At 68.0% G+C, this 57,671-nt stretch carries 50 protein-coding genes and 1 tRNA gene (2 of these 51 running past the window's edge); 21 read left to right on the top strand and 30 right to left on the bottom strand.

From position 1 onward, the window contains the following. The 3 genes in view from RIE32_10990 to RIE32_10980 are tightly spaced (at most 11 nt apart) and all read left to right on the top strand, a layout consistent with a single transcriptional unit that may run on beyond the window. Positions 1-687, top strand: the 3' portion of a protein-coding gene (locus tag RIE32_10990; GenBank protein ID MEQ9096776.1) for a prolyl oligopeptidase family serine peptidase. It extends 555 nt beyond the left edge of the window; 687 of the gene's 1,242 nt are visible here — the last part of the coding sequence; the start codon falls outside the window, past its left edge; it ends in the stop codon at positions 685-687. Positions 688-698: 11 nt separating this feature from the next. Then, positions 699-1,694, top strand: coding sequence for a hypothetical protein (locus RIE32_10985; GenBank protein MEQ9096775.1), 996 nt, complete (start codon positions 699-701; stop codon positions 1,692-1,694). Then, positions 1,681-4,035 carry a DUF255 domain-containing protein gene (locus RIE32_10980; protein ID MEQ9096774.1) on the top strand — a complete coding sequence of 785 codons (2,355 nt, stop codon included), beginning with the start codon at positions 1,681-1,683 and terminating at the stop codon, positions 4,033-4,035. Before RIE32_10985 ends, RIE32_10980 begins: the two co-directional genes overlap by 14 nt. On the opposite strand, the gene RIE32_10975 is transcribed toward RIE32_10980, so the two are convergent. Together RIE32_10975 and RIE32_10970 are read right to left on the bottom strand one after the other, a co-directional pair. Continuing rightward, complete coding sequence (locus tag RIE32_10975; protein MEQ9096773.1) at positions 4,032-4,862, bottom strand: M48 family metalloprotease; 831 nt, start codon at positions 4,860-4,862, stop codon at positions 4,032-4,034. The two genes, RIE32_10980 and RIE32_10975, sit on opposite strands and share 4 nt — an antisense overlap. A gap of 80 nt (positions 4,863-4,942) precedes the next feature. After that, complete coding sequence (locus tag RIE32_10970) at positions 4,943-5,821, bottom strand: sulfite exporter TauE/SafE family protein (GenBank protein MEQ9096772.1); 879 nt, start codon at positions 5,819-5,821, stop codon at positions 4,943-4,945. A gap of 306 nt (positions 5,822-6,127) precedes the next feature. On the opposite strand from RIE32_10970, the gene RIE32_10965 reads away from it, so the two are divergent. After that, entirely contained in the window at positions 6,128-6,847 is a 720-nt protein-coding gene (locus RIE32_10965; GenBank protein ID MEQ9096771.1) for a 3D domain-containing protein, read from the top strand. A 92-nt stretch (positions 6,848-6,939) separates the two neighbouring features. Here the strand turns inward: RIE32_10965 and floA are convergent, their stop codons facing one another. The 5 genes from floA to RIE32_10940 all read right to left on the bottom strand — a co-directional run bounded on the left by floA (position 6,940) and on the right by RIE32_10940 (position 11,903). Next, positions 6,940-7,959, bottom strand: a complete 1,020-nt coding sequence (gene floA / locus RIE32_10960; protein ID MEQ9096770.1) for a flotillin-like protein FloA — start codon at positions 7,957-7,959, stop codon at positions 6,940-6,942. A gap of 128 nt (positions 7,960-8,087) precedes the next feature. Continuing rightward, entirely contained in the window at positions 8,088-8,582 is a 495-nt protein-coding gene (locus tag RIE32_10955) for an NfeD family protein (protein ID MEQ9096769.1), read from the bottom strand. Next, positions 8,582-10,402 (bottom strand): ATP-dependent Clp protease proteolytic subunit, encoded by a 1,821-nt coding sequence (locus RIE32_10950; protein MEQ9096768.1) that lies wholly within the window; start codon positions 10,400-10,402, stop codon positions 8,582-8,584. Before RIE32_10950 ends, RIE32_10955 begins: the two co-directional genes overlap by 1 nt. 41 nt (positions 10,403-10,443) lie before the next feature. Continuing rightward, positions 10,444-11,001, bottom strand: a complete 558-nt coding sequence (locus tag RIE32_10945) for an NUDIX domain-containing protein (protein ID MEQ9096767.1) — start codon at positions 10,999-11,001, stop codon at positions 10,444-10,446. A gap of 446 nt (positions 11,002-11,447) precedes the next feature. Then, on the bottom strand, positions 11,448-11,903 hold the full coding sequence (locus RIE32_10940) for a hypothetical protein (GenBank protein ID MEQ9096766.1): 456 nt from the start codon (positions 11,901-11,903) through the stop codon (positions 11,448-11,450). 209 nt (positions 11,904-12,112) lie between these two features. Here RIE32_10940 and RIE32_10935 point away from each other — a divergent pair, with 209 nt between their 5' ends. Beyond that, positions 12,113-12,625 (top strand): flavin reductase family protein, encoded by a 513-nt coding sequence (locus RIE32_10935; protein MEQ9096765.1) that lies wholly within the window; start codon positions 12,113-12,115, stop codon positions 12,623-12,625. A 21-nt stretch (positions 12,626-12,646) separates the two neighbouring features. Here RIE32_10935 and RIE32_10930 read toward each other — a convergent pair whose 3' ends face one another. Genes RIE32_10930 through RIE32_10920 form a run of 3 tightly spaced genes read right to left on the bottom strand, consistent with a single transcriptional unit; the run spans position 12,647 to position 14,377 of the window. Then, a complete protein-coding gene (locus tag RIE32_10930; protein MEQ9096764.1) occupies positions 12,647-13,036 on the bottom strand; it encodes a PEGA domain-containing protein in 390 nt (129 codons plus the stop codon). Then, entirely contained in the window at positions 13,033-13,839 is an 807-nt protein-coding gene (gene lptB / locus RIE32_10925; protein MEQ9096763.1) for an LPS export ABC transporter ATP-binding protein, read from the bottom strand. The genes RIE32_10930 and lptB overlap by 4 nt, the downstream gene beginning before the upstream one ends. Positions 13,840-13,885: 46 nt before the next feature. Next, positions 13,886-14,377: a DUF4870 domain-containing protein gene (locus RIE32_10920; protein ID MEQ9096762.1), complete on the bottom strand. Its 492-nt coding sequence runs from the start codon at positions 14,375-14,377 to the stop codon at positions 13,886-13,888. Between the two features lie 202 nt (positions 14,378-14,579). Between RIE32_10920 and RIE32_10915 the strand changes: the two genes are divergently transcribed. From RIE32_10915 to RIE32_10890, 6 genes are all read left to right on the top strand, one after another. Beyond that, on the top strand, positions 14,580-15,350 hold the full coding sequence (locus RIE32_10915) for a hypothetical protein (GenBank protein MEQ9096761.1): 771 nt from the start codon (positions 14,580-14,582) through the stop codon (positions 15,348-15,350). Beyond that, on the top strand, positions 15,347-17,377 hold the full coding sequence (locus RIE32_10910) for a hypothetical protein (GenBank protein ID MEQ9096760.1): 2,031 nt from the start codon (positions 15,347-15,349) through the stop codon (positions 17,375-17,377). Before RIE32_10915 ends, RIE32_10910 begins: the two co-directional genes overlap by 4 nt. Before the next feature lie 3 nt (positions 17,378-17,380). Further along, positions 17,381-18,439, top strand: a complete 1,059-nt coding sequence (locus RIE32_10905; protein MEQ9096759.1) for a lysylphosphatidylglycerol synthase domain-containing protein — start codon at positions 17,381-17,383, stop codon at positions 18,437-18,439. A 9-nt stretch (positions 18,440-18,448) separates the two neighbouring features. After that, positions 18,449-20,155 (top strand): NAD+ synthase, encoded by a 1,707-nt coding sequence (locus tag RIE32_10900; protein ID MEQ9096758.1) that lies wholly within the window; start codon positions 18,449-18,451, stop codon positions 20,153-20,155. 9 nt (positions 20,156-20,164) lie between these two features. Continuing rightward, on the top strand, positions 20,165-21,007 hold the full coding sequence (panB, locus tag RIE32_10895) for a 3-methyl-2-oxobutanoate hydroxymethyltransferase (protein ID MEQ9096757.1): 843 nt from the start codon (positions 20,165-20,167) through the stop codon (positions 21,005-21,007). A 94-nt stretch (positions 21,008-21,101) separates the two neighbouring features. Beyond that, positions 21,102-22,514: a trypsin-like peptidase domain-containing protein gene (locus RIE32_10890; protein ID MEQ9096756.1), complete on the top strand. Its 1,413-nt coding sequence runs from the start codon at positions 21,102-21,104 to the stop codon at positions 22,512-22,514. Here the strand turns inward: RIE32_10890 and RIE32_10885 are convergent. Genes RIE32_10885 through RIE32_10875 form a run of 3 tightly spaced genes read right to left on the bottom strand, consistent with a single transcriptional unit; the run spans position 22,511 to position 25,427 of the window. Next, the gene (locus RIE32_10885; protein ID MEQ9096755.1) at positions 22,511-23,200 is read right to left on the bottom strand and encodes a YdjY domain-containing protein; all 690 of its coding nucleotides are present in this window, start codon (positions 23,198-23,200) and stop codon (positions 22,511-22,513) included. The genes RIE32_10890 and RIE32_10885 overlap by 4 nt on opposite strands. A 25-nt stretch (positions 23,201-23,225) precedes the next feature. Then, positions 23,226-24,554, bottom strand: coding sequence for a Mur ligase family protein (locus tag RIE32_10880; GenBank protein ID MEQ9096754.1), 1,329 nt, complete (start codon positions 24,552-24,554; stop codon positions 23,226-23,228). Continuing rightward, a complete protein-coding gene (locus tag RIE32_10875) occupies positions 24,555-25,427 on the bottom strand; it encodes an aminotransferase class IV (protein MEQ9096753.1) in 873 nt (290 codons plus the stop codon). A gap of 604 nt (positions 25,428-26,031) precedes the next feature. Between RIE32_10875 and RIE32_10870 the strand changes: the two genes are divergently transcribed. Next, positions 26,032-27,423 (top strand): GC-type dockerin domain-anchored protein, encoded by a 1,392-nt coding sequence (locus RIE32_10870; GenBank protein ID MEQ9096752.1) that lies wholly within the window; start codon positions 26,032-26,034, stop codon positions 27,421-27,423. 29 nt (positions 27,424-27,452) lie between these two features. Here RIE32_10870 and priA read toward each other — a convergent pair whose 3' ends face one another. From priA to RIE32_10855, 3 genes are all read right to left on the bottom strand, one after another. After that, a complete protein-coding gene (gene priA, locus RIE32_10865; protein MEQ9096751.1) occupies positions 27,453-29,780 on the bottom strand; it encodes a primosomal protein N' in 2,328 nt (775 codons plus the stop codon). 30 nt (positions 29,781-29,810) lie between these two features. Next, the gene (locus RIE32_10860) at positions 29,811-32,450 is read right to left on the bottom strand and encodes a M12 family metallo-peptidase (protein ID MEQ9096750.1); all 2,640 of its coding nucleotides are present in this window, start codon (positions 32,448-32,450) and stop codon (positions 29,811-29,813) included. Positions 32,451-32,684: 234 nt separating this feature from the next. Continuing rightward, a complete protein-coding gene (locus tag RIE32_10855; protein MEQ9096749.1) occupies positions 32,685-33,176 on the bottom strand; it encodes an MgtC/SapB family protein in 492 nt (163 codons plus the stop codon). Between the two features lie 124 nt (positions 33,177-33,300). Between RIE32_10855 and carA the strand changes: the two genes are divergently transcribed. Next, complete coding sequence (carA, locus tag RIE32_10850) at positions 33,301-34,497, top strand: glutamine-hydrolyzing carbamoyl-phosphate synthase small subunit (protein ID MEQ9096748.1); 1,197 nt, start codon at positions 33,301-33,303, stop codon at positions 34,495-34,497. A 3-nt stretch (positions 34,498-34,500) separates the two neighbouring features. Here carA and RIE32_10845 read toward each other — a convergent pair whose 3' ends face one another. Then, positions 34,501-35,481: a hypothetical protein gene (locus RIE32_10845; GenBank protein MEQ9096747.1), complete on the bottom strand. Its 981-nt coding sequence runs from the start codon at positions 35,479-35,481 to the stop codon at positions 34,501-34,503. A gap of 156 nt (positions 35,482-35,637) precedes the next feature. Between RIE32_10845 and RIE32_10840 the strand changes: the two genes are divergently transcribed. Next, positions 35,638-36,276: a hypothetical protein gene (locus RIE32_10840; protein ID MEQ9096746.1), complete on the top strand. Its 639-nt coding sequence runs from the start codon at positions 35,638-35,640 to the stop codon at positions 36,274-36,276. 13 nt (positions 36,277-36,289) lie between these two features. On the opposite strand, the gene RIE32_10835 is transcribed toward RIE32_10840, so the two are convergent. From RIE32_10835 to RIE32_10825, 3 genes are all read right to left on the bottom strand, one after another. Beyond that, positions 36,290-37,426, bottom strand: a complete 1,137-nt coding sequence (locus tag RIE32_10835; protein ID MEQ9096745.1) for a zinc metalloprotease — start codon at positions 37,424-37,426, stop codon at positions 36,290-36,292. Between the two features lie 135 nt (positions 37,427-37,561). Continuing rightward, positions 37,562-39,079, bottom strand: coding sequence for a hypothetical protein (locus RIE32_10830; protein MEQ9096744.1), 1,518 nt, complete (start codon positions 39,077-39,079; stop codon positions 37,562-37,564). A 34-nt stretch (positions 39,080-39,113) separates the two neighbouring features. Continuing rightward, positions 39,114-40,061, bottom strand: a complete 948-nt coding sequence (locus RIE32_10825) for a phosphodiester glycosidase family protein (protein MEQ9096743.1) — start codon at positions 40,059-40,061, stop codon at positions 39,114-39,116. A 141-nt stretch (positions 40,062-40,202) separates the two neighbouring features. Between RIE32_10825 and uvrA the strand changes: the two genes are divergently transcribed. Next, a complete protein-coding gene (gene uvrA / locus RIE32_10820; GenBank protein MEQ9096742.1) occupies positions 40,203-43,316 on the top strand; it encodes an excinuclease ABC subunit UvrA in 3,114 nt (1,037 codons plus the stop codon). Between the two features lie 12 nt (positions 43,317-43,328). Here uvrA and RIE32_10815 read toward each other — a convergent pair whose 3' ends face one another. After that, a complete protein-coding gene (locus RIE32_10815; GenBank protein ID MEQ9096741.1) occupies positions 43,329-43,661 on the bottom strand; it encodes a hypothetical protein in 333 nt (110 codons plus the stop codon). Between the two features lie 137 nt (positions 43,662-43,798). On the opposite strand from RIE32_10815, the gene RIE32_10810 reads away from it, so the two are divergent. After that, a complete protein-coding gene (locus RIE32_10810; protein ID MEQ9096740.1) occupies positions 43,799-45,124 on the top strand; it encodes an ABC transporter permease in 1,326 nt (441 codons plus the stop codon). Between the two features lie 11 nt (positions 45,125-45,135). Here RIE32_10810 and RIE32_10805 read toward each other — a convergent pair whose 3' ends face one another. The 3 genes from RIE32_10805 to RIE32_10795 are packed head-to-tail and all read right to left on the bottom strand — an operon-like array spanning position 45,136 to position 47,848. After that, positions 45,136-45,852, bottom strand: a complete 717-nt coding sequence (locus tag RIE32_10805) for a lysophospholipid acyltransferase family protein (protein ID MEQ9096739.1) — start codon at positions 45,850-45,852, stop codon at positions 45,136-45,138. After that, entirely contained in the window at positions 45,849-46,697 is an 849-nt protein-coding gene (gene cmk / locus RIE32_10800) for a (d)CMP kinase (GenBank protein MEQ9096738.1), read from the bottom strand. The genes RIE32_10805 and cmk overlap by 4 nt, the downstream gene beginning before the upstream one ends. Then, positions 46,694-47,848, bottom strand: a complete 1,155-nt coding sequence (locus RIE32_10795; GenBank protein MEQ9096737.1) for a TIM barrel protein — start codon at positions 47,846-47,848, stop codon at positions 46,694-46,696. The genes cmk and RIE32_10795 overlap by 4 nt, the downstream gene beginning before the upstream one ends. A gap of 161 nt (positions 47,849-48,009) precedes the next feature. On the opposite strand from RIE32_10795, the gene gcvH reads away from it, so the two are divergent. From gcvH to RIE32_10770, 5 genes are all read left to right on the top strand, one after another. Next, entirely contained in the window at positions 48,010-48,390 is a 381-nt protein-coding gene (gcvH, locus tag RIE32_10790; protein ID MEQ9096736.1) for a glycine cleavage system protein GcvH, read from the top strand. Between the two features lie 31 nt (positions 48,391-48,421). Then, positions 48,422-49,159, top strand: a complete 738-nt coding sequence (locus tag RIE32_10785) for an ABC transporter ATP-binding protein (protein MEQ9096735.1) — start codon at positions 48,422-48,424, stop codon at positions 49,157-49,159. Beyond that, on the top strand, positions 49,107-51,878 hold the full coding sequence (locus RIE32_10780; protein MEQ9096734.1) for an FtsX-like permease family protein: 2,772 nt from the start codon (positions 49,107-49,109) through the stop codon (positions 51,876-51,878). The genes RIE32_10785 and RIE32_10780 overlap by 53 nt, the downstream gene beginning before the upstream one ends. 18 nt (positions 51,879-51,896) lie before the next feature. After that, the gene (serA, locus tag RIE32_10775) at positions 51,897-53,183 is read left to right on the top strand and encodes a phosphoglycerate dehydrogenase (GenBank protein ID MEQ9096733.1); all 1,287 of its coding nucleotides are present in this window, start codon (positions 51,897-51,899) and stop codon (positions 53,181-53,183) included. 196 nt (positions 53,184-53,379) lie between these two features. Continuing rightward, positions 53,380-53,871: a DUF305 domain-containing protein gene (locus RIE32_10770; GenBank protein ID MEQ9096732.1), complete on the top strand. Its 492-nt coding sequence runs from the start codon at positions 53,380-53,382 to the stop codon at positions 53,869-53,871. Positions 53,872-53,921: 50 nt separating this feature from the next. On the opposite strand, the gene RIE32_10765 is transcribed toward RIE32_10770, so the two are convergent. The 6 genes from RIE32_10765 to RIE32_10740 form a co-directional block, all read right to left on the bottom strand. After that, positions 53,922-53,996 (bottom strand) — tRNA-Met (locus RIE32_10765). Positions 53,997-54,076: 80 nt separating this feature from the next. Beyond that, positions 54,077-54,478: a twin-arginine translocase TatA/TatE family subunit gene (locus RIE32_10760; protein ID MEQ9096731.1), complete on the bottom strand. Its 402-nt coding sequence runs from the start codon at positions 54,476-54,478 to the stop codon at positions 54,077-54,079. Positions 54,479-54,612: 134 nt separating this feature from the next. Continuing rightward, positions 54,613-55,044: a hypothetical protein gene (locus RIE32_10755; GenBank protein ID MEQ9096730.1), complete on the bottom strand. Its 432-nt coding sequence runs from the start codon at positions 55,042-55,044 to the stop codon at positions 54,613-54,615. Further along, on the bottom strand, positions 55,008-55,907 hold the full coding sequence (locus RIE32_10750; GenBank protein ID MEQ9096729.1) for an NYN domain-containing protein: 900 nt from the start codon (positions 55,905-55,907) through the stop codon (positions 55,008-55,010). Before RIE32_10750 ends, RIE32_10755 begins: the two co-directional genes overlap by 37 nt. Before the next feature lie 15 nt (positions 55,908-55,922). Continuing rightward, entirely contained in the window at positions 55,923-56,675 is a 753-nt protein-coding gene (locus RIE32_10745) for a hypothetical protein (protein MEQ9096728.1), read from the bottom strand. 32 nt (positions 56,676-56,707) lie between these two features. Then, positions 56,708-57,671, bottom strand: the 3' portion of a protein-coding gene (locus tag RIE32_10740; protein ID MEQ9096727.1) for an NAD(P)/FAD-dependent oxidoreductase. It continues 497 nt past the right edge of the window; the window shows 964 of its 1,461 coding nt (coding positions 498-1,461); its start codon lies beyond the right edge, outside the window; its stop codon occupies positions 56,708-56,710.

The raw sequence follows: 57,671 nt of genomic DNA, 5'->3' as shown, positions 1-57,671 counted from the left end.
CTCAGCCAGCCGTCGCGCTTCACCGAGCAGATCCTCATCGACGTTCCCGCGGGCGAAGGTCCTCAGGAAGGCCGCGCGTTCGCCGATCACGCCGATGATCGCACGGCCGAGACCGCGTACGCCGTCGAGGCGGGCGTCCGGTTCATGACCGAGCGCGATGGTCGGCTGGAGGGCAAGCCGCGGGCCATCCTGGGTTTCAGCGGCGGCGCGATCCTGCTGCCGGCCGTCGTGGCGCGAAACCCCGGGGCATACGAGACGGCCGTGCTGGTCGCCGGCGGCGCCAACGCGGCGGGCATCAGCATCGACAGCACCTTCATGAAGCAGTTCATCAAGTCGGTCTTCTTCACCTTCCAAGGAGAGGACAAGGCCGCGGACCGGGACGAGTTCGAGCGCGCCTACCTCCAGCAATCCACGCTGGACGGCTACCACGCGGCGGCGCACTTCGATCCGGACACGCGTGTGCTCGTCGTCGACGGTTCGTTCGACAAGGCCGTCCCGTTCGAGTCCAGCGCGCTCATGGTCGATCGCCTTCGAGAGAGCGGGGTGACCCCAGTGCGCCGCACGTATCCCACCAACCACGTCATGCTGTTCATGTCATTGAGCGAGATGGTCGGCCAGGTCAACCAATGGGTCGACGGCGGCGAACTCGGCCTGCCGCCGGGGGAGGAGTCGAAGGACTCGCCCTAAGATTCCTCTTCATGGACGCATTGGTCAGCCCATACCACTTCACCACGCGCGAGGCGCCCGTCATGGCGGCCGTGCTGCTGGCAGACCAGGTGTACACCCTCCTGCCCTCGCCCCAGGGCGTGAGCCCCACCGCCGCCCGCTCGGCCGCCGACCGCGTGCCCGAATACCTGGACATGATCCGAAGCTGGCGGTGGAGCCAGCCGCTGTGGGAAGCCGGCGTGGTCTTGCCCTCGGTCGATGAATTGGCCCACCCGGCCGCCGAGATGGCCAGCGCCTGGAAGCGGCTGACCACCGACCCCGCGTGCGCCGCGCTGGGCCCGCTGATGCGGCTCGACCTGTTTGGCGACGAAGACGACTACCTGCAAGCCGTCGCCCGCGACGTGCTTCGGGCCGGGCCCGACCCCGGCGTGAGCGTGCCGGTCATGCTTGGCCTTGATCGCTACGCCGCCCGCCATGCGCTTACCGTCGTGCGCCCCGAGCCCAGCAGCGTGGTCCAGAAGGCCGAGGCCCGGCTGAGCAAGACGCGCGACCGCCTGGCGCTGGTGCTGCCGGTATTGCTCCAGGCCGATGCCGACAGCATCGTGATTGCGCGCGACATGCTCGAGCCCGAGCTCGAAGCCCTTCGCGCCGCCATGGATGCCGCCGTCGAAGCGCTGCACCTCGCGCCCGTGCGTGGCCAGGGACCGGGCCCCGAGCGCGAGGCCTGGTGCGGCCGGGCCCGCGAGGCCGCAACCCGATACGCCGACGCGTTCGACGCGCACCTTCCCGAGATCGCCGCGTGCCAGGACGAAGACGCCCCCGCCCTCATGCGCGGCCTGGTCAGCGTGACGCTCAGCACGCTGCCGGTTGACGTGGTCCTCCATGCCAGCGCCATGGCCACCGAGCGACTGGGGACGCGCGCCCCGCGCCCACTGAGCCCCAACGAGCTGGCGCCCGTTGATGAGCTTGCCAGCGCGAGCGTGTCGTCGATGGTCGTCCGCGTGATGAGCAAAGATGCCGCCGCCTGAAACCACGACGAACGAACTGATCCACGAGCGCAGCCCCTATCTCCTCCAGCATGCGCACAACCCCGTGCCGTGGATGCCATGGAGCCAGGCCGCCTTCGATGAAGCCCGCCGCCGCGACGTGCCCATCTTCCTGAGCATCGGCTACGCCACCTGCTACTGGTGCCACGTCATGGAGCGGGAGAGCTTCGATGACCACGCCGTGGCGCAGGCTATGGCCGAACGCTTCGTGTGCGTCAAGGTCGATCGCGAAGAACGCCCCGACATCGACGAGGCCTACATGGCCGCCACGCAGATCATGACCGGCAGCGGCGGCTGGCCCATGAGCGTGTTCCTCGAACCCACCGCCGGCAAGCCCTTCTGGGCCGGCACGTACTTCCCGCCCGAGCCCATGCACGGCCGGCCGAGCTTCCTGGAGGTGCTCCAGGGCATCTCGCAGGCCTGGAACGAGCAGCGCGGCGAGGTGATGGAACAAGCCGACAAGCTGGCCGAGGCCGTCAGCGATGGGCTGGGCGTGACCACCGGCGAGCGCATCGACGTGGGGCCGCAGGCGATCGCCGAGGCCGTGCGCACGCTGCTGACCATGGTCGATCGCACCAACGGCGGATTCGGCGGCGCGCCCAAGTTCCCACAGCCGGTATATCTTGAGCTCCTGCTCGCCGCGCGCGACGCGGCCGACGAGGCCACGAAGCATGCCTCCGACGTCGCGCTGCGCCACGCGCTCGATCGCATGATGGTCGGCGGCATCCACGACCACGTCGGCGGGGGCTTCCACCGTTACGCCGTTGACGCCAACTGGACCGTGCCGCACTTCGAGAAGATGCTGTACGACAACGCGCAGCTCCTTGCCGCATATGCCCGCGGGTCGCGTGTCTTTGGTGACGATGGATACGCCCACGCGGCCCGGCGCATCATCGACTGGGCCGAGCGGGAGATGCGTCTGGATTCCGGCGGCTTCGCGAGCGCACTGGATGCCGAGGTTGATGGACGCGAGGGCCTGAACTACCTCTGGACCGCCCACCAGGTGCGCGCCGCGCTTCCCGAAGGCGAAGCCGACCTCGCCGTCTCGCTCTACGGCCTCGATCACGGCCCCAACTTCCAGGATCCCCACCACCGCGATGCGCCGCCGGCGAACGTGCTCCGGCTGGACGACCGCCTCGAGAAGTACGCGACCGAGCACGACCTGAACGCCACCAAGCTGCGCGAACGCCTCGACCAGATCAACGCCCGGCTCCTCGACGCGCGCGACCAGCGCAAGGCTCCAATCCGCGATGACAAGTGCCTGGCCGCATGGAACGCCATGATGCTGCACGCCTTGGCCGCCGCGGCCATCGAATTGCACGATCCCAAGCTGCTCCAGCAGGCGGATCGCACGGCCGCGTTCCTGCGCAAGCACATGATCGCCGGCGACGGGCTGCCGGTGCGAAGCTGGCGCGACGGCGATCGAGCCGACTCCGGCTTTCTCGAAGATGCCGCGTGGTGCATCCGCGGCCTGGCCGAACTCGCCCGCGCTCGCATCGTGCTCGAAGCCGGGGATCCGGCACCACTCATCGCCGAAGCAAAGATGATGCTCGAAACCGCATTGGCACGCTTCGGCGAATCCGATGAGCCGGGCGTGCTCTACGACACTCGGTCCGCCGAGCTGTTCGTGCGAGGCCGGAGCACCTACGACGGCGCCACGCCATGTGCCCACTCGGTGCTGTTGGACGCGATGGCGACGTTGCACGAGATTGCGCCCGAGTCGGGTGCGCTCGATCACGCGGCGGCCGTCTTAAAGGCCCTTTCGCCAGCGATTGCCGAGTCTCCGCTGGGCACGGCTGGCTCGACGGCCGCCCTCTTGCGGTTCATGCGGCAGAACCAGCACTTTGCCGAATCGGTCATCGATGCCGAACTCGAACGCGTGCGTTCCATGCCTGAGCCCGTCGACGACTCGTTCACGCCCGTGGAGATCTACGCCAGCGGCGACCGCGTCACGCTCGGTCCGGACCTGCCCGCCCAGTTCCACCTGGTCGTTCGCATCAAGGAGGGCTGGCACGTCTACGCCGCCGAACCGGGGAACGCCGACTTGCCGCCCCTGCGCGTCGGCGTACGTGGCGGGTCGGGCGTGCGCGTGTACGCCGACTACCCGAACGGCACGCCGTGGTCGCACGACGAGTCCATCCTGGTGCACGAGGGCGAGATCGAGTTCCCCGTCGCGCTCGAGCTGGAGGGCGAGTGGTCGGGCCGGCCCATCCTCGTGGTCAGCTATCAGGCGTGCGACGATGCTCGATGCCTGCCCGTGCGCACCGTGGAGCTCGACGTGGCGATCGATCGTCAGTGCGAGGGCGAGCTGGGCGTCGACTAGCGGGCCTGCATGAGGGCCGCGACGCGCCTTTCGGTCGGCGGGTGCGTGGCAAACAGATCGCTCAGCGTCTTGCCGCCCGTGAGCGGTTCGATGATGAACAGGTTGTTCTGCGCAGGGTTGGGGTTGTGCATCGGGATGCGCTTGGCGTACATCTCCAGCTTGCGCAGGGCGTTGATCAGCCCGTCGGGCGAACCGGCGATGCTGGCGCCGTCCGCATCGGCCACGAACTCGCGCGAGCGGCTGATCATCGCCTTGATGATGGCTGCCCCGACGGCGCCCGCCAGCACGGCCACGATCGCCAGCAGCGGGTTTCCGTTGTCTCGGTTCCCGCCGAACAGGAACATCCAGTACGCCAGCATGCCCATGAGTCCGCCCACCGTCGCGGCGATGGTGCTGATCAGGGTGTCGCGGTTCTTGACGTGGGCCAGCTCATGGGCCATCACGCCGGCCAGTTCCTCGTACGTCAGCAGCTGCAAGGCGCCTTCGGTCACCGCCACCGCCGCGTGCCTGGGGCTTCGGCCTGTGGCAAAGGCGTTGGGCGCCTGGTGCGGGCACACGTACACCTTCGGCATGGGCAGGCCCGCGTGCTGACGCAGTTCGTCGACCAGGTCGTAGAGCTTCCCGCTGGTGACTTCCCGACCCCGCATCGACGCGATGGCGATCTTCCCCGAGAAGAAGAACGCGAAGAAGTTCATGGCGACGGCCAGCACCAGCGCGGGGAGAATGGCGTTTGCCCCACCAAGGGCGTAGCCAACCCCAACGACCAGCGCCATCAGGGCGCCCAGTAGCAGCACGGTCTTCGAGTTATTGACGAACGCGATCGACATGGCGTCAAGCTCCTTTGCTCGGTACCAACCGAGCAATGCATCGCGTTGTTCTTGCACATGACGCGCCCGCGGGCGTCGGATTATGCCGAGCCCTCGACGCCGCCCTCGACCGATTGCGGCGCATCGACGGGCTTGTCGGGCAGGCCTTCCTGACGCTTGCTCCATGCGTCGGCCGCCATTCTGGCAGCCACCACCAGGAGCGCCAGCGACACCACCAGGCGAACGGCCTGCAGCGGAAGCTTGTGCGTCAACGTTGCGCCCAGGCGGGCGCCGAAGAAAGCCGTGGGCGAGATGGCCGCCGCGATGATCAACGCATCGACCACGCTGCGGCCGTGCTCGGGCCCGAGGGTTGCCAGCTTGAGCGAGGCGCCCACGATTGCTGTCAGCACCATGACGGCCGAACTGGTGGCGATGGCGTTCTTGATGGGCATCTTGCAGAACACCTGCAGCATGGGCACCATGAGCACGCCGCCGCCGATGCCCAGCAGCCCGGCCACCAACCCCGTCGCGACGCCGATGGAGGTCAGCCTGATGGGGTGCACGCCCTTGGCGTCGAGCTCGGGCTCCTCGCTCTTCTTGAAGAACCGGTAGATGGTCATCAGCGCGTACGCGGCGATGAAGCCCGCCAGGATCTTCCGCAGCGTGAGCCCTTCGATCTGATTGGAGATCAGGACCCCGACGACGATCGAGATCGCCATCGCCGGAAGGATGACGCGGAGCGCCCCGTAGTGGATTGCCCCCGCCTTGCGATGGCGCAGCGCGGCCGGGAAGCTCACCACGGCGTTGACGACCATGGCCGAAGCCATGAACAGGTGATGCGCGCTGTCGGGGTCCGGGTCGGCCACGAACAGGGCAAGCGCGGGCAGCATGATCATCGAGCCGCCGATGCCCGCCAGCCCCCCCAGCACGCCGGCGAAGGCCCCGATAACCAGGCAGATCAAGATCTCGGTGAGGGTCATGCGGCCCAACGGTAGGGAAAGAGGCCCCCCATCGACGCTCGTGGCTCGCTTTTGTCCCCGGCCGGGGCACTTTGCCTTCAGCCACGGACGCGGAATGCCGACGTCGTCCGAGAACGGGAACTGACCGTTGGCTGACCGGATCGCCCCTGGCCCCTACCGTGGGCCAAGACGCGAGCCGGTCGGTCCCGAGGGGGTGGTGCCCCTGGGACCGCAACTGAAGATTGGGTGGAGCCTCGGGGCGTGGTGGCCCCGTTCGCCCGGTCGGCCGGCAAGCGGAGACCGGTGGTGGATCAGAAAAGTAAAGACATGAACGTGCGCGTTGAGCGCGAGGGCCGGACCTGCGCCGCCCCGACCCAGGACATGGTCGGCCTGGCCGCGGCATCGCGCGGCAAGAGGCCCTCGGCAGGCGTCCTCTGGCTGGGCGGCGCGGTGATGACCGTCGCAACGGCCATCATCGCCAAGCAGCTGGGCCCGGTGAGCCCCATGGCCGCCATCACGCCTCCGCAGGCGATGCAGACCCAGCCGGCCCAGGAACGCCCCTCGACCGAAGCGACGATCGACGCCGCAGCCGTCCAACCCGCGGCCCTGGCGACGCCCGCCTTCGCGTCGCTGGCCGGCGACGTCGAGCCCGACACGAGCCTGCGGTGGTTCAACGGCCGACCCGTCCGCCCAGCTCGGACCATCACGATGAAGGTGACGGCCTACTCGGCCGATGCGGCCTCGTGCTACCCCTTCGCCGATGGCCAGACCGCCACGCTGCACTCGGTGGACGCCAACGGCGGGTTCCTCGTTGCCGCCGATACCGACCTGCTGCCCTTTGGCACCATGCTGAGCATCGAGGGCTACAACGACGGCAAGGTCGTGCCGGTGCTGGACCGTGGCGGGGCCATCAAGGGCAACAGGCTCGACCTGCTGTTCCCCAGCCACGAGGCGGCGCTCCAGTGGGGCGTGAAGACGCTGGACGTGGTCATCTGGGAGTACGCCGACGGCAAGCCGGCGGTCGACCCCCGGAAGCAGCGGTCGTAAACAGCAATTGCCTTGCCGAGCGTTGACTCAATGAAACACAAGAGCCCGGGTTCTGGCCCGGGCTTCGTTCATTCGGCGATGGATAACCGGGGCTACTCGCGGTGCTTGCGATCCTTATCGTCGTCGCCGGCGATGGAGCCGCGCATCGACGTATCGGCCTGGATGTTCTGCATGCGGTAATAGTCCATGACACCCAGGTGGCCGCCGCGGAAGGCCTCGGCCATCGCCTTGGGCACTTCCGCCTCGGCCAGTACGACCAGTGCGCGGTTCTTCTGCTCCTCGGCCCGGAACTCCTGCTCGGCGGCGACGGCCATCGCGCGGCGCTTCTCGGCCTCGGCCTGGGCCCGCTTCTTGTCGGCCTCGGCCTGATCGGTCTGCAGCTTCGCGCCGATGTTCTCCCCCACGTCGATGTCGGCGATGTCGATCGAGAGGATCTCGAAGGCCGTGCCTGCGTCCAGCCCCTTCTCCATCACCACTTTAGAGATGTTGTCGGGATTCTCGAGAACTGCCTTGTGGTTCTGGGCCGAGCCGATGGTGGTCACGATGCCCTCGCCCACGCGGGCGATGATCGTTTCCTCGGTGGCGCCGCCGACCAGGCGGGCCAGGTTCGTACGCACCGTGACGCGGGCCTTGGCCTTGAGCTGGATGCCGTCCTGGGCCACCGCGTCGATCGTCGTGCGCGGCTGGTTCGCGCCCGGGCAGTCGATGACCTTGGGGTTCACGCTGGTGTTCACCGCGTCGAGGATGTCACGGCCGGCCAGATCGATGGCGGCGGCGACGTCCCACGGCAGGTCGATGCGGGCGTTGCTGGCCGCGATCATCGCGCTGACGACGTTGGGCACGCGGCCGCCGGCCAGGTAGTGGGTCTCGAGTTGGTCGGTGGAAATGTTGAGCTTGGCCTTCACCGCACGGATGCGGCTGAAGACGATCACGTTCATGTCCACTTTCCGAAGCCACATGCCGATCAGCGCGCCAAAGCTGACCTTGGCCTCGGACACGAACGCCTGGATCCAGAGCTTGATGAATCGGCCGAGGATCGCCACGATGACGATCAGAATGATCAGCAGGACGATGCCGATCGCGATCCAGACACCCGGGGGTATGTTTCCCATTCCTGAAACCTCCTGGAACCGTGCTCGGTCCGTGGCTGAGGCGGACTATAAGCCCACGGCGCGGGCCTGCAAGCCCGTCCGCAATCGGCGGGGTCCTCCCCACTCGCGACGCTGGCTGATCCTTATCCCTAGATCTGGCGAACTTTCAGTTGGATCCCGTCGGCCGACACCACGCGGACCGACGAGCCTCGTGCGATGTATCCGCTCTCGGCCACCGCGTCGTGCCGCTGGCCCTCGATCTTCACCACGCCAATGGGCCTGAGATCGGTCTGGGCTTCGCCCTCCTGCCCGACCAGCGCGATTCGCACCGCGTGTGCGGCATTGGAGGGGTTCGATGCCGGATCGTCGGGCTCGGGATTGCTCAGGATCAGGCCCTTGCCGATGGGCGTGTAGGGCAGCACCTTGAAGCCAAAGTACGTGGCCGTTGGCGCGATGACGATGACCGCCAGCATGCCGGTGACGCCCCAGGCCGTCTCATAGCTCCACAGGCAGACCACGCCGGCGATGGCCACCACCAGCGCCACGATGCCGATGATGCCCGCGCTGGGAACGAACAGTTCCAGCAGCCCGAGGAAGGCCGCCGAGGCGAGCAACAACAGCCCCCACACCAGCAGTGGATCCATCAGCCGCCCTCCCGGGCGTCGTCGGCCCGCTCGACCACGACGCTGAAGGCCGTGGCTTCCACGATACGCACGGGCTGCCCGCTTTCGATGATCGGTCCCACCGAGACAACGTCGACCAGATCTTCGCCAAAGCGGGCCCGGCCCGAGGGCCGCAGCACCCCCACCGCTTCGCCCACCGTTCCAACTTCGAGCCGTACGCGGGTCGTACCGGTCGACATCGCATCGAAGAACGAGGGCTGGTCGTCGTCGCCATCGGACGGCACGCTCTTGAGTATCAAGCGATTCAGCCCGGGAATGCTGCCCAGGTTCTTGGCGATCAGGAAGATGATGACGCCCGCCGTCGCCAGCGAGAGCAGCAGGACGACCACGCCGGTCAGCAGTTCGCCCTGGGTCTGGAAGCCATTGCCGCCGGTGAACGTGCCCAGCAGGCCAAGGAACACGAGCACCGCGCCGATCACGCCCGGCACGCCGAGCCCCGGAACCACGAATACCTCAACGAGCACGAGCAGCGCGCCCAGCCCCAGCGCTACGAACTCCCACCAGCCGGCCATGCCCACCATGGCGGCCGGCGCCAGCAGGCCCACGAGCGCCAGCATGCCGATCGCGCCGAACACGCCCAGCCCCGGGCTGGCCATCTCGACGAAGAAGCCCACGATGACGCACACGAGCAGCAGGCCGCGAATGAGCGGGTTGGACATGAACCGTGCGACCACGAACCAGAAGTTCTCTTCGTATCGCTCCAGCGACGTGGCGCCGAAGAACGCCTTGAGCTGTTCATCGTTCGTCACGACGCGATTGGCAACGCCGTATCGCACCAGTTGCTCGGCGGTCATGGTCACCGGCGCCTTGCCATCGGTCACGTACGCCACCACCTGCCACCCCCCACGGTCGCCTTCGCTGAGCGACGCCCGCGTCGTCGGCACGGCAAGGCCTCGGCTGAGTTCCTGCTGGGCGTCCAGGTCGGCCAGGCGCGGCGCCGCCGGCCGGAATGCCGTGGGATCGCTCGGGTCGGCCTGATCGGCGTCGGTCGCCTCGGGCTGGGACGTCGCCTGTCCGGTGCCCGCCGAAGGGATTTCAGACGATCGCGCCTCCGGTGGCTCGCCAAAGAGCATGCGATACTCGGCAAGGTCGATGAACATGCGCTCGCCAACGGGCTGGCCTTCCGGCCCCGGTCGGGTCCGCTCGATCATCCAGAGCTCGACGCCCAGCGAGACGAAGCCCTGCACGAGTTTCTCGTCGTACCCATTCCGTCGAGCCGAATCGACCAGGTCGACGAGCAAGGGCGCCAGGATCTTCTGCCGTTCTTCCTCGGACAATTGCTGGATGCCCATGAGTTGGGACACCTGGATCGGGATGGCATCGCCCAGCGTGCCCGGATCGTTTGTCACGATGTCGTCGCAGGCCATGGCGATGATCGCCCCGCCGCTGAACGCCGTGTTGTTGACCCAGGCCACGATCGTGGGAACTTGGCTGGTCTTGAGCAGATCGCTGATCTCGAGCACGGCTCCGACCTCGCCGCCGGGCGTGTCCAGTTCGATGACGACGGCCTGGGCGCCATCTTCCTGTGCTCGCTCCAGCCGCTGCTCGAGCCCCTTCATCGTGAACCGGTCGATGGCGGTGCGGATCGGCAGCACCACGACTTCCTGGGCCTGCCTCGACGCGGGTACCGACGAGATCGGCGCGGATTGGGCGGAGGCCTGACCGCCTTCCTGGGCCAGCCCCACCTCGACCGCCACGAGCGCCAAGGCCAGGAGAGAAACCAACGCCAGGCGCATGGCTCGCCAGGGCCGGCCACTGGTTGTCATGGGCAAATGGGTCATGCGAACAAGTATATTGCGGCGGGGACCGTGCCCCGGTCCCCTTACGTTTGGGAACCCCGACCGGTTTGTTCCACGGTCCACTCCAGGCGATCTCCCCGGCAATCGATGTGGACGGCAAACAGCCCCGGCAAGCCCGGCCGGTCGGCATCGACCCTGGAGAAGTCGTCATGGTCGTGGCGGTCGACCAGCGGCCAGATCACGCTCCGATCGGTCTCGGGCAGCGGCAATGCCGCGACCTTGCCGGGCTCGAACCACCGAAGCCGACCCTCAGGGATCTCCCGTTCGGGCACCTCCACCGGGCCGAGTACGCGGAAGTAGAACATGAGCCAGTGGCCCTTGCCCTCGAAGGCGCGTTCGCTGACAAGGCCCATGAGGTGGAGGCGCTCGACCGGCACCTCGATGCCCGCCTCCTCATGAATCTCGCGCTGGGCGCACTGATGGGGTGATTCGCCCGCCGCCGTGTCGAGCTTGCCGCCGATGGGCGAGCAAAGGCCCAGGTTGGGCGCCTTGCGGCGCTCGATCAGGAGGATTCGGCCTTGGCTGTCGCGCAGGTCGCACAGGCAAGCGAGCTTGTAGGGCAATTCGGAAGGTTGGCTCATGGGGAAGCGAGGCTAGGGGCACGCGGCGGACAAAAGAGATCCGCCCCGGGTGGTGCCGGGGCGGATCAAGTGGCTCGCAGCAAATGGTGGTGGTGGGAACTGCCGCGGAGCCGGTGGTGTTCAGATGGGCCGCCGAGATCGCCTCGGGGGCCCCACGAGAGGAGGACGAGATGCTTGCTCGAGGGGGGCACGCCGGGGCTCGTCCTTGAGCCCCTCGCACAACCGCGTGTGTAGCCCGCGACCCTGCGGGCCCCCTCGAGAACGCGTCGAGCCGTCCGTCAGAACGACCCGAGCCCCAGGGTGTCAGCCGAGGCCAGCACCCCTCTCTCTCCGACAGCCGGTGGCATCCGTCCAGCGGACGCCGGTATCCATGCGGGGTCGGCAGCGTCCTGCCGCCTGGCGCCCCGTCATCGCCTGTTGATCCAGGGATTCAGGAATCTCCTGCATCATTTCGAATCGACCTTTCGGACCAGGTTGGGCAAGTCGGCGAAGCGCCTTGCTCGATCCGCTTGCCAGCCGTCCTGGTCGTGGATCTCCAGCCGGTTGCGCACGCCCACGACCACCACCGCACGCCCGAGACCGGTCATTTCCAGGTGCTCCTTGGGCAGCATGATCCGCCCTTGGGCATCGACCGTGAGCATCTCGGCCAGGCCATACAGCGTGGCCTCGAGTTCGCTCTCGTCCTCGTTGGGTGTCAGGCTCTCGGCGCTCTGCTCGGCCAGCCGCTGGAACGTCTTGGCCGGGTAGAGCCGCAGGATGCCGTTGGGCCAGGGCACGCAGTACCACTGGTCGCCCTGCTCGTCGGGGTCCCACTGGGCCCGATGCTTCTTGGGCAGCGACAGACGCAGCTTGGCGTCGATGCTGTGCTCGGCATGTCCGGTGAAGAGCATCGGGCTGGGCACTCACGAGGGGCATTGCGTGGGATTATGACCCACTTTGCCCCACAATGCAACACTTTCTGCCCCCGATTTCGGCGAAACTTTGCATTTCTGTCCAGCCAACATCCGAATGATGCTAATCTGATCGGGTTGTGTTCATATTTGTGGCCCCTGCATCCGCAGTTCCCCCGTATCCGTACACTCGGGTTCTTGGCCCTACTCCGGGAGCTCGCGTGACCGAAACCAACCTCGATCCCGCCCAGGAGCGGCTTATTGCCGAGGCGTGCGACCGCCTGCCAACCGGGCTGTTCCTGCTTTCGGCTCGCCACGACAGCGATCGTGCGGGCGTGCTGGCGCTGGGCGTCCACCTGTGCGCGACCGAGCCCATGCTGATCTGCGTGCCGGTGCGGCGGGGGCACCGCATCGAACCGCTCATCCGCGATTCGCGCGCGTTTGCCGTGTGCAGCGTCTCGCCGAGCGATCGAGCCATGCGGCGTCGCTTCGAGCGATTTCCATCGGCTGAGGAATACCACGACCCGTTCGATGCGGTGGCGGTCCTTACGCTCGAGTCGGGCGCTCCGATCCTGGAATCGAGCGTGCTCGCATTCGACTGCGAGGTTGTCCGGCATGTAGACATGGACGCCGATCACGAGCTGTATATCGGTCGGGTGATCGCGGCGCGCCTGAACGGTGAGGCCCCGACGCCCACGCGGGCCTCGAACATCGGCCCGCTGCACCTGGATTAGGACGTGCGATCGCCGCGGCGCTCAGCCTGGCGTCATGGCTCGCCGCATCTGCTGGCCGCGCTCGATGAGTGCGTCGGAAGCGTCCTGTTCCACGGACGTGGGCTCGAGTTGATAGTGCCACTTGACCCGTGTCTCGAGGGGGAATGGCAGCAGCAGGAAGTCGATGGGCGGGTATTCATACCACGGCGCATTGGCCCAGGGAGCGGCGGTGAGGGGCTGGTAGCCCTCCTTGCGCATGCGCAGGTCGTACTGGCCGTAGTAGCGGAAGCCTACTTCCACGGGCGTTGCGCCGACCTCCACGCCGTTGAGCGTGACCAGGGCGCCCGGAGGGTCGCTGGTCACCACGATGGTGCGCGACGTGCAGCCCGAAATGGCGGCGCACGCGATGATCGCAGCCGTGCGCACGATCACGGCGTTGATCCCCTGACGGCCGCCCCACCGGCGCCCCCGCGTCGGCGAACCGAGGGCGGCGCGTCGGGCGTGTCGAACTCGTCGCCGCGGAATAGCCCGCCAAGGTAGGTCTGGCGGACCAGTTCGTTCTTGATGAGCGGGCCCGGGGCGCCCTCGGCGAAGACCTTGCCGTCGTTGATGATGTAGGCCCGGTCGCAGACTTTGAGGGTCTGGTGCACGTTGTGATCGGTGATCAGGCACGCGATACCGGCATCGCGGAGCGTGCGGATCTCCTGCTGGAGGTCCTCGACGGCGATCGGGTCGACCCCGCTGAAGGGCTCGTCGAGCATGATGATGCGGGGGCTGGTGACCAGGGCACGAGCGATCTCGAGCTTGCGCCGCTCGCCGCCCGAGCAGGTGCGAGCCTTCTCCTTGGTCTTCTTGGTCAGGCCGAAGCGGTCGAGCAACTCGCCCGCCCGCTGCTTGCGCTCGCTGCGGGACAGGGGCAGCGTCTCGAGGATGGCCAGCAGGTTCTGCTCGCACGTCAGCCGCTGGAAGACGCTGGGCTCTTGGCTGAGGTAGCCCATGCCCAGGCGGGCCCGCTTGTACATCGGCAGGGGGGCGACATCCTGGCCGTCGAAGTGGACGCTGCCCTCGTCGGCGGCGAGCATGCCAATGGTCATGCGGAAGCTGGTGGTCTTGCCGGCGCCGTTTCGGCCCAGCAGGCCCACGATCTCGGCCCGGCCGACGGCAAAGCTGACGCCGCGCACGACCTCGCGCCCGTTGAAGCTCTTGTGCAGGTTGGTTGCTTCGAGCAGGGGCACGCCGGGTGAGTTTAGCCGTGCGGCGCGGTCGGCCGGCGGTCCTTCCTCATGCGGCCTGCGCCCATTGAGCATCACGCTCGCCCGGGGCCTTCATGAAGCGGAAGCACATGGGGTAGCGGTAGTAGCGGCCCTTGGCGCCGGCGATGCTGGCCCGGATGGTGCCCACCAGGCCCAGGACGACCAGGGCCGGCATGTAGACGATCAGCCCGGCCCCGAAGGTCACGATGCCCACGGCGATAGCGCCGACCGTCCAGTACAGCGTGTAGCTGAGTGCGAAATTGAACATCTCGCGGCCATGGTCGGCCAGGAAGGGCTTGTTCTTGCCCGGGACGTGCATGACGTAGAGCCCCCAGCCGATGGCCAGCGGCGCGACGGCCCCTGACGTGACGATGGCGGCCAGCAACGGAGCCAGGTGCGTCCAGAGGGCCCATTGGCGGTCGCCCTCGGTCGAAAGCGGCTCCACGTATGCCCCGCCATCGGTGGCGGGCGGATCGGTGCGGTTGCTTCCGATGTTCACGGCGAATGCTGCGGCGTGCATGGCGGCTCCAAGGAGATGGAAGCAAGCGGGTTCGCGTGAGCGGCCCCGGGGACACCCCATTGTTGGGCGGCCGGGCCCGCCGGTTTCATGTGCGGGGCACCCATTACAAAGCCGGGAGGCCCGAGAACCCGAAGAATGGCCCGTGCGAGGCGTCGTGTGCTCCATTCTTCTGATCGTGATTCTGGGCCTGGTGGGTTGCGCGATGAAGCCCGAAACGGTCAGCCGCTGGCCCGACGCCTCGGGGCGGGGCCAGGTTGTTCCCGTGGAGGGGCTCGAACCGGTTCGCGTGGCCGTTGATCCGGTGCTGGCGGCGCTGGTCCGCCGGCTCGAGCCGCTGTACGAGGGAGCCCGGCCCGGCATCGATCTGGTGGTGTACGAGGGGGCCCGGACTGCTCGCATGGATCAGGCCGAATGGCTGGCGATGCGGCTGGAACGCGGGGCCGAAGCGGATGCCTACCTCAGCGAGAGCGTGCACCAGATCGATGGATTGACGCGAACACCCCTGGGCACGGCGGCGTGGGTTGGCAACACGCTGGCGGTCGTCGTCGCACAGCGCTCAACGCTGGACCGGCGCGAACTGGCGATGCGCCGCGCTCCGGTCCACGTCGCCCTGGAACGAACGGCCTTGGGCCGATGGACGCGGGCATCGCTGCGCGAGAGCGGGCTGTGGGGCGAGGTGTCGCTGGCATCGGGCAACTTCGACGGCGGCGAGATGATCGTTGAACGCGTGTCGTTCTTCGCCCAGCGCCAGCCGCCGGAGCAATCCTTCGGAATCGTGTTCGGCAGCGATGCCGACCCGTCGCGTGTGCGCATCGTGGGCTACCTCGATCAGCCGCGGGGCGACGCGACGATCCATCACGTCGCGTGGTTCAGCGATTCGGGCGCCGATCTTGCAGAGTGGCTGTTGACGGATGCGGAAGCTCGCTCCATCGCGGCTCGCATGGGCTTTATCGTGCCCGGGGCCGGACGGTGAGTTCGAAGGCCCTGGCCGGACTGTTGGTGGGCGGGCTCATTGCGGCGATCCTCGGCGTGGCGGCGATCGGCGTTGTGTCGTGGCTCGGCACGGTGGTGGCGGTTGCCAGCGTATGGGCGACCGCGGGCGTGTTGGCGGGGGCATATCTGGCCGGCGCATGGGGGCTGGGGGCGGCTTCGTTGCGCTGGATGGAAGATCGCACGACCGCCGCGTGGCTCGCCCCGGCCGTGGGGCTGGGCTTCATGCTCGCCATCAGCCACGTCTTGGGTGTGCTGGGCGCGTTCGAGTGGCTTGGTGCTGGGGGGCGTCGCGTCGTGGCGGGGCTACCCGTCTTAGCCGGCCTGGTATTGCTGGCGATCGATCTGATGAAGCGGCAAGACCGCGCGGGCGCAGGCGTGCACCCTGCATCGCTGTCGCTGATTCCCGGAATCGCCGTGCTCGCGGTTGCGTCGGCCAGCCCCGTGGGGTGGCTGTGGGAGAGCGAAGGCCGTGGATATGACACGCGGAGCTACCACGCCCAATTGCCCGCCGAGTGGCTTGCGTCGGGTCAGCTCTGGCCGGTCGATCACAACGTTTACTCGTATCTGCCCGGATACGTGGAGGCCGGCTTCTATCACCTGGCGGCGCTGGTCGGAGAGCATCCGGCCGCCGGCAGCGGCGTTGGGCTGATGTCGTTTCAGTGCCTCAGCGCACTCATGCTCCTGATCGCCGTGGTGCTGATCGGTCGGCTGTGCTGGCTGCTGATGCCCGAAGAGACGCCCGGACGCAGCGGCATCGCGACGGCGCTTGCCGCCCTGGCCTTGTCGACACCGTGGCTGGTGGTCACGGGCAGCCTTGCGTACAACGAGCCGGCGGTGCTGGCGCTGGGGGCCGGCGCCATGCTGGCGGCGGTCTCGAAGGCCGCGCCGGTGGCTCGATGGGCCCTGGCGGCATTCCTGGTTGGGTCGGCCTGTGGTGCGAAGCCGACGGCGCTGTTCCTGGTGGGACCGATCATCGGCTCTGTGCTGGTGGTGACGACGCCGAGCCGGGCCTGGCTGAGGTGCGGCGGAATCGGAGCGGCGGTGGGCGCGGCCACGCTCTTGCCGTGGCTGGTGCGCAACGGCTTGGCGGCGGGGAGTCCGGTGTTTCCGCAGCTCGCGGCATTGCTTGGCTCGGGTCACTGGACGGCCGAGCAGCATGCCCGGTGGTCGGCGGGCCATGCGTTCGATGGATCGGTGCTGGAGCGGCTCAAGCTGCTCGCGCTTCCCGATCCGGCCGGCCCGTTCCCCGGGGGCTCATCCATGCGCGGGCTGCTGCATCCGCATTGGGGGCTGCTTGGTGCACTTGGGGTCGTCTCGGCGGTAGCGGCACCATTGCTGCGGCGTCACGCGCTTGCCACGGCTCTGGCAATCGGCCTTGCATTCCAACTCATCGCATGGCTCGCACTGACGCACTTGCAGAGCCGGTTCCTGATGCCCATCGTGTTGACCGTGATGCCGCTCATGGCCCTGGCTCTTTCGCGAACCGGAGTACGGGCCGTGTGGGCCGCGGCGGTTCTTTCGCTGGCCCAGGGCGCGTGGCTCGTCTGGACGTATGCGAGCGAATGCGGCGGACGGCCAGGCGTGTTTATTGCCGCGGGCCCGGCCTGGTTTACGGGAAGGCTCGACCCGAAGGCGTCTCCGCAGGGCGTCGTGAACTTCGGGCTGGCGGAGGACTCAGGCCGGGTGCTGCTGGCCGGGGATGGCGCCCCTCTGTACTACCTGACGGATCCGATCTATGCGACGACGTGGGACGCGGGGCTGCTTGTCCGCGTGGTGGGCGATCATCCGGATGCGCCGGCCCAGCAGGCGGAGGCGCTCCGCGATGCCGGTGTGCGATGGCTCGTGATCGACGAGATGGAACTGCGGCGGCTCCGCGACTCGGGTTGGCTGGACGCGGCGTTGACGCCCCGGGCCATCGGCGAACTTGCCGCCCAGGGCGTCGTTGCGGGCTATTGGCCCGGCCCGGGGCCGCTCGGGCGTATCCTCATCGACTTGGGCCCGCTCTAGCGCATGGACGACACCGCCTCTCAATCTCCCGACGCTGGTTCTTCCGCTTCGCGCAGCCGGGCACGCCTGGTGCTGCAGGTGGTGGGCTTCCTGATTGGCATCGCGCTGCTGGGATGGTGCGTGCGTCTGGCGTTGAGCGAAGAGAACCGAGCATCGCTCGAGCAACTGGCCGACGCGCCGCCGGGCGCGCTTGCCTCGCTGCTGGGGCTGAGCGTGGTGGGCGTAGTGGCAAACGGGCTGATCTTCTGGGCCGCGTTGCGGCCGGTGCGGCGGATTGCTCCGCTGGACGTGGTGGCCACCAACGCACTCGCCACGTTCTTGGCGAACTTGCCGTTCAAGATCGGTCTGCTGGCACGCATCGCGATCCACAACCGGCGTGACAAGGTGCCGATGGCGATGATCTTCGGCTGGTTCGGCGCCGTGACGGCCACGCTGCTGCTGGTGAGCGGGGCGTTGATCGGCGCGGGGCTGCTGCGCGGCGTGCTTGGCGGATGGACCGTGCCGGCGGCCGTGGTCTTCATGGTCTTGCTTTCGGGCATGACGGTCCTCATCGCCAAGCGTCTGAGCGGCGAGCGGGGACACCGCCGGCTCAGCCGTCTCATCGGCCGTGTGGGCGGCAAGCGGGCGCTGCGGCTGGCGCGTACCCAGGTGATACGCGAACTGCACATGGGCCTGGACATGCTGGCCAGCGGTCGATGGGTCGCCGTGGTCGTACTCTTCCGAGCGGTGGACTTTGGCGCGCAGGCGTGGCGGTGGGTCGTGGCGGGCGAACTCGTGGGCTCGGACGTGTCGGCCACCGACGGGCTGTTAATCTCGGGCGGGCACTTCCTGGCCGGTGCGCTCTCGCCGGTGGGCATGCTGGGATTCCGCGAGGGCGCCGCAATGGGCACGGCTGGCTTGCTTGGACTCGACGCCCGGGGCTTCGCGCCCATTGCCTTGTTGACGGCGGGGGCCGAACTGGTCGTGGTCATCGCCGGGGCGGGGCTTGCCATCGCGTGGCTGCGCCTGGATCGCGTGCTGCGGTCCCGATTCGCCCGCACGAGCCCCCCACGGGGCGCGTAGCCTCGGCACATGCGCATCGCGTTGGCCCCGATCAATCCGAAGGTGGGCGACCTGGTCGGCAACATCCGGCTGATCGAGGACGCGGTGCGCTCGGCCGGCGCGGTCGATCTGGTGGTGTTGCCCGAACTGGCCGTCTGCGGGTATCCGCCCCGAGACCTGCTCTACGAGCCCGGTTTCGTCCAGCGGTGCTATGACCGCGCGCTCGGGCTTGCGGAACGCTCGCGCGGCGGCCCGGCGATCGTGGTTGGGTCCCCGGTGCAGGACGGGCGTGGCGTTCGCAACAGCCTGCTGGTGTTCCAGGATGGGCGTCTTGCCCATACGTATCACAAGCGCCTGCTGCCGACGTACGACGTATTCGACGAGGACCGCTACTTCGTTGCCGGTGACGTGGCGTGCGTGTTCGACGTGGCGGGCGAGCGGGTGGGCCTGGCGATCTGCGAGGATCTCTGGATGGGCCAGGATGCGGACCAGCACTGGCGATACCAGTTGAAGGACGACCCCGTCCGTGATCTGGTCTCGGCCGGGGCGCGCGTGATCGTCGCCCCGTCGGCAAGCCCGTTCGTGGAGGAAAAACACGAGCGGCACCTGGCGCTCGTGGGCGGCCATGCGCAGCAGCAGGGCGTGTGGGTGCTGGGCGTGAACCAGGCGGGCGCAAACGACGACCTCATCTTCGACGGCCATGCGATTGCGTTCGACCCAACGGGTCGGCAGCGCGCCGCAGGACCCCGGATGGGCGACGGCGTGACGGTTGTCGAGTTGTCCGAGAGCGGCGAGCGTGCACGCGATTCGATGCTCGAAGCGGGCCCCGACGTCGCGCTGGCCGAGGCGCTGGCGGTAGGGGTGCGGGACTACGTGCGCAAGACCGGCTTCGAGCGCGTCTTGCTGGGACTGAGCGGCGGCATCGATTCGGCGGTGTCGTGCGCAGTTGCCGTGAAGGCACTGGGCGCCCAGCACGTGATTGGCGTGGCGATGCCCGGGCCATACTCATCCGAGCATGCGCTCTCGGATGCGGAGTTGCTCGCGCAGAATCTTGGCATTCGCCTGGTCACGCTTCCGATCGCCGAACCGATGGCTGGCTTTCGCGGCGTGGTGGACGGCGTGTTTGAAGATCTGGGCGCGCCGGCGTTGGGCGCAGAGCGGCCCGACGTGACCGAGCAGAATCTGCAAAGCCGGCTGCGCGGCACGGCGATCATGACGCTGAGCAACAGGCTGAACGCCCTTGTGGTGACGACGGGCAACAAGACCGAACTCGCGGTCGGCTATTGCACGCTCTACGGCGACATGAACGGCGCCATCGCGCCGATCGCCGACCTGACCAAGCTGCGCGTGTACGAGCTGGCGCGCGCCATGAACACCGATCCACGGGCGTTCGGGTTCGGTCTACCGCCGATTCCCGAGGGCACGATCACCAAGCCGCCCAGCGCCGAGTTGGCGCCCGATCAGCGTGACGACGACACGCTGCCGGCCTACGACGTGCTCGATCGCATCGTCACGCTGCGCGTAGAGGGGCGGCAGGGCGTTGACGCGATCGCCACCCAGACGGGCTGCGACGCCGAAATAGTGCGAAGGATGTGCCGGTTGATCGCGACGCACGAATACAAGCGACGGCAATATGGCGTAGCCCTGAAGGTGACGCCGGTCGCCTTCGGCCCGGGGCGGCGGATGCCCATTGCCCAGGGCTGGATGGGCTCGGGGCTGGATGGGTTGGGCTCCTAGGATGGCTGCGTGAGCACGGTGGGATCGATCATCGAGGGCGCTTCGCAACGAAAGCCGGTGACGCTGGCCACGCTGGGCCGAATGGCCCGCCAGGGCGAGCCTTTTGCCTGCCTGACGTGCTATGACGCGTCGACGGCGCGACTGCTCGAGCAGGCTGGCGTGCACTTGTTGCTCGTGGGAGACACCGCGGCGGAGGTGATTCTCGGACTGCCGCGGACGATCGACATGCCCTTCGAGGTTTTGCTGGCGCTGACGGCGGCGGTCAAGCGGGGAGCGCCGAACACGGTGGTCATGGGCGATATGCCGTTCATGACGTACCAGGCCAGCCCCGACAGGGCGCTCGAGAACGCCGGCCGATTCCTGGTGGAGGGCAAGGCCGACATCGTGAAGCTGGAAGCCGACGAGAGCTTCGCGCCGCTGGTCAAGCGCATGGCCTCGGCGGGTATCCCGGTCTGCGCGCACGTTGGCAGCAAGCCCCAGCACGTCGCGATGACGAGCGGGTACAAGGCTCAGGGCCGGACGCAGAGCGAGGCCGATCGCGTGCTGGCCGACGCCCGGGCGCTCGAGGCGGCCGGGGCGGCGATGCTTCTGGTCGAGGCCGTACCCACGGAGGTTGCCGATGAACTGGTGGCCGCCTCGGGCGTGCCGGTGATCGGCATCGGGGCCGGGACGAGCTGTCACGGGCAGGTGGTGGTGCTGCACGACGTTATGGGTCTCCTGGAGAAAACCCCGGGGTTGGCCCAGCCGGTTGCGAACCTCGGGCCGGTGATCCGCGAAGCGGCTATGCAATGGGTGCGCCGGGTAGCCGAAAGAGACTTCGGCGGCAAGACGTTCGGCATGCGGGACCGCTAGGCCCCCTGCCGGATCGACGCGCCCGGGGCATCTGTGTGGGGAACATCCGGCGGCTTGCGTCGCTTGGTGTTTCCGGACGGTTCGGAGGCAATCCATGAGACGATTTATCACCCTGGGCCCGGCGGCGGTCGTGCTGTTGACGGCGATGGCGGCGTTGCTGGCAGCGCCAGAGATCGTGCGTCGCACCGAAGCGCAGCAGGCACACGCTCAGGTCACGCTCGCTCGTCAGGAACTGGTGCAGGACGACATCCTGCTTCGCATCAACCGCGCCACGCGGGCCATCGCCCAGTCGGTCGAGCCGGGGGTGGTGCACCTGATGTCGGCCAGCCGATTCAGCGCCGGGGCTGCGGGCTCTGGCTGGGTGTACGACGACGAGGGGCACATCCTGACAAATGCCCACGTCGTGGGCGGATCGGACCGCGTCAGCCTGCAGTTGTACACCGGGCGCGTCATGACCGCGGACGTGGTGGGCGTTGACGTGTTTACCGACATCGCCGTGCTGAAGGCCGAGGATGCGACGGGCATGATCCCGCTGCCGCGCGCCACGGGCGAGATGCCCCAGCAGGGCGACCGCGTGTTCGCGTTCGGCTCGCCGTTCAACTTCAAGTTCTCGATGAGCGAGGGCATCGTGAGCGGGCTGGGTCGCGACCCCAACACCGGGGCGGCGGGCAGCGCGTTTACGAACTTCATCCAGACCGATGCGGCGGTGAACCCTGGGAACTCGGGCGGTCCGCTGATCGACGTGCGTGGTCGGATCATCGGCATGAACGTCGCGATCGCAACCGGACGCTCGGGCGACTCACTGGCCAACCCCAGCGAGGGCCAGAGCGCCGGCATCAGCTTCGCCATTCCGCTGTCGACCATCGAATCGGTCGCCGACCAAATCATCGAAACCGGCCGCGTGGCGCGGGGCCGGCTTGGCATCGCCTTCGGTGGCTTCCGCGGGCAGCGCCCCATCATCGAAGACGACGTCTTCAAGGGCATCGGCGTGGTGGTCGGTCAGGTGACCGATGGCGGGCCCGCCGAGCGCGCAGGCATCCTGGCCGATGACATCATCGAGAGCATCGGCGGGCAGGCGGTGCCCAGCCCGGACATCCTCCGCGCCGTGGTCAACACGATGCGGCCGGGCAAGGAGCTTTCCGTCCGCGTGTGGCGCGATGGCACGCCCATCGAGACCACGGTCGTGCTCGACGAACTCGATTCGATCAACGCCATCGGTGGCCCCACCGAGCAAATGCTGGACCGCCACATCGGGCTGGACATACGCCTGGATAACCGGGGCCTCGTGTACGTTCGGCGGACGCGTGACAACTCGGTCGCCCGGCGCGCCGGGCTTGCCGAGGGACAGCAGATCGTGGCGATCGACGGGCAGGAAATCGATACCTACACCGAGTTCCTGGACGCAATTGCGCTCTCGCGGATCGCGCTGGGCCGAGAAACCACCATCCTGGTGCGCGAGCCCGAATCCGAGCAGACGCGGGAGTTGACCGTCCGCGTGCGTCCCTAACGATCGGCGGCGATCCGGATGATGACGCTCGCGCCAAACCCGGGGGTCTGCTCCGGGTGGGCGATCCAACGTGGTTCTTCGATGAACGAATCGGGGCTCATTGCCTGCTGCAGCGCGACGAGTTCGGTGCCAAAGGTGTGCAGGCCGACGACGAGCCCATCGGCGTCGGCCACGTAGCGGTCGTTCTCGAACAGTGAACCCGCGAAGACCCACTGGGATCGTGCATCGAAGTGCTCGCCCGTGTCGGCATCGACGATGAACGTCGTGATCGGCTCGCCCGGGGGCGGTTGGTCGGCCGTGCGATAGGTGATCGTCACGGGCGCGCCACGCGCCGGTCGGGCGACGGGTTCGCGGCCGTACCAGGCAATCGCCCCGGGGGCGCCGGGCTCCAGGCCAAGCGTGAGCAACGCCGCGTGGATGGTCGAGGGCTTCACCTGCGTCACCATGAGGGCCTCGTGGTCCTTGCCACTAATGGGGGTGACGGCGATGCACTCGAGGTAGCGGATGAGCGTGTAGCCCGTGCGGTCCTGCTCGCGCACGTCGATGGGGACGAAGCCGTCGAGCTCGATCCAGCGTTCGGCTCGGTTGAGGCGGAGGCCTTCGGCGAGGGTGATGGTCTTGGGCGGCTCGGATCTGGATTGGGGATCGGCGACGGGCGCGGGCGCTGCCTCGGCGCGGGGCGTCACGGGTCCGGGCTCGGGCGGGGCGGGGTCAATCGGCTTGGGCGGGGTGCACGCGCTCAGGCCGAGCAGCGATCCAGCGATGCACGAGATCAGCAAATTGCGACCCGCGTTGCTCGTAGTTGGTGAACTGGTCCCACGAGGCGCATCCGGGGCTGAGCAGGACGGCGTGGCGCTCGCTCGCCTCCCCCACCGCCGCCTCGAACGCCGCTTCAAGTGTGCCATGGTGCGCCGCCTTCCCGCCGGCCAGCTCGCAGATGCGCGGGCCGGTCGCTCCGATGGTATGGAGCGAGCCGATGCTGCGCGAGAGATCGGCGATGGGCGCGAGATCCACGCCCTTGTCGGCCCCGCCGGCGATGAGGTGGATGTTCGTGCGGGGCGTGCGGTCGGCGAGCGCCTCGACGGCGAGGGCGACGGCCTCGGGCGTGGTGCACTTGCTGTCGTTGTAGAACGAGACGCCGGTGTGGGTGGCGACGAGCTGCAGGCGGTGTGGAAGGCCTGGGAATGTGGCGATGGCGCCGGCAAGCGTGGCTCGGTCGTGTGCGATGCCGTGGCGATGAAGCGTGGCGCTGGCGGCGGCGAGGGCCATGGCGGCGTTGGCGCGGTTGTGGGTGCCGGGGAGGGTGAGGGTTGGCAGGTCCGTGGTCGGACGCACGCGGGTGGCGGTGGTGAGTTCGGGCCAGCGGTCGCTCAGCAGCAGGTCGCCCGATTGCTGGTGGGCGGCGATGTGGCGCTTGCTTTGTTCGTAGTGCTCGAAGGTCTCGTGCCAGTCGAGGTGGTTCGGCGCGATGTTGGTAACGACGGCGGTGCCGGGCGACCAGGCGCGCTTGCCGAGCCAGTGGAGCATGAAGCTTGAGAGTTCGAGGACGACGAGTTCGTTGGGTTGAATGTCGGCGTCGAGCAGTGAGCCGCCGATGTTGCCGCCGAGGTGGACGCGCTGGTTCGTAGCCTCGAGGGCGCGCGCGGTCATGGCGCTGGTCGTGCTCTTGCCGGCGGTGCCGGTGACGCCGACGACGCGGGTGCGGTCGGGCAGGCGGTCGACGGCCAGGCCGATCTCGGTGGTGATGGGCACGCCGGCGTTGGTCGCCGCGTTCAGATATGGGTTGTTCCAGGGCTTCGAGACGGCCGGGCTGGCGACGACCAGATCGGTCGTCGTGAAGTCAGACGCAATGTGCTCCCCCAGCCGGGTTTCGACACCATCGGGCAACTCGGCCAACGGCTGCGCGAGTGTTTCGGCGGATGCCATGTCGGTGACGAGGACGTGCGCGCCCTGGGCGTGCAGCCACTTCGCCACGCCAAGCCCGCCGCCGAAGCGGCCCAGGCCCATGACGGTGACGCGCTTGCCCTCCAGCGACGGCATTCAGCCGACCGCGAGGGCTTCTTTGGCGGCTTCCACCTGGCTCCGGCAGTCGTCCATCACCAGCTCCAGCAGGCGGCGGGCCTGCGGGCCGACGCGTCCGTCGCCCACCGGCTTGCCGTCGATGCTCAGGGCGCTGGTGACGATGCTGGTGGTGCCCACGAGCATGACCTCGTCGGCCCGCAGCAACTCGTCGACGCCCACCGGCCGCTCGACGATTGCCGGGTCCAGGGCCAGGCAGCGGGCCCGGGTCGCGCCCTCGAGGATGGAGGCGCTGTCGAGCGAGGGGGTCGCAAGCTGGCCATCGACCGAGATGATGATGTTCGAAGCGCAGGCCTCGGTGAGCAGGCCGCCCTTGTGCATGGCGACCTCCTGGGCACCCTGGGCCTGTGCCTCGTAGGCGGCCAGCACGTTGCCCAGCAGGCTGATGCTCTTGAGGTGGCCGCGGTCCCAGCGGCGGTCCTCGACCAGGGCGAGGGTCGTGGTGGGCGGCTCGGCGTAGTGGTCCATCGCCGGCTGGGGCGTGGCGAAGGCGAAGACGGTGGGCTCGCCCTGGGCCCTCATGGTCCGGGCCCGGACGGGCTCGCCGGGGGGCGGCGTGCCGCGGGTGACCTGGACGTACATGAACGCGTTGGCCAGCCCGTTGCGGCGGCAGAGCTCCAGGCAGATCGCCGGGAGCTGGCGCGGATCCCAGTGCACCCGGCCCTCGGCCAGCCCGCCGGCCATCCGGCTCACGTGGCGGTCGGGGCAGATGACGGTGCCGTCGAAGACGCGGACGCCCTCGTAGACGCCATCGCCGAAGAGGAAGCCGCGGTCGAACACGCTGACGTGTGCGTCGGCGGCGGGGAGGTACTGGCCGTTGAGGTAGACGATCACGGGCAAGAGTATCGACACGGCGGGCCCGGGCGGGTGAACGATGGGTGGAGTTGTGGGGCGTGGGGAAGGCCGGATTCGGCGCCCGGCAATCGGCATCCTGTCATCGGGCAGATTCACCGGCCGCTCCCCGCCGATTGCCGAATCCCGAGTGCCGCCCTCCCGGGCCTTCCCGATCATGAACGAAAACCAACCCAGCGTTGAACGAAAACCGTATCCGGTGGACGCGGGTACGGTTTTCGTTCAACCAAAAACGATTCTCCCAGCTGGGAGAACCGTTTTCCCAGCTGCCGGAACGATCTTCCCTGCTACCAGAACCATCTTCCCTGCTGGGATGATCGCCCTCCCTGCTGCCAGAACGGCCTTCCCAGGTGGGAAATCCGTTCTCCCTGCTGCCGGGGCCGTATTCCCTGCTGGAAGGGGCGTTCTGGCAGCTTCCACAACGGTCTTCGCTGCTGGCGGAGGCGTTCTCGGTGGGGATCGGGCGGGGACAGTGATGGGACGTTGGAAGAGTTCCCGTGTCGTTGGCCCCGCAGTAATCGAGGACGAGCGGGGGGGGGGACGCATTCGCCTTGCAATCGCCGCCCGATTGCGTCACAATGTGGTCATGAGACCCCTCCGAGCCTTCGCTCTTTCCACCGCCACTCTGGGCCTCGCCAGCACCGTCCTCGCCCAGTGCGAACCCCAGACGCTCGAGCCACTCGGCATGCCCGAGGGCGGGAACTTCGGCCGGGTTTCCATGGACGATCAGTTCCTCTTTGTGGGCAATCCCGGCGAACCGACGCTCTGCCCTGATCCATTTGATTGCGCCACGGGTGCGCTGCACGTCTTCCAACTCGACGCCGACGGCTTGTGGCAACGCACGCAGCACATCGTGCCACCTGATATCACATTGGCCTCGGGGTTTGGCGGGTCGTTCAGCCGCGATGGCGACCGGCTGCTCGTGGGCGCGGGTGGGGCCATGGTGGATGGCGAGAAGTCGGGCAAGGCATACCTCTACGAGTACGACGGCCAGCAGTGGAACGAGGTGTACCAGTTCGTTCCACGCGAGCCCCGTTTTCTTCTGGGCTTCGGGGGTTCGGCGACGCTACGGGACGACGCCGCGCTGTTCTATCAGGCCGAGTCGCCCGGAAGCGTGCTGCTCTATGAAGAATCATCGGAGGGCTGGGTATTTGTTGATGAGGTGGTTTCGCCGCTGCCCGCGAGCGCTGGTTTTGGTGGTTCTATTGCTATGCATCAACAGTGGGTATTTATTGGTGCGAGTGTCGACGATACTGAAGTCGATCTCGGCGGGTCGGTGTTTGTCTACCGGCGCGTTCCCGGTGAGGGACTCGAGTTCGTCCAGCGAATCATTCCGCCGGACATTGCGAGCATGCCGAGATTCGGACCGGCCTTTGGTTCAACGATTCACCTCGATGGTGGCACGCTGGCCATCGCCGGTCGTGGCGCGGATCGTACGTACGAAAATCAGGGTGTCATTTACTTGTATGAATTGAGAGATGATCGGTGGCAACTCACTCAGGAACTGACGCATGAGCCGGCCGGCGAGAACCATACGCTGGGCATTCGCATGGACCTCGACGGCGACACGCTCATCGCGGGAACGGAGGAGGACGTGTGGCTGCAGACCGGCGCCGCGTACGTCTTCCGCCGCGGCCCCGACGGCGTGTGGTCGCAGGCGGCGCGCATCGACCCCGACGGCCGGCTCGGCCGCTTCGGCCTGGGCGTGGCCACCAACGGCAACCGCGCCGCCGTTAGCGCGCCCGACGCCTTCTTCGGCGGCTTCTCCGTCGGCCTCGTCCACGCCTACGACCTGGCGTGCTTCGATTGCGCCCCCGACCTCGACCTCGACGGCGCGCTGACCATTTACGACTTCCTGAGTTTCCTGAACCTCTTTGAAGACGGAGAAGCGGCCGCCGACTTCGACGGCGACGGCGAGCTGACGGTCTTCGACTTCCTGGCGTTCCAGGACGCGTTCCAAGCCGGCTGCCCCGAGTAGGCCCTTCCGCCGATCCCTTCACGCAGCGGCTACCAGATGCTGACCGGATCGACGTCGATGGCGACGCTCGCGTCACTGACCAGGCCGTGCTGGGCGCGGATCTTCAGCAGGCCGTCCCTCAAAATCGCGGCGCTGGCGGCGTAGACCTCCAGCCCCACGCGGTACTCGTCGTGGGCGCGCTCCAATGGGGCCGGGGCGGGGCCCTCGATCCTTGCCTTGTCCTCGAAAGCCTCGGCCAGCAGGCCGGCGATCTCGAAGGCTCGCTCTTCGGCCTTGGCGTACTGCCGGTCGCGAGCGACGATCCAGGCGGCGCGGGTGAATGGCGGCAGGTGGGCCTGGTGTCGCACGGCGAGCTCGTCGGCGGCGAAGCGTTCGTAGTCGTGGGCGGCGGCGGCCTGGATGCTGGGAAGATCGGGGCTGAGTGTCTGGACGATGACCCTTCCCGGCTTGTCGCCCCGGCCCGCCCTTCCCGCGACCTGGCTGACGAGTTGGAAGGTCCGCTCCTGGCAGCGCCAATCGGCGATGCCCAGGGCGGTGTCGGCGTCGACCACGCCGACCAATCGAATATTAGGAAAATCGAGCCCCTTGGCGATCATCTGCGTGCCCAGCAGCACGCGGATCGAGCCGTCGGCGATGCGGCCCAGCACGCCCTGGTAGTCGACGGCGCGGTGCATCGTGTCGCCGTCCATGCGGGCCATCTCGGAATCGTCCAGGCCCATGCGCTCGGCGAGCTCGTCTTCCAGCCGCTGCGTGCCGCGGCCGAGCAGGATGGTCTTCTTGCCGCAGGCGGGGCAGCTCTTGGGCATCATCTGTTCGGCGAGGCAGTGGTGGCAGCGGACGAGTCCCCGCCTGCTGAGCACGCCCTTGCGGTGGAAGACCATGGCGGCCGAGCAGGAGTCGCAGGCGAGCGTCCAGCCGCACATGGCGTCGGGGCAGGCGACCACGCGGGCGAAGCCGCGGCGGTTAAGGAGCATGACGGCCTGGCCGCCGTCGTTGAGCGTGTCGCGCAGGGCGCTTTCTAATGTTGGGCCCAGCAGCTCCATGCGCTGGCCGCGCTCGCGGCTGGCCTTGCGCTCTTCGGCCAGGTCGACGACCTCGACCCGCGGCAACCCCGCCGAACCGGGGGCGCGGGTGGGCATGCGCCAGAGGGTGGAGCGGCCGAGCTGGGCGTTGCGCCAGCTTTCGAGGCTTGGTGTTGCCGAACCCAGCAGCACCGGGCAGCCCTCGATCTGGGCCCGCTTGATGGCGGCGTCGCGGCCGTGGTAGCGCGGGGCCTGGTCCTGCTTGTAGTCGCTGGCGTGCTCCTCGTCGACGACGATCAGACCCACGTTCGTCAGCGGCGCGAAGAGTGCCGAGCGCGGGCCGACGACCACGCGGGCGAGCCCACGCGAGACCGCGTCCCACGCGCGGTGGCGCTGGCCGGCGCTCAGGCCCGAATGTAAGACTGCCACGCCGCGCTCGCCGAGCACGGGGGCGAACCTTGCGATGAACCTGGACGAGAGCTGGGGCGTGAGGGCGATCTCGGGGACGAGGACGATGCCCGACTTGCCCGACGCCAGCACGCGCTCGAGTAACTGGAGGTAGACCTCGGTCTTGCCCGAGCCGGTGACGCCGAAGAGCAGGTGGGTGCTGAAGCCTTCCAATGCGACCCCGTCGATGACGGCCTTCTGCTCGGCGGTCGGCGTGGGCGCCGGGCCGGTTTCCAGGGCCAGCGGCGTCGCGTCCTGCGTGCGCGCGACGACGTCGGTGAGCGTCACCTCTTCGAGCAGGCCGAGGGACACCAGGCGGCGGATGGGGCTGGCGTTCTTTAGTTCGAGGCGGCCGACCAGCTCGCGCTCCTCGAGCGGCCAGGCGTCGGCGTCGATGTCGGCCAGGCCCTCGAGCGCCTTCCTCGTCGCGGGGGGGAGCTTGGCGTCGATCTGGTTGCCCGTGGGCTTGAGTGCCGTCCGCTTCTTCCGCCCCACCGCCTTCTTGACCGCCGCGGGCAGCATGGCGGCCAGCGTCATGCCCAGCGGGCACGCGTAGTACTCCGCTATCCACCGGCCAAGCTCGAGCACGCCCTCGGGGAGCTTCGCGTCGCCGACGGCCAGGAGCTGGCGGACCTTGTGGGGATCGAAGCCGTCGAGCAGTTCCGGGCCGCCGGCCGCGACGATCACTCCCCGCGTGGGCGCGCCGCCCCTGCCCCCACGGCCGAGTGGCGCCATGCACGCGCGCCCGACCAACGCCTCAGCCTCCTCCTCGCTGTCGGCCGGGGGGGCATATGTGAGCGTCCTGCCGTCGATGGAGCGTTCGAGGGCGACGGCCAGGAAGGGGCCGGCGGGCGGTGGGCGGTCGTCCTTGAAGAGGCTCTGGGGCACGCAGCAGGGTATGGAGGGAAGCCGGGCGCGTTACGGGCAGCCGGCGTCGAACGCACGCTGGAAGCACAGGAAGTCGAAGAGATCGAGCACGCCGTCGCCCGTGCAGTCGGCCCGCGCATCGCCGGCGGCGAACGCGTTCTGGAAGCACAGGAAGTCCAGCAGATCGACGGCGCCCGAACGGTCGCAGTCTCCGGCACACACCGACTCGCAGGCGTCGGGGATGGCGTTGGCGTTGCGGTCCAGCGGTCCGGGCATGAAGTCGAAGCCTTTGGGGTGGTGTAGCCCCGAGTCATACCCCTGGACGTAGGCGCTCTGGAGGCGGCCGCTGGCGGCGTCGTACTGGAAGATGTGCGGCTGGGTGAGGTGCAGGCCGGCGGTTTGCGGGCCCAGCGTAGCCGCGGGCGGCCGCTCGGCGCGTTCGTGCAGATTCGAGCTGCTCACGTACACATTGCCATCGGGCCCCTGGCGGAGCGCCCACGGGCTCCGCAGCTTGCCGCCAAAGGTGCCGTCGCTCCACTCGCCGATCAGCTCACCGGTCTCGACGTCGAACTCGAAGATGCCGCCGTAGAACCAGAACTCGCAGGCCACCAGGCACTGCACGTCCAGCCCGCCGGGCCGTTGCAGGAACAGGATGCCCCGCGGCTCGCGGATCGTCCGCGGATCGGGGTCCGGCTCGATGGTGATGAACACGCGCACGAATGCGCCGGTGTTGCGGTCGAACTCCAGCACGCGGGAATCGCCCGAGGTTACGAAGAGATTGCCGCCGGGCTTGTATGCCATGGCACGGGGCTCGACCAGCCCGCCCGCACCGGACTCGACGAATACGCCCAGGAATGCACCGGTGGCGGCGTCGTACCGCAGCACGGCGTGGAGTTCCTGGTCGGCCGCCAGCAACGAGCCATCGGGGGCCAGCACCATCGCGATGGGCGAGACAAGCCCGCCCGCGCCCGGCGAGACCAGATCCCGCACGAAGCCGCCTGTGCGGTCGAACTCGGCCACGCTGCCGTCGCCCGCGTCGGCCACCAGCACGCGGCGGTCGGCGGTGATCAGCACGTCGGTAGGCTCAACGAGGTAGTTTCCCTCGGCCTGCCCCCGCAGTACGCCGCTGCGGTAGTGGTACTCCTTGATCGTGTCGTGGGCGGACGAGACGGCCCACAGGCTATGGGCGTGGTCGAGTTGGTCGATGTCCATCACCCCGTCGCCGTCGCAGTCCTGCGTCGCGTCGAGGATGCCATCGCGGTCCAGATCCAGGCTCATGTCTTCGAAGATGTCGGTCCAGTCGGCCCTGCCGTTGCCGTCGCGATCGGCCTGGCACTCGTCGGGGATGCCGTCGCCGTTGGCGTCCTCGCTGTTTGTCGAGATCAGGTCCAGGTCATCGGGCACGCCGTTGCCGTTGCAGTCCGGCTCGCACTCGTCGGGAATACCGTTGGTGTTGAGGTCGAAGCTCGTGCCCATGGCGATGTCTTCGGTGTCGAGCACGCCGTTACCGTTGCAGTCCTCGCACTCGTCGGGAACGCCGTTCATGTTGGCGTCGGCGCTGCGTCCCTCGGCGATGTCGAGCACGTCGTCGATGTAGTTCTGGTTGCAGTCGAGCGTGTAGCCGGGCGAGCACGTCGCGATGCGTTCGCGGATGGCGGTGTGGTAGTGCGGGTCGACCAGGGCGGCCCGGCCGCTGTAGGTTTGCGCGCAGTAGCTGATCAGCGAGCCCCGGCGGGAACGGGCGAACCCGTCGTCGCACTCATCGACGCCGATGTCGTGGGGGTGGGGACCACCAATGTTGTGGCCCAGCTCGTGGGCGGTGATGCGCAGGTCCTGGTTGAAGACGCTGCGAGCCGTTGGGTCGGTGAACTGGCCGGTGGCGTGGGCGACCCAAGACGCACGGCCGCAGATGTAGGCCGCCCCGCCGGCGCTGGGCGTGCGTGAACCGCTGAAGAGTTGGGCGACGTCGAAGCCGATTTCGCCGCTGGAAAGAATCGGGAACCCGGCACCGGACCCGTATGGATCGTCGGGCGCCGTGAAGATGCGCAGATAGATGAGGTCGAACCGCACGCCGGTGTCGCGCATCGACAGGTCGCTCACCGTCGCGTACAGGTGGGAGACGTAGTTGAACAGCTTGGTCTGATCACCGAGGATGCGGAATAGCTCGTAGTCGGTGTCGACGGCCAGCTTTACCCGCCGCGTGCCACGAGCAATACCGGGCTCGAAGGGGCCGGGCCCGGGCGTGCCATCGGGCGCGTCGCACATGCTGGCTACCGTCTGGGGCGCGAAGGTCCGCTCGGCCTCGAAAATGGCGATCTCATCCTCGTCCATGTCGACCCCGCCACGGGCCGGTTTGCCGCCCTCGCTGCTGATCACGAACGTCGGCTGGCTGGCCCCCATCTCGATGCGACCGGTGGCCGAGCCGTCGGCCATGCTCAGGAAGACGTGCGAACCGGGCACACCAGCGACGCGGCCGTGCAAGTGCAGCACCGACGCGGGATCGAAGTCGGCTTCACGCTCGCCGGTTTCGTCGGCGACGATGATCCGTGCACCGGGGGCGAACACGCGGAAGGGCTCAACGACCAAATCGAGGCGAGAGCCGTCGGGCATGGGAATATTGCTGAGCGTCACGGCCTGGTCCCTGGCAAACGCCGCCCGGAGGGCGGAGCGATCGACGGTGAGCACGCTCACGGCGCCTTCGATCGACCGCGCTTTCGTGAATGCCTCGATAGACGCAACAGGCGCCTTCGGACTTCCATGTGCGAATGCGGCGAGCACAAGAACGCCCGCGAGCGCCACGAGAACAACCCGGCTGACTGCCTTCATCTTGAGCCTCCCCTGGACCTTCGAGACAAGCTGGCCCGGTTTCAGTGTAATCGAAGCCGGGCGACAGGTTGCATCGAAATGTGGGGCGGATCGGTGAAATCAGTCCTTATCGTTTTCACCCGCGCCACGAATGGCCCTGTCGGCCGCGTTGGCGAGCAGCACGAGCACGCACAGCACGGCGATGCTGAGGGCGATGGTCACCAGCCCCAGGCCCGCGGCGGCCCCGGCGGCCGCGATGGCCCAGAGGCCCGCCGCGGTGGTCAGCCCGTGGACCTTGCCGCCCGACTGGATGATGGCGCCGGCTCCGAGGAAGCCGATGCCTCCGACGATGGCCGAGATGATGCGGGTCGCGTGGCCGGCCGAGTCGGGGGCGAGTTCGAGCATGTACTCGAACAGGTTGGTGGAGATCAGCGCGAAGCCGGCGGCTCCCAGCGAGACCATGGCGTAGGTTCGAAGCCCGGCAAAGTGGCCGCTGGCCTCCCGCTCGACGCCCGCCACGGCGCCGAACAGCATCGCGAGCACGAGGCGGGCTGGCCCCTGATACCAGGCATCGGGCGCCTCCATGGCCGGTCCGAAGATCGTTTCGAGCATGGCGCAGGGTATGGGCGAAGGGGCGACGGCCCTACGATGCTGAAGAGCCGCTCATGTGGCCCCCGCGTGCCGCCACGTGTCACGACGGACCCGATCGCGCCCTCGCCAGGAGGCCCCGCCGCCCATGTCCACCGCCCCAGCCGCCGCTGCAACGCCCGCCGCCCGCATGCCGATGCCCAGGGCCCGCCTGGCCCTGGCCGACGGAGCCGTCTTCGTGGGCGGAGGATTCGGCGCGTTGGACGGGTCGGTGACCAAGGGCGAGATCGTCTTCAACACCGCCATGGCGGGCTACCAGGAATCGCTGACCGACCCGAGCTACCGCGGCCAGATCCTGGTGCAGACCTTTCCGCTCATCGGCAACACGGGGGCCAACGACATCGACATGGAGAGCCCCCGCATCCAGGCGGCCGGGCTCGTGATCCGAGAGTTGGCCCAGCGCCACAGCAACTACCGGTCGACCAAGACTCTCGGCCAGTTCCTCGAAGAGCACGGCATCCTGGGCATCACCGGCATCGATACACGGGCGCTGACCCGGCGCATCCGCGCGGGCGGGGCGATGGGCGCGGCCATGACGGCCGACGACTCCATCAGCGATACCGAACTGGTGAAGCTGGCTAGGGGCGTGGGGTCGATGGCCGGCCAGAACCTCGCCGCCGACGTCAGCCCGCGATCGACGATGCGTGTCGAGCCGGGCCATCGCCTGTGGCGGCTGCGGCCGATCGATCCGAGCGGCAGGACGTACAAGGTCGTGGCGCTGGATTGCGGGGCCAAGCGGGCCATCTACGACCAGTTGCTCAGCCGCGGCTGCGAAGTGGTAGCCGTTCCCTTCGACACTCCGGCGAAGACCTTGCTGGAGATCCTCGATCAGGAGCAGGCCGACGGATTGTTCATCAGCAATGGCCCGGGCGATCCCGCCGCGGTGGAAGCCACGATCGCCGCGTTGAGGGCTGTGCTCGAGCAGCGCCAGTCGCTGCCGACCTTCGGCATCTGCCTGGGCAATCAGCTCCTGGCCCTGGCGGCGGGCGCCAAGACGTACAAGCTCAAGTTCGGGCATCGAGGGGCCAACCAGCCGGTGTTCCACTCGGCCACGGGACACGTTGAGATCACCAGCCAGAATCACGGCTTCGCGGTGGACGCCGATAGCCTGGCGGCCGTGGGTGGCGAGGTGACGCATACGCACCTGAACGACAAGACCGTCGCGGGGTTCAGGCTGAAGGGGCGGCCGGTGTTCGCCGTGCAGCACCATCCCGAGGCAAGCCCGGGCCCGCACGAGAGCGATTACCTGTTCGATGCGTTCGTGGACGCGATGGCCGGCACGTAGCGGCTACTGGTCGCCGTCGCGCTCGCTCGCCTCGGCTTGGGGCTGGCCGTCTTCCTTGACGGGTTGCATGGGCTCGCCTCCCTCAAGATACCGCTGGAAGGCATCGGCGACGTCGACGTCAAGGCCGGCCCGGCGCGCGTGTTCGAGGCGCTGCTCGTGCGTGCGGTTGGGCAGTTCTTCCTGGGTGACGACGATCGCCGCCAGCCACGACGACCCCGTGCGCTGCACGCCCGCATACCGCTGGACGTCGCGCTGGACGCTCCGCCACGCGGCAAGCGAATCGATGGTGTCTCGGCCCAGCGGCGCGAAAGCCATTTCCGGATCGCCCCGGTAAGCCCTGGCGATAACGGCGATGCCAAGTTCGGTCTGGCCATCGAGCACGAGCGCAATGCCCAGCAGTCGCTCGGCCTTGCGATCCCCCTCGTTGAGGAGCACGTGCTCGGTCAGGAAGCGGACGGCCTGCTCGGCTTCGCCAGCGTACAGCGCCGTTCGGCCGAGTTCCTCAGGGCTGACGCGATCGGCTTCGGCGAGTTCGATGGGCTCTGCCGGATCGACCTCGTTCGTGCTCACGCCAGTGCGATCGATGACGATGACCGTGGGGCTCTGGACCACCTGCCGGCGCGTGGGCTCATAGTACGGATCGAAGCCGCGATAGCGGTAGTAGCCCCCGTCGTAGCAGATGTAGGGAGACCGACCGATGCGGACGATGTCGTGGCGAAAGCGGCTTCCGACGTGCACGCGCCCGAAGACGTCGCCGCCGATGACATAGGGGTAGCCGGAGTGCCGGGGCACGCGCGGTGCGACGTGTGAAGGGCCTTCGAAGGGCGATGGCTGGCCGATGTTCCGGTTCGCCTGGCTCTCGGCAATCATCCGGAGGGCGCTCTGGCCGGCATCGCGCCGGGGGCTCTTTGCCCGGACGCCTTGCTGGGCCATGGCCGAGCCGCACACGGCGAGGATGACGATGGTGGAGACGAGGGCGTGCATGGTGTGCCTTCCTGGGATCTGGATTCGGACAGCCTGCTGTACCGCGCGACCTAGCGTTTGGCTGCAGTGATGGCCGCCGTTTGGGCGAACTCCCGAGTGCGGGTTTTCCTTCCGACTCGCCCTGAATGCGGTGGCACGACGCGGAGAACGCAGCCCATGGGTAGGAACACAAGCCGTATGGCTCGCCTGGCCCTCGTGCTGGCCTGCTGCGCAATGACGGCCTGCGGCGTTGGACCCGATCGCGTTCGCATCCAGAGCATCCGCGACGCGTCTGGTGGGGCCAGCCTGACGCACCGGCCCGTCATCGTCGCCTACCGCAGCACCGGCGAGACCCAGGCTGAAATCCTGGCCACGGACCTGACCATCGACGATCTCGATCCGGCCCGGGGCTTCGAGGGCGTTCAGGGACAGATCACGCGCGTCCGCATGTTCGCCGTGCCCATTGCGGGCAAGACGCCGCTGTCGAGTGCCGCGGGCAACACCATCATCCAGCATTTGGTCATCAACGACGGAACGCTTGCGATCTACGGCGGATCGGGGCTGCTGCGCCCAAACGCCAGGCCCGGCTCCGACACGCTCGGCGGCGTGCTGGTGAACGGCACGCTTCGGCTGACGCGATCGACGCCCGGCGTGGTCGATCCGCTGGGGACGGCCAGCATCGATCTGGGCCTGACGGCCACGCGCGATCCGGCATTGACCGCCATCATCGCCGCCCGGCTTGATCAGGCGATCGAAATGACAGGGCCGGTCCGACCGCAAGCAGTCGAACCGGCCGAAGGGCGAAGCACGCCTTAAGTGGTTTCGGTGGTCAGCAGCCGCCGGCGAACTGAGACTGGAATTCCAGGAAGTCGAAGATCGTCAACTCTCCATCGCCGTCGAAGTCGGCGGCCATGTCGCCGGTGCCGAAGAGGTTCTGGAACGCCAGGAAGTCGAAGACGTTGAGTTCGCCGAAGGGCTCGGCCAGATCGGCCGGCGAGCAGCCCGCCGAAGCGGCCGAGTACACGTCGGGGCGGTAGTTCTCGATCGTGCAGCGCATACGCCGGGCCTGGATGGGCGTGAACTTGTTCATGCACCGGTCGTCGGAGTAGTCCATGTAGTTGTCAATCGGCGCCGGAAGGCCGCAGCTGCTCCGAGATCCGGGGCAACCAAAGGTCGGGCTGCTCTCGCCGTTGGTGTCGCAGATGAGATCGCCCGTCGTGGCACAACTGCTGGTCGACCCGCAACCACCGTCAAAGGTGTGATAAAGGCCCAGGTAGTGTCCGACTTCGTGGGTTGCGGTGCGTCCCAGGTCGAACGGGCGCAGCGGAGCGTCTCGGCCGAAGGCCGAGTGCAGCACCACGACGCGATCCTCGGGCAGGCCGACGATGCCGCCCTGCGGCAGGTTCGGCACGTAGCCCAGCGCGCCCGACGCGCTGTTGGTGTAGATGTTCAGGTAGCGGTTCGTATCCCAGGCGAGCGTATTCCAGTAGCTGCCGCGGTCGCTGTACCACGTGTTGTTGACGCTTCGGGTGATGCCCGTGGTGGGGTTGCCATCGGGATCTTCGGTCGCGAGGTAGAACTCGATGCCCACGTCGGTGCCGGGAGCGCCGAGCGTGCCGGCGATGGCGCGGAAGTCTTCGTTGAGCACGTCGATCTGCGAATGCACGCGGGCGTCGCTCATCGAGCCGGTGCCATCCGTGCGTTGGATGATGTGCACGACGACGGGAACGCGGTAGACGCCCGTGCTGGGGTCGTAGGCCGCGTCGGGGTTCGTGCGCGTCAACGAGCAGTCGCTGGGGCTGTCAACGCCCGGCAGCATTCCCGGCACAATGCGCGGATCGGGCGTCAGGCAGCGGGTGTGGTCCTGCCGGAAGTAATCTGCAAACGGCATGATTTCCTGCGCGTGTGCCGCGGCGGAAATAGCGGCAGCGCAGGCGATGCCCGCGAGAACGGTGCGTCGTGGCATGGTGGACCTCCCCAGTCCTTGGATGAAACGCCGCAGCCTGCCAGGGCCCCGACGCGGATCAGGGGGGTATACGCCCGTGAGGCTCTGGTGTTTCGCCCAAAAGCAGGGCCCACAGGCCCGGTAACGCCGAAGCTTTTACTTCTGGGCCTGCTCAAGGATGGCTTTGCGGGATGCTTCGGCTTGCTCTTTGAGGACCTCGGGCGGAAACATGAACATCGGCAAGGCCGTCCAGTCCCCTGGTTCGGAACGAGCGCCAAGAAGCGGGCCGGCGAATGGCACGCGGGCGCCGACATCGCCCGGCAGGCCGAGATCGAAGGGATGATCCAGCGGTGCGTGGAGCAGGATACTGGCCTGCGTTCCCCGCAGGTCGCGTAGCCGGGCGGTGGGATCCCCGAGGTACACGTAGGAACCGTGCTCGCGGACCCACTGGGCGTCGAGCGGAGATGCGAGGACGTCGGGCGTTTCGGCATCGCGGAGCAGGAATACGCGGGCCGGCTCGCGCTCGTGCACGCCCCACAGTCCGTCGAGGTACTCGAATACTTCGCCCAGGTCGCCGGGAAGGTAGCCGTCATTCGCCTTGGCATACGCGGCGATCGCCATGCTTATGGCACGGAGATCGTGCATCGCATCATCGATCGGAGGGAGCGACGCGCCCTGTCGGATGGCGTCGAAGAGTTCGCCCGCGCCGCGCAGGCGGGCATCGAGCGACTCGCGATCCGCCAATTCGCCCCGCGTGTCCACCATCGCGAATGCCAGCCGACGCACGTGCTCGCGCAGCCGCCGGTCGGGCGTGAGCACCCAGGCATCGGGACGGGCCGACAGCAGCACGGTGAACATCGGGTTTGGGACGTGCCAGAGATTGGCGCCGTGTGCATGGCTGCGCCACATGCTATGTGCGTTGATCCACGCATCGCGTTCCGCATCGCTCTCGAACGCGGGAATGAAGGTGCTCTCCCGCGCGCGCGGCGAGAGGTAGATCTTGAACTGATCAGAAGCGTCCTGCGCCCCCTCATCGGTTTCGAGGTATGGGTACGTCGACGCCCAATCGGGAGGCGCCAGCCCGTCGTGTTCGGCCGCGTACGCACGCATGGCGCGGGCCAGCCGCGCGGCGTCCAGTTCAACCTGGCGGTACTGGGGCATGGGCGCGCCATCGCGAATGGCGCTCAGCGTCTTGCTGGATTCCTCGACGAGCCAGCGAGCCTCGGCCAGCGAGACCATTTCGACGTGGCCATCGAGGAATGCAACGGACACGAGCGCCCCGTCGGGATTGTCGGGCGTGGGCTGGGTCGCGAACGCTTGCTCAAAGTCAAGGTGGCCGATGGCGATATCGCCCCAATCGGGAACCTCGCTGGGCGACACGCCCGCCAGGCCGAGGTAGCCGTATCGCACGCCATCAGCGACCAATGCAGAACCGTCTTCGCTCGCTTGGCCGAGCGTGTCGGTCAGGATGCCAGCATCGAAGAACGCCCGAACATCGCCGGGCATGGCGTTGTGCTCGTGGCTGTACATGATGACCGCCTGGGCAAGGTGTCGGGCCGTCACCATCGCACGCATGCGGGCTTGCTGGTCGGGCGGGACGTCTTGCCCGGGCTGTGCACTCAGGATGGCTGAAGTCAACAGGATGAACGAGATTGCCAATCGAACGCGGAACATGTCGGGTACCTCCCGGGCGAGAAGACGTCTTGTGTTACCGGTTCTGGCTGGTCCCCGGTTGCAGGCGAGCGGCGCGAAAGCCCAGATTCGAGCCCACGACCCGCTCGAACCCGCCGCTGGGACTGTTGCCCAACTGGCTTGCGCCGTCGGGGTCGCGGATGATCATGGTGGTCGAGCCGCCGCCGTCGACGTTCAGAGCCATGTCTGCGCCCAGGTGAAAGAGGATCGCCGCCGCCTCGGCCAGCGACGCCCCGGTGCTGTAGCCGGGCTGGCGGCCGTCGATGGTGACGAGATAGAGCGTGGTGTGGTCATCGCTCACCCCCACGAGCGTGCGTGGATGGCGGGCCGTGGCGAAGTCGTCCCCACTCGCCACGATCCCGCCTTGGTCGAGGATCGTGCGACCGGCAATCGCGTGGGTGGGCGCGAAGTGCTCCATTTGATCGAGTTGGATCGATGTGAGCATGATGGCGTCGAGCGCCGAGTCATCGTGCACGCCGGCCTCGAAGATGAAAATGTCGCGCTGACTCTCACTTGACACCGGACTCACCAACTCGCCCTGAGCGATCGCGAGGCCAACCAGGTCCTTGGGCTCGCCGGGAACCAGGTTGCAGCATGGGCTGAAGAAGTGGGTGTTGATGGCGACGGCAAGGCCGTGCTCTTCGAGGAAGGCCCGCGTGGTCTGGCCGTTGGTCTCCAGCGGGGCCTCGCCATTGCCCGGCGTCGTGACGAGTTCGAGCCCCTCGGCTCCGGTGTCGATCCGCAGGGCCGAGACGACCAGCGGTCGGGGCACGTCGGTGGCCAGTTCGGCAAACTCGATGCCGTGGTAGATCGGACGCCAGCGGGGCTCGTCGGCGAAGAAGGGCTGGCTCGGCGGATCTGGCTCGGTCAGATCCGCCGGTGGCGGTGGCTGCTCGGCACTCGGCCGGACGGTGCTGCAAGCCGCGACCAACAAGGCTGGAACGAGGGCGAGAAATCGGTGCACGGCTTGGCTCCCTTGGGAACACAAGGTATGGAGCGGGGGATGGCCCCGCCACGGAGCATCTCCGGTGTTCGTTCGGTGTTCGGGCGCGCTATCGTCCGGGTCCGGCCCGGCGGATCGGGGCGGATTGGCTACGGGAAAGAGATGAGCACGGAAGCAGCGAGCATGGCGTCTTCGTCCAAGGCAGACAGGAAGAGCGAGATCGAGCCCAAGCCCCCACGCGGTGGGCGCAAGCGCCGAGGCGTGGTGGCGGCGGCCCCGGCCACCGTCGACGGGCCAGCCATCCGCGTGAAGGGCGCCCGCGAGCACAACCTCAAGTCGATCGACGTGACGATTCCGCGCGACAAGCTGGTGGTCATCACTGGGCTGAGCGGCAGCGGCAAGAGCTCGCTGGCCTTCGACACCATCTTCGCCGAGGGGCAGCGCAAGTACATGGAGAGCCTGTCGGCCTACGCCCGGCAGTTCCTCGACCAGCTCAAGAAGCCCGACATCGACGAGATCGAGGGCATCCCCCCCACCATCGCCATCGAGCAGCGGTCGGCTGCCCACAACCCGCGCTCGACCGTTGCGACGACCACCGAGATCTACGACTACCTGCGGCTGCTGTTTGCACGCTGTGGCACGCCGTACTCGTGGCGGCCAACCAAGACCAAGCGTGACGGCACCGTCACGGCCCGCAGCGGCAAGCGGATCAGCGCCACCAGCGCTACCCAGATCGTCGACGCGGTGCTCCGCTTCGGCGACGAGACGCGGCTGATGGTGCTCGCCCCCGTGCTGCGCGGCAAGAAGGGCTTTCACCGCGACGTGCTCGAGCGTTTGCAGGGCATGGGCTGGCAGCGGGCGCGCGTCAACGGCAACGTGGTCGACTTGCGCGACGTGCTCAAGGAGCCCAGCGACAACCCGCTGGACCTGGAGCGGTACGCCAAGCACGACATCGACGCCGTGGTCGACCGCGTGGTCATCCGCGAAGACGTGCGGCAGCGGCTGGCCGAGTCGATCGAGGCGGCGTTGCAGGTCGGTATGGGCTCGGTGGTCATCACGGTCGAAGAAGACGGCCAGTGGACTGACCACAGCTTCAGCGCCAAGCTGGCCGACCCGGACGACCCGGCGTACGCGCTCGACGAGCTCGAGCCGCGCGTATTCAGCTTCAACTCGCCCTTCGGCGCCTGCTCGACGTGCCTGGGGCTCGGGCACATCCTGGAGTTCGACGAGGAACTGGTCGCGCCCGACGCCGACCGCGGCATCCTGAGCGGCGGTATCGCGCCGTGGAAGAAGAGCGGGCCGGGGGGCATGGTCTACCCCAAGCGGCTTCGGTGGTTCTGCCGCAAGTTCGGCGTGCCCCAGAGTGCGTCATTGAATGACCTGAGCGACGAGGTGTACGACATCCTGATGCACGGGACCAGCCCCGATCAGGAAGAAACGTACAACGCGCACTGGGCCGGCGTGCTCGCGATGCTGCAGGACTGGTTCAACAAGACCGAGTCGAGCTGGGTGAAGGACCACCTGCACGCCTTCCAGAGCGAACGCATCTGCCCGACGTGCTGCGGCGATCGGCTGCGCATCGAGGCGCTGCACGTGTGCGTCAAGAGCCGCCACAAGGCCGACGTTGGGCGCGCGGCGTCGCCCACCGTGATCGGCCGCCCCACCAGCGACGGCACGATGCTCAACATCAGCGAGCTGAGCCGGCTGAACATCGACGACGCGATGTCGTTCGTCGAGGGGCTGGAACTCAGCGAAGAGGGGATGGCGATCGCCGAGCCCATCATGCGCGAGGTGGGCAACCGGTTGCGGTTCCTGCAGAGCGTGGGGCTGGATTACCTTTCCCTGGATCGACGGACCGCCACGCTCTCGGGCGGCGAGGCCCAGCGCATCAGGTTGGCCACCCAAGTCGGCAGCGGGTTGGTGGGCGCGTGCTACGTGCTGGACGAGCCGACCATCGGCCTGCACCAGCGCGACAACGATCGGCTCATCCGCACGCTGCGACACCTGACCGACATCGGCAACACCGTGCTCGTGGTCGAGCACGACGAGGACATGATCCGATCGGCCGACCACGTGCTGGACATCGGCCCGGGGCCGGGCGTGCACGGCGGGCGCGTCGTCGCCCAGGGCACGGTGGAGCAGGTATGCGCCACGCCGGGCTCGCTGACGGGCGAGTACCTGTCGGGCAAGCGGCGGATCGAGGTACCTCCGAGCCGGCGGACGATGGACGCGAAGAAGGCCGTCGTCGTCAAGGGCGCCAAGGAGAACAACCTCAAGGGCATCAACGCGGCATTTCCAGTGGGCGGCATCGTGTGCGTGACGGGCGTGTCGGGCAGCGGCAAGAGCACGCTGGTGAACGACATCCTGCTCAAGAGCCTCAAGAAGGAGATCACCGGCTCGCGCGTCAAGCCGGGCCAGCACACCCGCGTGAACGGAATGCAACGCATCGACCGGGTGATCGAGGTCGACCAGTCGCCCATCGGCCGCACGCCGCGGAGCAACCCGGCGACGTACACGGGGGTGTTCGACGACATCCGCAAGGTGTTCGCCGCAACGCGCGAGGCCAAGCTGCGCGGATACATGCCCGGGCGGTTCAGCTTCAACGTGCCGGCCGACCGCGTGGGCAAGGCCGGGGCGGGCGGTCGGTGCGAGGCGTGCCAGGGCCAGGGCGTCAAGAAGATCGAGATGCACTTTTTGCCCGACGTGTTCGTGCAGTGCGAGGTGTGCAAGGGCAAGCGGTACAACCGCGAGACGCTGGAGGTTCTGTACAAGGGCAAGAACATCGCCGATGTGCTGGCCATGACCATCGAGGACGCGTGCGGCTTCTTGGACGCGCACGGGAAGATCCTGCGATTCGTCGAGTGCCTGCGCGACGTGGGGCTTGGGTACCTGACGCTGGGTCAGCCCAGCACCACGCTCTCGGGTGGCGAGGCCCAGCGCGTGAAGTTGGCGACCGAACTGGGCAAGGGCACCCGCATCGACGGCACGCCCAGCACCGAGCACACGCTCTACGTCCTCGACGAGCCCACGACCGGCCTGCACTTCGAGGACATCAACCGGCTTGTGAGCGTGTTCGATCGCTTGGCCGACGCGGGCAACACGCTGGTGGTCATCGAGCACAACCTCGACGTGATCAAGCGGGCCGACTGGATCATCGACCTGGGCCCCGAGGGCGGCGACGGCGGCGGCACGATCGTGGCCGAGGGCCCACCCGAAGCGGTGGCGAAGGTGGAGAAGAGCCACACGGGGCGATACCTGAAGGACATGCTCAAGTAAACCAGACGAATTTCAAGCCGGTGCGCCGCTACCGCCCATTGGCCCCTCGCGCAGCAGGTCGTCGATCTCCGGCAGCCATCGGCGGGCCGTGGCGCAGTCGAAGCGCGGGGGGAGCGACGCGGGGGTGTTGCCCTTGCCCATGTGCCGGCTCAGCAGGCTCAGAAGACGCTCGAGCAGGCGGCTGGGGGCGAGCGCTCCGCCGCACCAGTAGTCGTGGTCGTGCCAGCTCAGGCTGACGGCATGGGTCGTGCTGCCATCGGGCGTGGTCAGCGTGACCTCGTAGAGCCAGCCGCCGCTCGTGGCGGTTTCGGTGCCAACCTCGATGGATCTTGCAGCCTGCGGCACGCGCGTCGGTATCCCTGACAATTCTCCGGCCCCGATCGCGACGGGCATAGGGGCCACTACCATCTGAGCGTTCGGACGGGATCTATTCGTTGGGCCCCGCCTTTCGGCTCCACTTGCCTTCTATCGGGTGAAAACGCGTGACATTCCTGCTCGAAACCATCCGATTGGGCATTGCCAATCTGCGCCTGCACAAGCTGCGGAGCTTTCTGACCGCCCTGGGCATCATCCTGGGCGTGGCGGCCGTGATCTGTATGGTGTCCATCGGCGAGGGCAGCAAGCAGGAGGCCCTGCGGCAGATCGAGCAGTTAGGCGCCCGGAACATCATCGTCCGCAGCCAGCGGCCACCCGAGGCCCAGCAACAGGGTCAGGAACGATCGTTCGTTGTCAACTACGGGATTACCTGGAATGACATGCGGATCATCAACGACAACTTCTCGGACGAGGCCCGGATCGTCGCGCTGAAGGAAATCGGGTCCGAACTCATCCGCGGTGCGAAGAAGCAGACCAGCCAGGCCTACGGCGTCGATCCGCTCTTGGCCGAGGTCGCAAATCTCCGCACGGCCCGGGGGCGGTACCTGACCGACAGCGACAACGCCGAACGGGCCATGGTGTGCGTCATCGGCCACGAGGTTGCCCGCCAGTTCTTTCCGCTCGAAGATCCCCTGGGCAATACGCTCCGCGTCGACGACAAGGCGCTGCGCATCGTCGGCGTGCTGGCGCCCGTGGGGCTGGCGGGCGGTGCGGGCTCGGCCCTGGTCGGTCGTGATCTGAACCAGGACGTCCACGTGCCGATCGAAACGGCGCGATACGTCTTTGGCGATACGGTCTTCCGCCGCACCAGCGGTTCGTTCAACGCCGCCGAAGTCCACGTCAGCGAGCTCTATCTGACCGTGCCGGAACGCGAGCAGGTCGTCGGGCTGTCGCAACGCCTGGAGCGCGTGCTCCAGACGCGGCGCGACGGGATGAGCGACGTGACCATGGTGGTGCCGTTCGAGTTGCTCGAGAACGCCGAGCGGGCGGCCCTGCGCGGCACGCTCATGCTCATGGCCATCGCGGGCATCAGCCTCTTGGTGGGCGGCATCGGCATCATGAACATCATGCTCGCGACGGTGACCGAGCGCACGCGCGAGATCGGCATCCGCCGGGCCCTGGGCGCCACGCGCAAGCACATCGTCTGGCAGTTCCTGGTCGAGACCAGCGTGCTGAGCCTCATCGGCGGGCTGATCGGCGTGGCCATCGGCGTGGGGCTGAGCCTGCTGCTGGGCTGGGCGGTGCCGATGCTGCCCAACGTGCCGCTTGTGGGCCGGTTCATTCCCAGCGACGCCAGCCTGCCGACGCAGCTCGCTTGGTGGTCGGTGGTGGTCGCAATGACCGTGGCCGTGCTGACGGGGCTCGTCTTTGGCCTCTACCCGGCCCGCAAGGCGGCAAGGCAGGACCCGATCGTGGCCCTGCGGCACGACTGAGCATGGGCGGCTCATTCCACGGCCGGGGGCGTCTTCGGTGAGAGCGGGGCAGGGAACCTCCCGCCGCTCTTCTTAAGCAATTCGAGCCTCAGTTCCAAGCGTTGCGCCTCGAGGCGGTCGTGGAGCATTGTCAACAGCGGGCCGGCGTGGCGGGGCAGTTCGTCGGGCATGATCGGCTCGCCATAGTGCACGCCGATGGGGCCGTGGAACAGGCTGGGCCGCTTCTGGCCCGGTGGGAAGACGTCGAACACGCCGTCGATGGCCACGGGCAGCAGCGGGCAGCGGGCCTTGCGCAGGACGAGGGCCATGCCGCGTTTGAGCGACATGACGTGGCCGTCGCGCGTGCGACGTCCCTCGGGAAAGAGCAGCACCGCTCCGCCGGCGTGCAGGCGGCCGATGACGGCCTCGAGCGCGGCACGATCACCGGAATCTTCCTTGATGGGAAATGCGTTGAAGGTACTGATGAAGCGTCCGAAGACGGGATTCTTGAACAGCCCGGCGCGCGCAAGGTAATCCAGTGGCCGCGAAGTGATGCCTGCGCCGATGAGCGGCGGGTCGTAGTACGACTGGTGATTTGCAACGACGAGCACGGGCCCGGTCTCTGGCACGCGCTCGGGGTGCAGCCATTGGACATCATGGAAGCCGCGGAACCAGGCACGCGTGAGCGGCTGGCCGATCCGGTATGCCAGGGATTTCTGCGGAGACGGCTGGGCTTGGTCGGTGCTCACGCGACGCCGACGCGATCCAGGACGTCGCGCTCCAGGCGGTCGACCACGCCGTCGAAGTCCAACTCGGTGGTGTCGACGACGATCGCGCCGTCGGGGCAAATGAGCGGACCCTCGTCGCGGCTGCGATCAAGCTCGTCCCGGCGAGCGAGGTCTTCGACGAGTTCCTCGGCTTCCACGGGATAGCCGGCTTCGCGAAGCTGATCGGCCCGGCGTTCGGCCCGGACCTTGAGGTCGGCATCGAGGAAGAACTTGACCAATGCATCGGGGAAGACCACCGAGCCCTGGTCGCGTCCCTCGGTGACCAGGCGGGGGTGCTGCTGGCCGATGAGCCGCTGCTTGCGGACCATGTGGCGGCGTAGTTCGGCGATGCCGGCGACGATCGAAACGGCCTTGGTGACGTCGGGTGTTCGGATGCGGTCGTTCAGCGGCTCGAAGCGGGCGTGCTCGGAGATCCAGGCCATGATGGCCGGCGGGTCACGCGTCCAGTCGAAGTGCAAGTCGGCTTCGGTGACGATGTCGACGAACTTCGAGGTGGCGGCGGCGTCCTTTGCAGCGATGGCCTCGATCATGCCGCGATCGATGGCGATGGCCGCGGCGGCACGGTACATGGCGCCGGTATCGAGCAGGTCGAGCCCAAGTCGCTCGGCGAGCGCCTGGGCGACGGTGCTCTTGCCCGTGCCGGCGGGCCCGTCGATGGTGACGATGATGTCCACGTCGTGAGGAATCACGCTGGCTCGCTTGGCCGAGGGCCGACGATCGCCCGGGTCGCCCGCCCGTTCGCGGCGGTCAACGGCGACCGGGACCGCGACGGCCGCCGACCGGAGCGTATCCCCCTGGCGGCTCATGGCTCGTCTCCTTCGTCGCCCTGAGCCTTCCTGGAGGTTTTCTTGGTGGTCTTTTTCGAGGTCTTCCTGGTCGTCTTCTTCGTGGTTTTTTTGGCCGACTTATTTGCCGGGGACTTTGGAGCCGCCGGCTCGTCCTGTTCGTCCCCGTCGTCGTCAGGGCCATCCGACTCGTCCGGGGCCGAGTCGTCGGCATCCGGCGCGTCGTCATCCTCGTCGTCGTCTTCATCGTCGGCCCCGCCGTCGCTCAAGATCGCGTCCAGCAGGGCGGCGGCGGCCGCGTCCATCTCGTCGTCGTACTCGTCCTCGTCGTCCTGCACGAGGCTGAACGGGCCACCCTTGCCCTCAGCGGCCAGCGTGAATCCCTCACGGCTTCGACGCAGGCCCATCCGCAGGTCGCCTGCGCCCCGGTAGTCGAGCCCCACGGCGCCGTCGTAGCCCACTGCTGCGATCGCTTCGACCACGGCGGCCAGGTCGTACCCCTCGTGCTCGACGATGGCGCGTTCGTCGTCCAGGTCCCCCTCGACGGCCCGGAAGCCGAGCGTCGTGCCCAGCACGGCCGAGGCGTAGGGCGTGACCTTCCGCAGGTAGGCGGGCGGATCTTCGTGCTCGGCGGCGTGTGCGAAGTCGGGCATGGTGCCCACCCGGAAGCCGCCGATCTTCTTGAGCAGTTCGGTCAGGCGTTCGGGCGACGACGTCAGGCCCGGCGTTTTGCTCGACCCGGGCATGATGAGCAGGTTGAGTTCACGCTGCTCGGCGTCGCCCATGAGGGCCTTGAACCGTTCGGCAACGATCTCGAGGGCCTCGGGCGTGTCGGGCGCCTTGATGGCGACTCCGGCGGCATTGCAGCCCAGCAGGCTGGCAGCGGCCATGACGCGTCGGATGCGCTCGGCGGCCGCGCTCGCGTCGGCTGCGGCGAGGTTCTGCGGGTCCTCTTCGAGCAGCACCAGACACGAGCAGCGGGCACGATCGGCCGCATCGCGGAGGCGGGAAAGGTCGTCACGTGTCCGGCCTGCCAGCAGATCGGCCGAGAGCATGAGGCCATGCAGGCCCAGCTGCTCGTGCGCAAAGCGTGGCAGGTCGGTCAGGGGCAGGCTGGCGTCCTTGCCCACGAGCATCGGGCGCAAGGAGCGGGCGGCAAGGGCGAGCAGCATCGGACCACTGTAGACGCCCGAGCGGCGGGCATCCCCCGCGAAGGGGCAACGAGGTGGCTTCCGGGACGCTGGCCGATAGCATTGGCTCGACGGGCCGGCCCCCACCGCTGCGGACGCCGGTTTATCGACCCGCACGACCCGTACTAGAGGACCCTCAGACCATGCCCGCACCCGACGACCGCCGCTACAGCGACTCCCACGAATGGCACAAGCCCGAAGGCGACGTCGTGGTCATTGGCATCACCCAGTTTGCCGTCGATCAGCTCACCGACGTGACGTTCGTCGAGATGAAGGCCGTGGGTACGAGCCTGAGCAAGGGCGATGCCATCGGCGAGGTCGAATCGGTGAAGACCACCAGCGACATCTACTGCCACGTCGACGGCGAGATCGTCGAGGTCAACGACGCCCTGGGCGACAACCCGGGCCTGATCAATGAAGACTGCTACGGCAAGGGCTGGCTGGTGAAGGTGAAGGCCAGCAACGCGAGCCAACTCGACGAGATGATGGATGCCGGCGCCTATGCCGACAGTGGCGGGGCGTGAAAGCGCCCGGCCGCCGAGCCAAACAACTGGCATGATCCGTTGCACCGGTCTGCAGAAGCGATACAGCCTCGGCGAGCGCACCGTGCACGCCTTGCGGGGCTTGGACCTGGAAGTCGACGGGCCGGGCTTCTTTGCCATCATGGGCCAGTCGGGCAGCGGCAAGAGCACGCTGCTGCACCTGCTGGCCGCGATGGACACGCCCGACGAGGGCCAGATCGAGGTCGCGGGCGTCCGCGTCGACACGCTGAGCGAACGCGAAGCCAACGCATATCGTCGCAAGTCGATCGGCATTATCTTCCAGCAGTTCAATCTCATTCCAACCCTGTCAGCGCTCGAGAACGTGTCGCTTCCGGCTGCCTTAGCCGGTGAGGACACGCCCGGCATGCGCGAGCACGCTCGGGCCCTGCTGGACCGACTGGGCGTGGGCGACCGGGGCGACCACCGCCCCGATGCGCTGAGCGGCGGCGAGCAGCAGCGCATTGCCATTGCGCGCGCGCTCCTGTTCTCGCCCCGCGTGATCCTGGCCGACGAGCCAACGGGCGCACTGGATTCGCAGACCGGCGAGAAGCTCTGGAACCTGCTGGGGGACGTGGCCCGGGAGCAGGACGCCACGGTGCTCATGGTCACGCACGAGCCTGCGGCCGCGTCGCACTGCCAGCGGGTGTACGTCTTGCGGGACGGCGTGATGGACGGACACATCGAAACGGAGGGGCTCGATGCGGCCGGCGTGGCGGCTCGGTATCACCAGCGCGTGGCGCAGGCGGGCTAGGACCGCCCTGCTCACGTCGGCGGTCGCCCTCTCGGCGGCGCTCATTGCCGCGGTGGCGTGCGCGCTGTCGTCGGCAAACAACGCCGTCAACGCTCGCATGGACGCTACGTTCGGCGCCGCCCAACTCCGCCTGGAGCCCACCGGCCGGGGGGGCATGATGCCCGCCGATGCGCTCGACGTGGTGCGATCATGGCCCGAGGTCGAAGCGGCCGCCCCCCGGCTCTCCAAGGACCTGGCGTTGCAGATTTCTCGCGAGGTGTACACGCCCAGAGATGACGAGCCCGAGGGCCCCTACTACCGTCGGCAGGCGAACTTTCGAGTGAATGCCATGGGCATCGGCGTCGATCCGGACGCCGAGGCACGGTTGCGTCCGATCCGCATCGTGGCCGGCCGGGCCCCCGAGCAACCGGGCGAGGTCGTCATCGATGCCACGCTCGCGGGCCGGCTGACCTGGCAGGGCAGCCTGGAGCAGATCCGCAAGATCGGGGTATTCGACCGGGCCGATCCATTGATCGCCGAAGATGGCGAGGATCCGCTGCCCGGCCCTCCGTCCGAAGCGCCAACAAATCCAGGCGAAGCGGAGGCCTTCAACGACCTCCAGGGCGTTCGGCTGGGCGACACCGTGACGGTGCGTCGCCTGTTTGGCACATCGGAGCTGACCGTGGTGGGCATGAGCGAGCCGCCGCCGCTGGGCGGGCGGCCGCAGGCATTTCTGACCCTGGAGGGCCTGCGACAGGCGACCGGGCGCGGCGGCGGCGACGAACTCACGCAGGTGGACATCACCGTCCGGCCCGGCCTGGATCCACAGGCGATCGTCGACGCCCGGCAGCAAGACGTGCCCGAGGGCGCCGTCCTCCAGACCACCGAGCGCATCACCAGCGGGCTTGATCGCAACATGCGCAGCGGGCAGTTCGGCCTGTCGCTGGCGATCCTGCTTGCACTGCTTTCGGCGGCATTCATCATCGTAACGGGGCTTGGGGCGGGCGTCGTCGAACGCCAGCGCGAACTGGGCATGCTTCGATGCATCGGCGCCTCGCGCAGCCAGATCGCCCAGGCGCAGCTTGTAGAAGGCCTGCTCATCGGAATCACCGGCGCCTGCATCGGGGTGCCGTTGGGCGTAGGCGTGGCCGCTGCGGGCGCCTGGTATTACCGCGAAGTGCTGCCAGGGGGACTGGCGACGCCGCCGGCGATGCTGGCGCTGGCATTCTTCGGATCGATCATCGCCGGGGTTCTGGGCGCCGCCTGGCCGGCATGGCGCGCCAGCCGGACCAGCCCGATGGGCGCGCTTGCAAGCCGAGCGAAGGCGCCACGCGCCCGGACGATGGTCGTGCTTGCCTCGCTCGGGCTGATGCTGCTGGCGGTCCAGGCCATCGCCGTCGGCGTGCCAGACGACGGCCAGATCGTGTTCTGGAGCTACGCGACGTTCGGCTTGCCGGCGATGTTCGTGGGCTACTTCTTGCTTGGGCCTCCGGTCGTGTTCGTGGTGGCGTTGCTGCTGGCCGGACCGCTTTCGACGCTGCTGCGACTGCCAGCCAGGGTCGTGCAGCGAAGCGTGCGGTCGATGCCGTATCGGCTGGGCTTTACGGCCGGCGCGCTCATGACGGGGCTGGCGTTGATGATCTCGAACTGGATCACCGGCGGCGCCATGCTGCGTGACTGGCTGGGGCAGATCGACTTTCCTGATGCCTTCGTCAGCGGACTGCGGCTCACCGAAGACAGCCGTCGCACCCTCGATGAACTGCCCTTCGTCGAGCGCACGTGCGCGGTCACGCTGTTCCCGGTCGAGACCGACGCGTTCGGCATCCGTGCGCTGCAGACGTATCAGACGACGTTCGTCGCTTTCGAGCCCGAGCCCTTCTTCGAGATGACCCGGCTCGTGTGGGTTCAGGGCGATCCCGAGGTCGCCAAGCGACGGCTGGCCGAAGGCGGGGCCGTGCTGGTGGCCCGCGAATTCAACGTGGCCCAGGGACTGGGCGTAGGCGATACGTTCACCTGCCGGGTGCAAGGCGAAGAGCACGACTTCGAGGTCGTCGGCGTGATCGCCAGCCCGGGCCTGGAGGTCGTCGGCCAGTACTTCAACGCCGGCGAGGACCTCGCGCGTCAGGCCGTGCATGCTGTGTTCGGCACGCGGCGAGACCTGATCGACCGCTTCAACGTCAACGCCATCCATCTCATCCAGATCGATCTCGACGAGGAAACCAACGATGAGGTGGCCGTCGCCGAGATCCGCGACGCCCTCTTCGGCAGCGGCGTGCTCGATGCGGGCAGCGGCCGGCAGATCAAGCGTGAGATCGAGACCGTCGCGAACACAACGCTTGCCGTGTTCTCGGCCGTTGCGGTCATGGCGATGCTCGTGGCGTGCTTCGGGGTTGCGAACCTCGTGGTGGCGGGCATCCATGCGCGGCGATACGAGCTCGGCGTGTTGCGGGCCATCGGCGCATCGCGCGGGGTGGTCGCGCGACTGGTCCTGGCCGAGGCGGTGCTCGTCGCCATCGGGGCCATCGTGCTGGGCACCGCCCTGGGCTTTCAGGCAGCGTGGGCCGGCCAGCGCCTCTATGCGTTGCTCGCTGGGTTGACGCTCTCGCTGCGGCCGCCCATCGGTCCGCTGGTGTTCAGTTGGATCGTGACGATGGTGCTGACGCTGTTCGCGGCGGCGCCCGCCGTGCTCGCACTATCGCGGCGCAAGCCACTCGATCTGTTGGGGGCACGTGGGGGTTGAGCACCGATATCATGCCTTGTGACTGATACCAGAACAACGACCGTCGCCGAACCGCAGCCCGAGGGCCAGCCCACAAGTTTTCCAAAGGAAAAGATCCGCATCGTGCTGCTCGAGGGCGTACACGACTCGGCCCGTGAACAACTCGAATCGGAGGGCTTCTGCGTCGAGCAGCTTCCCGGGGCCTGCACCGGCGCGAGCATGACCAAGGCCATCGCCGGTGCGCACGCAATTGGCATCCGCAGCAAGTCTCAGCTCAATGCCGACGCCTTGCGTCATGCCGATAAGCTCCTGACAGTGGGCTGCTTCTGCATCGGCACGAACCAGGTCGACCTCGGCAAGGCCGCCTCGATGGGCGTGCCGGTCTTCAACAGCCCGTTCAGCAACACCCGCAGCGTGGCCGAACTGGTCATCGCCGAGATCATCGCCCTGCACCGCCGCCTGCTCGATCGCTCCATGCAGATGCACGCCGGGCAGTGGCGCAAGAGCAGCGCGGGCAGCCACGAAGTGCGCGGCCGGACGCTGGGCATCGTCGGGTATGGCCGCATCGGCTCGCAGGTGAGCGTGCTGGCCGAGGCGATGGGCATGCGGGTGATCTACCACGACGTCGTCCCGACGCTCTCGATGGGCAATGCCAGCGCGGCTGGTTCGCTCGACGACCTGCTCCAGAAGAGCGACGTGGTGACGCTGCACGTTCCGGCGACCAAGGGAACCAACGGGCTCATCGGTGAGCGTGAATTGGTCCTGATGCGCGAAGGCGCCATGTTGCTGAACAACTCGCGTGGCAGCGTCGTCGACATCGAGGCGCTCGCCGGCGCGCTGCGCAGCGGCCGCCTGGGCGGGGCCGCGGTCGACGTGTTTCCCAAAGAGCCCTCGAGCAATGACGAGCCGTTCGACAGCCCCCTGCGCGGGCTGGAAAACGTCATCCTCACGCCCCACGTCGGGGGCTCGACGGGCGAGGCCCAGGAAGCGATCGCGCGCGACGTTGCCGGCAAGCTCACGCGATTCATCAACGTGGGCTCGACCACCGGCGCCGTCAACGTACCGCAGGTCGAATTGCCCGAGCAGCCCGCACGCGATCGCGCCAGGCCGCACCGCATCCTGCACTTCCACAAGAACGTGCCCGGCGTGCTTGGCAGGCTGCATGAGGCTCTGAGCGCCCACGGCGCCAACGTGAGCGGCGAGGTGCTCGGCACGAATCAGGATCTCGGCTACGTCGTGCTCGACGTGGATCCCGGCGATTCGCGGCCCGTGGTCGAGGAACTCGAAGCCATCCCCGAGACCATCCGCGTCCGCGTGTTGTGGTAAGGGCGGCCGGCACGCCAGCCGCGACGATGAACACATGTTCATGCGCGCACCGCATCGGCATGTGAAGCTGTACCATGCTTGGGCCGAAGGAGGTGTTCAGGTGCACGAACATGCCGCGAAAAGGCAGAGTGCGGACGCCGAACGCCCGGAGCGAGCACCGCGTCGCCCGCACGGCTCTTACGTTCGCTTCTTCGCGATGATCGCCACGTCGATGGTGGTCATGTTCTGCCTGATGTACCTGCATTCGTACCAGTTGATCGACCACGCGTGGTTCAGCGAGACGCGACTATTTATGACGCTCATCATGGGCGGGGGCATGGTGCTCGTCATGCTGGGGTACATGCTGGGCATGTACCGGAATACCGTGAAGAACCTGGCGACGGTCGGGGTGGGCGTCCTGCTGATCGCCGCGGGCATCTTCCTCGTTCGCAGCCAGATCACGGTCAGCGACGCTGATTACATGGAGGGCATGATCCCCCACCACTCGATCGCCATCCTGACCAGCGAGCGGGCCCGCATCGTGGACCCACGCGTGCGCGAACTGGCCGACGAGATCATCAAGGCCCAGCGGCGCGAGATCAAAGAGATGGAGTGGCTCATCGCCGACATCCGCGAGAACGGCATCGCCCGGGATCCGCAGGAGGCCCAGGCCCGAGCGGTGCCGCCGTTTGATGCGACCCCGGAATGAACAACCGGCCGCACGGCGACCGGTCTCGACGAAATCAAACGCGATGCAAGTGGCGAGGGAGGGACTCGAACCCTCGACCTCCGGGTTATGAATCCAGCGCTCTAGACCAGCTGAGCTACCTCGCCTGGAAGTGCCCACCTTCTCTTACGAGAGGCGGGTCGAGATAATAGCGGGGCAAGGCCCCCCGATCCGGGCTGGCGAAGCCTCAGCTGGTGCGAGGCTGGCCCTCGCCCGGGGCCGGATCGCGAACGGGCTGGGCCTGAGGCGCGTCCGGACGGCCGACGTCGCCGGCGGGAGGGTCATCGTGGAAGGCATCGCCTCGGTAGGCGGTGCCCTTGGGGGCCTCCAGTTCGGGCGTGGCCGGCGGGCGGTCGCCCTGGGGCCTCACGTCGCGGCTGTCGGGCTTGCGAGACTCTTCCTCGATCTCGTCGGTGATGCCCTTGACGCCCCGCTTGAACTCGATGATGGCCTTCCCCACGTTCCGACCAACGTCGGGCAAGCGGCGGCCGAAGAGCAGCACCGCGACGATCAGGATCGCCCCGATCTCCATGGGGCCCAGCGGCCCGATCAGGGCCAGGGGAAGGTTCAGGATGGCGGCACTGGGCATGGCGTTCCTCTCACGCAATCCAAGCCGACGCGGGGGGACAAGTCAAACGGGCGGCCCTTCCGCGGGCGTCTCAATACCTGCATAACAGCTTGCCAGCACAGAACTTGCAGCTTCGGGCCGGTCTGCTTTGACGCTCAGAGCCCAAGCCGTCGCAATACGTCATCGAGGATGGCCCGGGCGGCAACCTCGTCGCCCGCGGGCTCGAGGGAGATCTCCACCCCGACCGCGGCGGGCGTCAGGGCCGTGCGGACCACCACCCGCCGGTAGTCCCCCAGCACGGTGCCGTCGGGGCCACGGGCGGCAAGGTACCCCCGATCGGCGGTCGCTTCGTCGGCCACGATGGCGTAGCCCCGGGCCTGCAGGGCTTCCACCGCCGCGTAATGAGCCCCGGGCACGCCCACCGCGTCGGGCACCTCGGCCGAAAGCGTCCGCCCCTTCCAGGTCGCCACGGTGCGGCTCTCGCCCTGGTATCGCTCGGAGGTCTGGCACCCGCCCACCAGCAGCGGCGCGGCCGGCACGGCCAGGGCGATCAGGAGGGCGGCGGGGTGTCTTGCTTTGGCAGCCATCGGTTCATGTCCAGATCGGCCGGGTCGATGGAAAGGCCGGAATCTTTGAGCAATTCCCGCACGTCGGCGGGCAGTTCGTCGGCCGATTCGGGCTGAGGGAGTGGCGGCGGCGGAGGCGGTGCGGGCCGGGGATCGGGCCGAGGCGGTTGCTTCGATGTGTCCGGCCTGCCCGTGGCGTTGAGGAGATCCTTGGGGATCTTCAGCCGCTCGTGCGCATGGGGGCTGGCGGCGCGTGCGCGATCCCGCTCACGCTGGCGCTGGGCTTCCAGCCCGCGCCGGGCGGCATTCGAGACGTCGGACACCGGTCGCTCACCCGCCGGAGCCTCGTTAGCCTGGGCGCCATAGCCGAAGAGGGTCATCCAATACCCCACCGCGTACTCGTTCAGCGGCACCTGGGTGGCATAGCCGGGCAAGGGCCTGGCCCGCGGCTTGGCGCTGTCACTGGCCAAGTGCTGGAGGAAGGCCTCGCTGGTGACGCTCTGGGCCCGCCGCCGGCGTGCGGCCTGGACGAGGCGGCGATCGGTCGAGACCACCAGCAGCCGCCGCGGAGCGGTGTCGCGGGCCAGTAGCAGCTCGATGACGTCGTCGGCCTCCTGGTGGGCCCCGGCGTAGACCACGTCGAGCCCGGCGACTTCCCGGCCCGACGGGGCCGTGTTCGTCGCCTCGGGAGGGCCCGATGCGCCGCCGCCCCCCGCCTCGGTCGCACGCCCCGGCCCGACGCCGTCGCACACCAGCACCGCACGCCGCTTTCCGTAGCGGCTGGCTGCAATCAAACGCGCCAGGCCGGGAACGTCCAGGCCGCTCAGGTGCTCGGGCAGCACGCCGATGGCGTGGAGGACGTTGGATGTATCGATGAGCAGCATGCGCGAGAGAGCGAGCTACGAGCCACTCTCGAGCGTCTCGATGGCCCGCTCGACGTCCTTGCGGACGCGGGCCCAGCCGTCCTGGAGTTGCTGCTCGCTGGTCGTCTCGAGCCCCGCGGCGGCCGAGCGTTCGCGATCGAGCGCGATCTTGGCATCGAGGCCGTATGGATCGTCCAGGTCGATCTCTCGGAACTCGGCCAGCACGCGCCCGCGCTGGGCGGCGTCGAAGTCTGGAGCGCAATACATCGCAGCGTCGGCGGCGAACGCCAGGACGGCGATGCCCACGAGCCACTCGATGATCGAATCGGCGCCGTCTTCGGCCGTGTGCCGGGCCATGCGCACGAGCCCGGCCACGCGCCGCGAGGCGCGATCGCCGTCGCCCGCCGCGGCCAGCCTGCGGGCATCGACGTTGAGCACGCGCGCCAGGGCCCGCACCTTGCCCAGGTGGGGCAGCAAGGTGTCCACGCCGGTCTGCTCGGGCAGGCCCCAGTCGCATTCGGTCATCCGCGAGGCGTAGGCCAGCCGGTCGATCAGGTCCCCGTTGGCCTCCAGTTCGGCCACGAGTTGTGCATCGGGCGGGCCCTCGACCATCGCCACGCGCGTCAGGAACGGCTGGCCCATCGCCGCGTGCAGCGACAGGTACTCCTCGCCCGCGTCGCCCTGCACGGGCTCATCGGCCTGGACCACGACGGCGGACGCCGCCTGCTCGCCGCAGCCCATCAGGAATGCGGCCGCGGCGAAGAACACGATGCTCGGCAATGCTCGCATGGATCCCCCTTCGGCGATGCTAGACCGTGGCGTCAGGCCGGCTGGGCGCCGAGCACCCGACGCGCATGGTCGGCCACCAGCTCGCGCCAGGCGGCGGCGTCCATGTCCCCGGCACGCGCCGGCGGCACGAGCGAGACCACCCGCGCAATGGCCGCGTCGAGCTCCTTGCCGCGGCGCAGCGCTTCGGCGTAGGGCACGTTGGTGAAGCTCACCAGGTTGTAAAGCGGCGTCGCGCGCTCGGGCATTTCTTCGCCAAGCTGGGCGTGCACGGCTTGCTCGACCCTCTTGTGGTACAGGAACGCCTCGTCGGCGACTTTTTCTCGCATCTCGACAAAGTTGGCGATGGCCATGTCGGCGATGGCGTTGGCGTGCTCGACCCGCGATTGCCAGAAGGGATCCATCACGCGTTCGATGTCGCCGCCGGCTTCTTCGATCATCTCCGCGAGAATGCGGCAGTCTTCGAAGGCCGCGTTCATGCCCTGGCCGAAGAAGGGCACGATGGCGTGGGCCGCGTCGCCCAGGATGAGCGAGCGCCCGCGCCGCCAGGGCTCGCAGCGGACGGTGACGAGGCTGCTGGTGGGGTTGGCGCGGAAGTCTTCGACCAGCGTGGGCATGAGCCAGCGCGTGTCGGGGTAGTGCTCGTCGAAGAACAGGCGCAGCGCCCTGTCGCTCAGCGGCTCGACCGCGTCGAAGCCGTGCGCCCCCTCGTAGGGCCAGAAGAGCGTGCAGGTGAACGAGCGATCGGGATTCGGCAGGGCGATCATCATCGACGCGCCCCCGCCGCGGCCCGGCCAGATGTGCAGGCCCTTGGGGTCCATCGCGTAGCCGTCGAACTTCTCGGCCACGCCATCGGGCAGGTCGGGCAGATCCTGCGGCGCGGGAATATGGAGTTCCTTGTAGCCCGCGTCGAGGTAGTGCTGGCTGTAGTCGAAGCGGTCGGTGACCTGCATGGCCTGGCGCACGGTGCTGAACGCGCCGTCGGCGCCGATGATCACG

The organism is Phycisphaerales bacterium (genome assembly GCA_040221175.1).
Lineage (GTDB): Bacteria > Planctomycetota > Phycisphaerae > Phycisphaerales > UBA1924 > JAHCJI01.
The sequence above is the reverse complement of the archived record's forward strand: the minus strand, read 5'-3'. Positions and strand labels throughout refer to the sequence as shown.

What these genes read in the sequence shown, in the direction of transcription:
- RIE32_10985 (MEQ9096775.1), top strand. Translation starts at nt 699, where the DNA reads ATGGACGCATTGGTCAGCCCATACCACTTCACCACGCGCGAGGCGCCC.
- RIE32_10980 (MEQ9096774.1), top strand. Translation starts at nt 1,681, where the DNA reads ATGCCGCCGCCTGAAACCACGACGAACGAACTGATCCACGAGCGCAGC.
- RIE32_10975 (MEQ9096773.1), bottom strand. Translation starts at nt 4,862, where the DNA reads ATGTCGATCGCGTTCGTCAATAACTCGAAGACCGTGCTGCTACTGGGC.
- RIE32_10970 (MEQ9096772.1), bottom strand. Translation starts at nt 5,821, where the DNA reads ATGACCCTCACCGAGATCTTGATCTGCCTGGTTATCGGGGCCTTCGCC.
- RIE32_10965 (MEQ9096771.1), top strand. Translation starts at nt 6,128, where the DNA reads ATGAACGTGCGCGTTGAGCGCGAGGGCCGGACCTGCGCCGCCCCGACC.
- floA (MEQ9096770.1), bottom strand. Translation starts at nt 7,959, where the DNA reads ATGGGAAACATACCCCCGGGTGTCTGGATCGCGATCGGCATCGTCCTG.
- RIE32_10955 (MEQ9096769.1), bottom strand. Translation starts at nt 8,582, where the DNA reads ATGGATCCACTGCTGGTGTGGGGGCTGTTGTTGCTCGCCTCGGCGGCC.
- RIE32_10950 (MEQ9096768.1), bottom strand. Translation starts at nt 10,402, where the DNA reads ATGACCCATTTGCCCATGACAACCAGTGGCCGGCCCTGGCGAGCCATG.
- RIE32_10945 (MEQ9096767.1), bottom strand. Translation starts at nt 11,001, where the DNA reads ATGAGCCAACCTTCCGAATTGCCCTACAAGCTCGCTTGCCTGTGCGAC.
- RIE32_10920 (MEQ9096762.1), bottom strand. Translation starts at nt 14,377, where the DNA reads ATGCACGCCGCAGCATTCGCCGTGAACATCGGAAGCAACCGCACCGAT.
- RIE32_10915 (MEQ9096761.1), top strand. Translation starts at nt 14,580, where the DNA reads ATGAAGCCCGAAACGGTCAGCCGCTGGCCCGACGCCTCGGGGCGGGGC.
- RIE32_10905 (MEQ9096759.1), top strand. Translation starts at nt 17,381, where the DNA reads ATGGACGACACCGCCTCTCAATCTCCCGACGCTGGTTCTTCCGCTTCG.
- RIE32_10900 (MEQ9096758.1), top strand. Translation starts at nt 18,449, where the DNA reads ATGCGCATCGCGTTGGCCCCGATCAATCCGAAGGTGGGCGACCTGGTC.
- RIE32_10890 (MEQ9096756.1), top strand. Translation starts at nt 21,102, where the DNA reads ATGAGACGATTTATCACCCTGGGCCCGGCGGCGGTCGTGCTGTTGACG.
- RIE32_10880 (MEQ9096754.1), bottom strand. Translation starts at nt 24,554, where the DNA reads ATGCCGTCGCTGGAGGGCAAGCGCGTCACCGTCATGGGCCTGGGCCGC.
- RIE32_10870 (MEQ9096752.1), top strand. Translation starts at nt 26,032, where the DNA reads ATGAGACCCCTCCGAGCCTTCGCTCTTTCCACCGCCACTCTGGGCCTC.
- RIE32_10855 (MEQ9096749.1), bottom strand. Translation starts at nt 33,176, where the DNA reads ATGCTCGAAACGATCTTCGGACCGGCCATGGAGGCGCCCGATGCCTGG.
- carA (MEQ9096748.1), top strand. Translation starts at nt 33,301, where the DNA reads ATGTCCACCGCCCCAGCCGCCGCTGCAACGCCCGCCGCCCGCATGCCG.
- RIE32_10845 (MEQ9096747.1), bottom strand. Translation starts at nt 35,481, where the DNA reads ATGCACGCCCTCGTCTCCACCATCGTCATCCTCGCCGTGTGCGGCTCG.
- RIE32_10840 (MEQ9096746.1), top strand. Translation starts at nt 35,638, where the DNA reads ATGGGTAGGAACACAAGCCGTATGGCTCGCCTGGCCCTCGTGCTGGCC.
- RIE32_10835 (MEQ9096745.1), bottom strand. Translation starts at nt 37,426, where the DNA reads ATGCCACGACGCACCGTTCTCGCGGGCATCGCCTGCGCTGCCGCTATT.
- RIE32_10830 (MEQ9096744.1), bottom strand. Translation starts at nt 39,079, where the DNA reads ATGTTCCGCGTTCGATTGGCAATCTCGTTCATCCTGTTGACTTCAGCC.
- uvrA (MEQ9096742.1), top strand. Translation starts at nt 40,203, where the DNA reads ATGAGCACGGAAGCAGCGAGCATGGCGTCTTCGTCCAAGGCAGACAGG.
- cmk (MEQ9096738.1), bottom strand. Translation starts at nt 46,697, where the DNA reads ATGAGCCGCCAGGGGGATACGCTCCGGTCGGCGGCCGTCGCGGTCCCG.
- RIE32_10795 (MEQ9096737.1), bottom strand. Translation starts at nt 47,848, where the DNA reads ATGCTGCTCGCCCTTGCCGCCCGCTCCTTGCGCCCGATGCTCGTGGGC.
- gcvH (MEQ9096736.1), top strand. Translation starts at nt 48,010, where the DNA reads ATGCCCGCACCCGACGACCGCCGCTACAGCGACTCCCACGAATGGCAC.
- RIE32_10785 (MEQ9096735.1), top strand. Translation starts at nt 48,422, where the DNA reads ATGATCCGTTGCACCGGTCTGCAGAAGCGATACAGCCTCGGCGAGCGC.
- RIE32_10780 (MEQ9096734.1), top strand. Translation starts at nt 49,107, where the DNA reads ATGCGGCCGGCGTGGCGGCTCGGTATCACCAGCGCGTGGCGCAGGCGG.
- RIE32_10770 (MEQ9096732.1), top strand. Translation starts at nt 53,380, where the DNA reads ATGATCGCCACGTCGATGGTGGTCATGTTCTGCCTGATGTACCTGCAT.
- RIE32_10760 (MEQ9096731.1), bottom strand. Translation starts at nt 54,478, where the DNA reads ATGCCCAGTGCCGCCATCCTGAACCTTCCCCTGGCCCTGATCGGGCCG.
- RIE32_10755 (MEQ9096730.1), bottom strand. Translation starts at nt 55,044, where the DNA reads ATGGCTGCCAAAGCAAGACACCCCGCCGCCCTCCTGATCGCCCTGGCC.
- RIE32_10750 (MEQ9096729.1), bottom strand. Translation starts at nt 55,907, where the DNA reads ATGCTGCTCATCGATACATCCAACGTCCTCCACGCCATCGGCGTGCTG.
- RIE32_10745 (MEQ9096728.1), bottom strand. Translation starts at nt 56,675, where the DNA reads ATGCGAGCATTGCCGAGCATCGTGTTCTTCGCCGCGGCCGCATTCCTG.